Below are 57,671 nucleotides of genomic sequence, written 5' to 3' on the forward strand. Positions count from 1 at the left end.
ACAACATCTGTGTCTGCACAGGTAAGCTCCGTTGCATCAGCACTTACACTTACCACTGGTGCGGTTATGTCTTGCGTGATTACTACATCACTAGAGGTTACTGTACATCCATTGTCGCTATCGGTTACCACAACACTATATGTTCCTGGTGTAGTTACCGTGATGTTTTGGGTAGTCTCCCCAGTACTCCATAAGTAACTTGCTGTTCCTTGTACTGTTGGTGTTGAACTGATCACAACATCTGTGTCTGCACAGGTAAGCTCCGTTGCATCAGCACTTACACTTACCACTGGTGCGGTTATGTCTTGCGTGATTACTACATCACTAGAGGTTACTGTACATCCATTGTCGCTATCGGTTACCACAACACTATATGTTCCTGGTGTAGTTACCGTAATGTTTTGGGTAGTCTCCCCAGTACTCCATAAGTAACTTGCTGTTCCTTGTACTGTTGGTGTTGAACTGATTACAACATCTGTGTCTGCACAGGTAAGCTCCGTTGCATCAGCACTTACACTTACCACTGGTGCGGTTATGTCTTGCGTGATTACTACATCACTAGAGGTTACTGTACATCCATTGTCGCTATCGGTTACCACAACACTATATGTTCCTGGTGTAGTTACCGTAATGTTTTGGGTAGTCTCCCCAGTACTCCATAAGTAACTTGCTGTTCCTTGTACTGTTGGTGTTGAACTGATCACAACATCTGTGTCTGCACAGGTAAGCTCCGTTGCATCAGCACTTACACTTACCACTGGTGCGGTTATGTCTTGCGTGATTACTACATCACTAGAGGTTACTGTACATCCATTGTCGCTATCGGTTACCACAACACTATATGTTCCTGGTGTAGTTACCGTAATGTTTTGGGTAGTCTCCCCAGTACTCCATAAGTAACTTGCTGTTCCTTGTACTGTTGGTGTTGAACTGATCACAACATCTGTGTCTGCACAGGTAAGCTCCGTTGCATCAGCACTTACACTTACTTCTGGTGAATTAACCGTTAAAACAACACTATCTTCTTCAGGACAACTATTATTTACTGTTGTAACTTCTACTCTATATGTATTTCCATTTAAACCAGCTAGTCCATTGGTTATTGTTAAAGAGGCTGTATTTGTACCACTATAAGGAGCTACATCAGTTAAAGGAGTGGTACTCGCTCCAATATACCATTTGTATATATAATCTCCAGAAGGAATAGCTATTGTTGTATCATCTCCTGTTGCTCCAGTCGTTCCATAATCTGTAACCCTTAAGCCTGTTGGTGTAGCTGTTAATGTAATATTATCTCCCTCACATATTGAAGCTGGGTCTGGAGTTATAACAATACTTGAGACAACATCACTAATAATTTCGCTTCCATTAACTCCATCATATCCTCCTGTACCTCCAGTTACTTGGCCATTAGAATCAAAACCTGTACCATCTAAAATTCCGTCTTTATCGTCATCTGTACCTCCAGATTCAATTGAGTCTGGACATCCATCATTATCAGAATCTGTATCGAGACAATCAAGTATTCCATCAGCGTCTGTATCATTCGATGTTACTATATTAACATCTCTCCATGAAATTCCATCTTCCAATCCTTTTAAATTAACAAACTCAATTCTGGTTATATTTTCATAATATACATTAATCTCAAAAGGATTTCCACCTGAGTCACCGTTTGGCACAAATATATCTCGTATAGTACCTTGCAATACATTAGAAGAATCATAAAACCTAATCTCTTCTATAAAGCTTATTGCTTGTGGGTCTCCTAAATCAGCAGATCCATTGTTATAAATTCTAACCTTTTTTAAATCTGTTTCAGGAAAAACATAACTTACATCTGTATAGCCTCCAGAAGGAGCTCGATCTGCTATGAAAGTACTTAAGTTTCCATCAATAGTATTATTTAAAGATCCTGTTGGATCACTTCCGTTACTAGGTGCTGTAAAATCAGTATCTGTACTACTAACGGATATTGGGTTTACTATAATCTCTGCACTACATTCTACTGTGTCTAAAATTCCATCATTATCATCGTCTAAATCACAAAAATCTGGAACGCTATCACCATCAGTATCTGTAAAACCTGAAACTGTTATATCACAACATACTGTACTATCAGATGCATCTGTAACTGCAGCAGTAGTATTTTGGCCACTAGCCCCAACAATTGTTGGAACTCCATTAGCATCTACCCCTGTAAATGCACCGCTTGTTAATTGTGTATAATTAAAACTACCTGCTGCTTCTAAAGCATCAAAACATCCATCATTATCAGAATCTGTATCGAGACAATCAAGTATTCCATCAGCGTCTGTATCATTCGATGTTACTATATTAACATCTCTCCATGAAATTCCATTTGCCAAACCTGTTAAATTAACAAATTCAATTCTCGCTATATTCTCATAATATACATCAATTTCAAAAGGATTTCCACCTGAATCACCGTTTGGCACAAATATATCTCCTATAGTACCCTGTAGCACATTAGAAGAATCATAAAACCTAATCTCTTCTATAAAGCTTATTGCTTGTGCGTCACTTAGAATACCACCTCCGTTGTTATAAATTCTAATCCTTTTTAAAGTTGTTTGAGGAAAATAATAACTTACATCTGTGTAGCCTCCAGAAGGGTTATTATCTGCTATGAAGGTACTTAAGTTTCCATCAATAGTATTATTTAAAGATCCTGTTGCACTACCACCATTATAAGGTGCTGTAAAATCAGTATCTGTACTACTAACGGAAATTGGGCTTACTGTAATATCCGTATTACATTCTACTGTATCTAGAATTCCATCATTATCATCGTCTAAATCACAAAAATCTGGAACGTTATCACCATCAGTATCTTTAAAACCTGAAACTGCTATATCACAACATACTGTACTATTATTAGCATCTACTAATGCTGTAGTGCTTCCTTGTCCTAGATCTCCTCCTGAATCTGCTGCACCTCCTGAGTTTACTAAGTTTGGAACTCCAAAATTTGTCAATCCTCCTGTAGTTGCATAATCTATCCTATTCCTTCCATCTAATTGAGTACTTACAACATTTTCATCTGCTTCAAGTACATCTGGACAACCGTCATTATCTGAATCAGTATCTAATCTATCTACCAACCCATCAGAATCCGTATCTATATCGATACAATTTGTAGAAGAAGAAGCTTGGTATGAAAAAGAATCTACATCTATTCGTCTGGTTGAATTTGTTAGAAAGCCTGTTCCTTGCACTCTAATATATCTCGCATCACTACTAAGTGTATAGAATATATCTATATATGTATTATCAAATGTGTAAGTACCCGCTAATGAATTTTCAAAGGTAGAACCATCAATGGATTGATCTATCAATATACTTACATTAGCACTTGCATTTGTTCTTGTTCTAATAGTTACCGTAACACCTTGAGGAAGTACTTGACCCAAATCTACTACTAAAAACTCTCCTGGGTAATCCATATACGCATTAAGACCATCACTAGCCCCTAGTGCATTTGAAGGGTCGTGAAAGTTAGATGAGTAAACAGCAGATGCATTACCTGCTGGTATATTTGTAGTTGTACATGATTGTTCATCTACATCTAAAACACCATCATTATCGTCATCTAAATCATATACATCTGATACATTATCACCATCAGTATCTGTAGCGCAATCTGTTGATGCTGTACTCCCTCCATCTGACAAAGTAATCTCTGTTGCAGCTCCAGAGTAATTTGAAACTAACAAGGCGTAATATTTATCAGAGACAACAGGAATACTAAAACTAAAGGTTGGATTAGCAAGATAATCACAGGCTAAAGGCGCCACAAAAGAACCACATTGAGTGGTCATATCTGAAATAGAGTTAAAGGGTCCCCAAATTGCTCCATCAACATCAACTAAATTAGAATTTGTTTGATTGATAACTAAAGTTCCTCCAGTACTAACTTGAAAGAAAAACCATTTAGAATTTGGAGTTGCACCTAAACAGTCATAATTATTACCTGGGTTTATAGTTTGTGCTGACCCACCCGATGTTTCTGCTGGATATGTCTGAGTAGAACCTATACAAACAGGAGTATAATCATCAATAACACTACAGTCTTGCGCAAAAGTTTTAACTGAAAGCAAGAAGGTTAATACAAAAAAGAAAATCTTTTTTTGTTTACCAATTTTAGAAACGTAGTTTTCTCTCATACAAAAGACTTTTATTTTTACACACTAACAAACCTCCAAATAACATTCAGAGTTTTTAAATCAAAAAAATTAACGTAATTAAGCATAAAGTTCAAACATAAAACATCAATCTTATTGCTAACAATAACATTTCATGGGGGGCTTCATAAACTTTTCAGTGTGTGGTTTATAATATTAAAAATTCTGCAATATAAAAAATTACACAACTATATTTAACAATATATCAAATTTAATTTTAAAAAAAAACATTCTCTTGTAATTAATAATTAAATTGAAATGAAATCACCTCACGTATACATAAGTAAGAAACAATCAGAGGTAGCTAAGTCACACTATAATTAAAAAATATTAAACAAAATAAAACAATAGTTTTTGATTATTTAATTAGCTTGCGTAAATAAGATTTAAGAGATTTAAATTCAAAACCAATAGCAGACAGAAATTTTTGCTAAAAACCTTTTTAAAAAGCTTTAAAATTGCTTTTATGTGTTTAATATCTTTTTTAGGTGATTAAGCACATAATTAATTTCATCAATTGTATTTAGCTTACTAAAAGAAAAACGTATTGATGTTTTTTTCTCTTCTTCTTCATTTAAAAACGCGCGCAAAACATGTGACCCTTTACTACTTCCACTTTGACAAGCACTTCCTCCTGACACAGCTACCCCCGATAAATCTAAATTAAACAACAACATTTTGTCTTCTACAGGAAATCGTAAGTTAACTATTGTATAACTTGTTTTTTCTATTAAATCTCCATTAATTTTAACTTCTGGAATTAACTCTTTTACTGCTTCAACAAAGTATTTTTTTAATCCACTTATATATTTTGTATCATTTTTTAAATCTTGACAAGCAACTGCTAATGCTTTTTCCATACCAATTATCGAATGTACATTTTCTGTACTTGACCTCGCTCCTTTTTCTTGCCCTCCCCCATATAAAATTGGTTGAATACCAAATTCTTTTTTAAAATAAGCAAAGCCCACTCCTTTTGGTCCATGAAATTTATGTGCACTTGCTGCGATAAAATCTATCGGTGTTTTTTGTAAATCAATGGTAAAATGCCCTACGGCTTGAACTGTATCGGAATGAAAAAAAGCATTGTATTTTTTACATAACACCGCCACTTGGTCTACTGGTAATAAATTACCAATCTCATTATTTACATACATTAAACTCACCAAAGTTTTTTCCTCTGATTCATTTAAAAAGCTCTCCAAACTCTCCAATGAAACAGCTCCGCTTTGGTTTATCTTAACATAATCTACAGTTATTTTATATTTTTTTTGTAAGAACTGTATCGTATTTAAAACTGCATGATGTTCTATCTTAGAAGTAATAATTCTTTTAACTCCTAAATTTAACACAGCATTAAATAAAATCAAGTTATCTGCTTCGGTTCCTCCTGCTGTGAAAATAATTTCACTTGAAGATACATTAAAGTGTTTTGCTATATTTTTTCTAGCTGTTTCTACTGCAGCTTTAGCTTTTCTACCGTATTGATGTGTAGATGAGGGGTTACCAAAATTGCTTTGCATTGATTGTTGAACAAGCTCTATAACTTCAGGTAACATAGGTGTAGTTGCAGCATTGTCTAAATAAACAGAATTCATAATACAAAAGTAAGATTTTCTAGTTAATAATTAATTTCATTACATTTTCTATGAAGAGTTTATTGATTTTGAAAAACATATACTTCTGTAGCTCCTTGACCGTATTTTTTATAAGACGCATCGTAATATTTAACTGGATAGTTGTTTAATAAATACTCTAATTCAGTTTTTAAAACTCCATCTCCAACTCCGTGTATTAAAACTAGCTTAGATATTTTTTTTGATATACAATATTCTAATTTATGTTTTGCTTTATTAATTTGTAATGATAAAATATCAAAATTATCCATTCCTCGTGTAGATTTTACCAACTTTTTAGCATGTAAATCTACCTCCATAACTACTTCTTTTTTATCCTTTACAAAGGAGTTTTTTTTCTTTTTTTCTTTTGATTGAACTTTAGCTTTTAGCATTGGATTATTGATATCAAAATATTTACTTAACTCATTTTGATCTACTTCAACTTTCACCAATTCTTTCCTAAAAAAACGATACTCCATTCCGTCCGCATCTTTAACAAAAACCTCCTCTTTATTAATTTTTGTTACAAATCCTCTAATATCAGCATCAATTACTACTACTTTATTACCGATTTCTAAACACATCCTTAACCTTTATTTAATTAGCTAAAAGGGCATTAGCTTGTATTTTTGCAAATAATTTCACTCTGCAAAAGAACTGCAAATAAATGATAAACACTAAGAATATTAATACAAAAATTTTCTTTGAAGAAGCAAGAAAAGAATTAATTCTTACCGAGAATCGCAAAGATTTATTGCTCGAAATAGCTGATACTGTTTTTAAAGAATATGTTGATAGAGAAAAAATAAATTTAAATTTTATTTGTACTCATAACTCTCGTAGAAGTCAATTTGCACAGGTATGGAGTTTCTTTGCCATTGAGTATTTCAATTTAAGGAATATGTTTACCTATTCTGGTGGTACAGAAACTACTTCTTTTCATAGAAATACAGTTAAATGCTTACAAAAAACGGGGTTTATTTTTAGTGTTATTGATTTTTCTCACCAAAACCCTAGATATTTAATTTCTTTTAATGAAACTAAAAAATCTATTTTAGGTTTTTCTAAACTCTATGAGCACCCTCAAAACAGTTTCCCTTTTATTGCGATTACTACTTGTGATAGTGCTAATAAAAACTGTCCGTTTATTCCTGATGCTATTGAACGATTTCATTTACCTTATAGTGACCCTAAAGCATCAGACAATACAAACTATATTAAAGAAACATACCTCGAAACAAGCAAGCAAATCGCTGGTGAATTATTCTTTATTTTTGAGAATATTCAACAAAAATTATCTTAATTAAACCTCTATACTTTTATCGTAAGGTATTCTTTTTAAAATATAATTGATTACACTTATTCTTGCTATCGTTTTTCTATTAGCTCTAATAACTTTCCAAGGCGAGATCTCTGTATTCGTTTTAGAGAACATTGCTTTCTTATACTCTGTATAATTATCCCATAGTTCTTGTGCCTTCTCATCTACAGGAGTCATTTTCCATTGTTTTAAAGGGTCATTCTTAATATCGTTAAATCGTTTCGCTTGTTCTTTTTTGTTAATTGACATATAAATTTTTACTAAACGAATACCTGACTCTAAAATCATACGTTCAAAGTCATTAACTTGATTCATGAAAATTTCATATTCTTCTTTCGTACAAAACCCATTAACAGGTTCCACCACTGCACGATTATACCAACTTCTGTCAAAAAAAACAATTTCACCAGCTTTTGGAAACTTCTCTACATATCGTTGAAAATACCATTGTGTTTTTTGGTCTTCATTAGGTTTGGGTAACGCTACAATACGCATGTGACGAGGATTAATTCGCTCAGTTATTCTACGTATCGCCCCACCTTTCCCTGCAGCATCTCTTCCTTCAAAAATTACAATAATTCGTTCATTTTCTTTTATTCCCCAAGCTTGTAGGCGAATTAATTCTACTTGTAATTTTTTTAATTTTCTTTCATAATCAACATATCGAATTGCTTTTTCTAAATTAAAAGGTTTCGATAATAAAGCTTTTAAACCTCTTGTTGTGTTTAATTTATTTACATCTCTTTGAGTTAACTTTCTCATTTTAATCTAAATGTTTTACTGAGCGATAATAACGCATTACAATATTTGGGTCTGGTATTAAAACAGTTTGTGCCTCTTCTTTTCCTACATAATCAAACTGTGATAATACATAACGCATACACTCTACCCTTGCTTCCTTTTTATTATTTGTTTTTACTACTATCCATGGGCTGTAAGCTGTATGTGTTTTACTAAACATTTCATTTTTATAATGACTATACACATCCCATAGTTCTTGCCCTCTTTTATCAACTGGACTAAACTTCCAACGCTTTAATGGATTGTTATTTCGAGAATTAAAACGACGTAATTGTTCATCTTTTGAAATTGACAACCAAAATTTTATGACTACTACTCCATCTTCATATAACATATGTTCAAATTCAGGTACTTGAACTAAGAAATTTTTATACTGATCATCTGTACAAAACCCCATAACAGGTTCTACAACAGCTCTATTATACCAACTGCGATCAAAAAACACAATTTCTCCTGGGTTGGGTAATTCTTTAATGTATCGTTGAAAATACCATTGTCCTTTCTCTACTTCTGTTGGCTTATTCAAAGCTACCAAACGAGTGGAACGCGGGTTTAGATGTTCCATAAACCTTCTAATACTTCCTCCTTTTCCAGCAGCATCTCTACCTTCAAAGATTACAGCAACTCTTATTTTATTTTTTGCAACCCATTGCTGAAGCTTCACTAACTCAATTTGTAATTTTCTTAATTCCTCTTCATAATCTAACTTTACTTTAACCTTGGTTATAGAAATTTCTTTTTCTTTAATGACTGTCAACAATTCTTCATTAGTTGAAACACTCTCAAAATCTTTAATTGTCAACACAGGTTTTTCTTTCATACGAATATTCATTATTATTGTTAATAATCTAACCAAGGGTATGCTAAAATAATACGATATTTACATCTATGAAAAAAAACATACTACTTTTATTCAGCTTGTTTTCTTTACATTCATTTTCTCAACATAAATACAGTAAAGAATTTAGTTTCTTAAACGATAATGATTTATACATATCTACCCACCAAGACAGATATTATACTAATGGAGTTTTTTTAACTTATAGGTATCTAAGCACAAAACAACCTGAAAGAATGGCTAAAAAAAGTTATGAAATTTTTATAGGCCATCAAATGTACACTCCTTTTAAAGCTATTGTAGATGTTATGGAAGAGCACGATCGTCCTTTTGCTGGTTACCTCTTTGGAGGCTTTAGTATAAATCGTTTTTATAAAAATGAGTCTGTTTTTAAAACAACGATTCAAGTAGGTGCTATTGGCTCACCTTCTTTTGCTGAAGAACTACAAGATTTTATTCACAATTTATATGGTTTTAAAAAAGCTGTAGGTTGGAAATATCAAATTAAAAACGCTCTTGCTCTTAATTTAAAAGCGAAGTACATAAAAAAAATATTAAAAGACAATGTTTTTGACCTAAACTGGTCAAACTCTGTAAGGTTAGGTACAGTACACACCGATTTTTCAACAGGGCTGTACACCCGTATAGGTTTTAAACCATTAGAAAGTATTATAAATTCTATCGCTTTTCATGGAAATTTAAATAATCAAAGCACTAGCTTTGAAAATAAGGCAGAAGTTTTTTTGTTTTTTAATCCTATGTTACACTACATTGCTTATAATGCCACTATCGAAGGAAGTTTTTTAAATAGTGGAAGCCCAGTTACTTTTGATGTAGAGCCTTTTAAGTTTACTACAACATTTGGTATTCGCTTTACTAGTAACCGTTTTAATATTGGTTATATTGTAAATTATCATACAAAAAATTTAAAAAGTACTCGAGTTCCTAAAGGAAATTTCTATGGAACAATACAGATAAATTATCAATTTAATAAAGCTTAAAAAAATAATTTTTAAAATCATCAAATTAAGATATATTTGTAAGTCTAATAAATAGAAAAATTACTAAATGAAATTTATCGTATCTAGCTCACAGTTATTAAAACAGCTACAAGTTTTAGGAGGAGTTATAAATAGCAACAACACGTTACCAATTTTAGATAACTTTTTATTCGAACTATCTGAAAACAAATTAAAGATATCTGCTTCTGACCTTGAAACTACTATGTCATCAGTTATTGAAGTTGAAAGCACTGATACTGGAGCGATTGCTATAAATGCTCGTTTATTATTAGATACTTTAAAAACATTTCCTGAACAACCTCTTACTTTTAAAGCTGAAAGAGATAATGCTATCGAAATTATTTCCGAACAAGGAAAGTACGATATGGCATATTTTAGCGGTGAAGAATTTCCTAAAGCGGTAGAGCTCCCATCTCCAAGTAGTACGGAAATTCCTTCTGATATTTTAGCTACCGCTATTTCAAAAACTATTTTTGCTGCTGGTAACGACGATTTACGCCCAGTAATGAGTGGTGTGTTTTTTCAGTTCAACTCAAAAGAACTAACTTTTGTAGCCACTGATGCTCATAAATTAGTAAAGTATACCAGAACCGATATTACTGCTGATAAATCAGCTGAGTTTATTATGCCTAAGAAGCCTTTAAATTTATTAAAAGGTATTTTAGGAGGTTCGGAAAACAACGTTGTAATTGAGTATAACGATACCAATGCCAAATTTACTTTTGACAATGTGGTGTTAATTTGTCGATTAATTGACGGAAAATATCCAAATTACGAAGCTGTTATTCCAAAAGAAAATCCAAATAAGCTAACTGTAGACAGAGCTTCTTTCTTAAACTCTGTTCGTCGTGTATCTATCTTTTCTAGCAAGACAACACATCAAATTCGTTTAAAAATGGCAGGTACTGAGTTAAATGTTTCTGCAGAAGATTTAGACTACTCTAACAAGGCTGATGAACGATTAAACTGTGATTACCAAGGTGATGACATGCAAATTGGTTTTAACTCTCGTTTCTTAAGCGAAATGTTAAACAATTTAAGCTCTAATGATGTTTTAATTGAAATGAGTTTACCTAACAGAGCTGGAATTTTAACTCCAATTGATGGTACTGAAGAAGGTGAATTAATTACTATGCTAGTAATGCCAGTAATGTTAAACGGATAAAAAAAAGCAACATATAAAAAAGAAAAAACACAGCTAAAAAGCTGTGTTTTTTTTATTTGTAAAACTAAACTACATTAATAATTTAATGTAATTGAAACAGTGTTTGGGTTTGCACTATACCAATGTGCCCAATGTTTAGTTTGTCCTTCTAATGGCACGTAAATATTTGGCGCTGCAGGAAAACCAACAGACCAGTCATAAACTTTATTTGCTGAATTACAGTAGCAATATTTATGTCCTGAAGTATTGAGTGTTACAGAAGGAAACCCAAAGGTTGAATCTACCCTATAACTTAACTGGTACTCTAATCTATTATCTGTTTTCACAGTATTCCACCAAGACCACCATAAAAACCTTTTACGTTTTTCTACCTTTGTCTTAGCTCCTATTGAACTGTAAAACAACCAATACCCATTATATTGTCTTGCTTTCATTCTGTAATTACTATTAAAATACACATATGAAGTAGCGCCCTTTGCACTTGTCTTTTTCTCTTGTTTTTCTACCTTATTAGGATGCATATACACAGACAACTCATTGCTAAATTTATACGTTTCTCCTTTATTTATTTGAACTCCTCCATTATTATAAACAGATAAAAAATCATTTATTTGATCAGAGTTTCCTTGAGAGTAACTATAAACAAACTCACCATCTATTCTAAAAATTTTGTCTTCAATTCCTATTTCTCCTTTTTGATTTAAGAGTAACAATAGCATATCATCATCTGAACTAACCACAGGTACTTCTTCTTCATTTATACCCATACCTTTAGCTTCATCAGCTTCTAAATTATACACTAACAATAATGAATTGTATCTTCCTTCTTCTGACATTCTTTTAGCTTCATCTAAAAGGTCTGTTTCAGATTCGTTATACTCTGAAATAAACATTTTTAATTCATCAGTAGTTGCGAAATACAACATATTAGACTCGTTCTCTTTTGATAGTTTCACTTCATCTTTGGTTAGAGATTCTTTTTCCATCTCTTCTTCCTTACAAGATATAACCATGATACTTAACATGATTATTGTAATAATTTTTTTCATAAAATAAATAGTTTATTCAGTTTTCCCTACTCGTACGCTTTTCGGTTTCCGCGATAAGTTTTATACTCAATTAGTTTTAGTAATGAATTCGTATACTTAGTCATCTTACTAACTAACATCTTAAAAACTGAACCAAAACTACCAAACCAAGAAAACCTTAGAGTTAACAAAACACTAAAAAATCAACAAGAAAAAACCTACAAAAATTTAGGTTACATAAATTTTATTCTTTTCTTTTCTTTTTATAACAAGGCACTGAATTAAACTAATTGTCAACTCATTTATTATTATTAACGTGTTTCTCTTTTAAAAATGATAAATAATTGTAAATTTACCTCTTTCAAACTTTATAAATTATAATGGGTAGAATTATTGCAATTGCAAATCAAAAAGGTGGTGTGGGTAAAACAACTACATCTGTAAACTTAGCTGCGGCTTTAGGTGTTTTAGAAAAAAAAGTGTTATTAATTGATGCTGACCCCCAAGCAAATGCTACTTCTGGTTTAGGTTTAGATGTTGAAAGTATAGAAATTGGAACGTATCAAGTTTTAGAACATACTATTCCAGCAAAGAATACTATTTTAAAAACTGATTCTCCTAATGTTGATTTAATACCTGCTCATATAGATTTAGTTGCTATTGAGATTGAATTGGTAGATAAGAAACAGCGTGAATACATGCTTAAGAAAGCATTAAAAGATATTAAAAATGATTACGATTTTATTTTAATAGACTGTGCTCCTTCTTTAGGACTAATAACCTTAAACTCTTTAGTTGCTGCAGACTCAGTTGTTATTCCTATTCAATGTGAATATTTTGCTTTAGAAGGTTTAGGTAAATTATTAAATACAATTAAAAGTGTTCAAAAAATACATAATCCAGAATTAGAAATCGAGGGTCTATTGTTAACCATGTTTGATTCTCGTTTACGCTTATCTAATCAAGTAGTAGAAGAGGTACGTAAACACTTCAGTTCTATGGTTTTTGAAACAATAGTACATAGAAATATCCGTTTAAGTGAAGCGCCTAGTTACGGTGAAAGCATAATTTCATACGATGCAACGAGTAAAGGTGCCGTAAATTACTTAAATTTGGCGAACGAAATTTTAACTAAAAACGCATAATTACTGTAAATGGCAAAAGCAACAAAAAAACAAGCTTTAGGTAGAGGTTTATCAGCATTATTAAAAGAAACTGCAGAAGTAAATTCAGCAGAAGATAAAAATGCGGATAAGTTAGTAGGAAATATTATTGAACTTGATGTTACCTCGATAGAAGTAAACCCTTACCAGCCTAGAACTTATTTTGATGAAGAAGCGTTGCGAGAATTAGCTAGCTCTATTAAAGAGCTAGGAGTAATTCAGCCTATTACTGTTCGTAAATTATCAAGTGATAAATTTCAATTAGTTTCTGGTGAACGTCGTTTTAGAGCTTCTAAACTTATTGGCAACAAAACTGTTCCTGCCTATATTCGTTTAGCTAACGATCAGGAAATGTTAGAAATGGCGTTGGTTGAAAACATCCAACGTAAAAACTTAGATCCAATTGAAGTGGCTCTTTCTTATCAACGTTTAATTGATGAAATTCAACTTACACAAGAAGAATTAAGTACTCGAGTGGGTAAAAAACGTTCTACCGTTACCAACTACCTACGTTTATTGAAGTTAGATCCTATTATTCAAACAGGAATGCGAGATGGGTTTATCTCAATGGGGCATGGTCGTGCTTTGATTAATGTTGATAGTAATTCTGATCAATTAAATATTTATGAAAAAATTGTTCGCGATAAACTATCTGTACGTCAAACAGAAGAACTCGTAAAAAACTTAAAGGCTGGAGCCGTTGTTAAAACAGCAAAAAAGAAAGCTTTACCAAATTATATTTCTGAAAGTGTTAAGGTTATTAGCGATTATTTTGGTCATAAAATTGATGTTACTGTGAATAATCGTGGAAAAGGTAAAATTTCTATCCCTTTTCATTCAGAAGAAGATTTTAATCGTATTAAAAACTTATTAAAGTAATTGAACATACGTATAATCATATTTGTTTTTTTTAGTCTTTTTTTGTCTCAAAATATCTTTGCTCAAAAAGACTTTATTGCTGTTAAAGCGAAACAACTTCAATTAACTAGTGATAAATACAACCCTTTATCACCTTCAAAAGCATCTTTTTATTCAGCTATTTTCCCTGGAGGAGGTCAAATTTACAATGGAAAGTATTGGAAAGCCCCAATAGTATGGGCTGCAATGGGAGCGAGTGTTTATTTCTATATTGACAATAGTAATGAATACGATCGTTATAGAACTGCTTTTAAGCTTCGTAAACAAGGTTTACAAGATGAGTTTACCAAAGATGATGGAACTGTTCTTATTTCTGAAGCAGGTTTAGAAAGTGCTCAAAAAACCTTACGAAAAAATAGAGATTTATCGTTACTTACTGGCGTACTATTATATATTTTACAAATTGTTGAAGCTAGTGTTAATGCACATTTACTACAGTTTGATACAGATGATAGTTTATCTGTAAAACCAGTAATAACTGCCGACCCTTTATTTATTGATGCTCCAAAAGTTGGTTTAACACTAAAATATTCTTTTTAAAATGAAAATAGCCTTACTTGGTTATGGTAGAATGGGTAAAGAAATTGAGAGAATTGCTTTACAAAGAGGACATGAAATTGTTATAAAAGCTACAAAACAAGAAACATACGATATCAAAAAAGCTGATATCGCAATTGACTTTAGTGTCCCCTCTTCAGCTTATAACAATATTAGCAATTGTATTAACAATAATATCCCTGTTATTTCTGGGACCACAGGTTGGTTAGATAAATACAATGATATTGTTGATTTATGTAATGACAAAAAAGGCGCTTTTATTTATGCATCTAACTTTAGTTTAGGTGTTAATGTCTTTTTTGAACTAAACAAGCAACTAGCAAAAATGATGAGTACTTTAGAGCAATATAATGTTTCTATTGAAGAAATTCATCACACTAAAAAGTTAGATGCTCCGAGTGGCACTGCAATTACTTTGGCTGAAGGTGTTATTGAAAACACTAATAAAAAAGCTTGGGTATTAGATGAGAGAACATCAGAAGAAAACATTTCAATTACAGCTATTAGAACCCCAGATATTCCAGGTACTCATACTGTTACTTATAATTCTGAGGTAGACACTATCAACATTAAGCATACAGCTCACAATCGTCAAGGGTTTGCTATAGGTGCTGTTGTAGCTGCCGAGTGGTTAAAAGGTAAAACAGGTGTTTTTACAATGAGAGATGTGTTAAACTTAGGTTAATAGACGTAACAAAACACTTTAAAAAGACACCAATAATATTGAATTTTTCTCCTTCTTAGGAAATACAAAACATATACATTATGACTTTTACAGAATGGTTTTTATTCTTTTTATTAATACAAGTTGTTCATTTTTTAGGCACTTGGAAGTTATACACTAAAGCTGGTAAAAAAGCTTGGGAAGCAGCGATCCCTATATATAATGCTGTTGTATTAATGCAAATCATTAACCGCCCTAAATGGTGGGTAGTATTATTATTTATACCTATTGTAAACCTTTTAATGTTTCCAATTGTTTGGGTTGAAACCTGTAGAAGTTTTGGTTTTAATAAAAGACCAGATACCTTGTTAGCTATCATAACTTTAGGCCTATACATTTATTATATAAACTACTTTACTGATGCTAAACACATAAAAGACAGAAGTTTAAAACCTAGGTCTCCTTTAGGTGAATGGGTTAGTTCTATTTCTTTTGCTATCATTGCGGCTACTTTGGTACATACATATGTTATACAACCTTATACCATTCCTACTTCATCATTAGAAAAAACGTTATTGGTTGGTGATTATTTATTTGTTAGTAAATTTCATTATGGTGCACGCGTACCCATAACTACAGTTGCTGCACCCATGGCACATGATACAGTTCCTCTTTTAGGAACAAAATCATTCTTATCTGATGATAAAAACAAAGATGGTTTATTAAACAAGCTTTCATTACCCTATATGCGTGTTCCTGGTTTTCAAAAGATTAAGCGCAACGATATTGTTGTGTTTAGTTGGCCTTCAGACACCTTAGCTTTAATGTGGGGAGACAACTCAGGCAAACCAACCTACAAGCCTATTGATAAACGTACTAATTATGTAAAACGTTGTGTTGGTGTTCCTGGAGATAGTTTAGAAGTTCGTGACGGCTATGTATTTATAAACGGTAAAAGAACTGTGCTGCCAGATAGAGCAAAACCTCAATGGTACTTTATTATTGATACAAATGGTGAAAAATTTAGTCAAGGTGCTATCTCAAGATATAATATTAGAGAAGGACAAATGACTCAAGATGGAAAGTACGCTTTAAATTTAACTGATGAAGAGGCTGCTTTAATAGCTAAAAACCCTATTGTTAAAAGTATTGAAAAACATTTAACTCCAAAAGGAGCTTACGACAAATCTGTTTTTCCTCACGACCCAAGATATGCTTGGTCTAACGATAATTTTGGTCCTATATATATCCCTAAAAAAGGAGTTACTGTCGAATTAAATTCCAAAACAATTCCTTTTTACGAGCAAATTATTCGTAGATATGAAAATAATGACCTTACTATTTTTGGTGATGACATTTATATTAACGGTAAAAAGGCCAAAGAATACACTTTTAAGCAAGATTATTACTGGATGATGGGTGATAACCGTCAACGATCGTTAGATGCTAGGAGCTGGGGGTATGTACCTTTTAATCACGTAGTGGGTAAACCTGTAATGATTTGGTTAAGCTGGGATGCGAATGCACCAAACTTTATGGCCAAACTAAACTCTATACGCTGGGATAGAATGTTTACAACCGTGGGAGGAAGTGGAAAGCCTGTTTCTTACTTATGGCTGGTTTTGTTATTAATTGGAGGTTATACTATTTATAGTTTTAGAAAAAATAAAAAAACGTAATGTCACTTTTTATCCCAACATACTTTGCTCCTATTTCGCAGTATGCTGCAATTTATCAGTCTAACACTATTACTTTTGAGTTTGAAGATAATTATCAAAAACAAACCTATCGTAATCGCTGCTATATTTATGGAGCTAATGGTAAACTTGCTTTAAATATTCCTGTGAAACAAAAAACAAAAGAAGAAGGTAGAAAGAAAACAAAAGATACTTTAGTTGAAAATGATTTTCCTTGGCAACAACAACATTTTAAATCATTGCAATCAGCCTACCGCTCTTCTCCTTTTTTTGAATTTTTTGAAGAAGATTTACTTTGTATATTTAACAAAAGATATAAGTTTCTACAAGACCTTAATATTGATACTCATTTATTTGTAGCTGATGCTCTGCAGATTGAACAACAGTTTAACAAAACAACAAGCTACGAACTTATTTCTGAGAATAATGATTTTAGACCTTTAGCTATTGCTAAAAAGGGAGTTGACATTGAAATGGACACTTACATTCAGATGTTTGATGATAAATATGGTTTTATTCCTAACTTATCTATTTTAGATTTACTTTTCATGGAGGGCGCCAACACTATTAGTTTTTTAGAAAAAATTAATGTAAATTTGAGTTAACCTCAAATTTTTACATTTTTAGATGGATTTTTTCAGGAATTTTGCTCAAAACTTTCACCACTTATCAGAAGAGGCTTATGAAAGAATATTTGAAATTTTGAATATGAAAAAATTCCCTAAAAATCACGAATTAGTTTCTTTGGGTCAAAACCCTACAAATTTTTATATTTTAAAAACAGGTATTATAATATCTTACCATATAGATAGTAAGGGAAAAGAACATACTAAGACTATTTACACTCCTGTTATTACTTCTGGAAACTTGGGTGCTCTCATAAAAAAAGAACCTTCTAAATTAATTTATAAATGCTTAACTGATTGTGAAGTTTTAGAGTGTAACTATCATAAATTTTATGAACTTTCTTTAGAGTATCAAGAAATTTCTATTTTTCATTATAAAGTTTTACAAAACATATACATTAGAGAGGAGTCTAAAATATTAGACTTACAAATGTTAGATGCAACACAGAGGTATGAAAAATTACAAGAAAAATTACCTGGTATAGATAACTTAATAAACCAATACCATATTGCATCTTACTTAAATATTACTCCTGTTCAACTTAGTAGAATTAGAAAAAACCTTATTTATTAAGGTTTGTTAATACCTTTATTATAAATTCATTATACATTTGTGATGTACTTAATGAGTTACCGCCTCTAAAATTACAGACCTAATACTCTTAAATACTTGGTCTGTTGTGTTTGTTTATATGCTTTAACTTTTTTAGTAAATTAGCAGTTAACTGTTATCACCTCACAACTTATTATTTATGACTAATAATGATATCTACTACTTTCTCAAAAGACACATAGAGCCATCCGACGATATGGTTTCTAATTTTAAGAGCCTTCTTTCTTATACAGAACTTGATTCTAATCAGTATTTTACAAAAAATGGAGAACATCCTAAGTATTTTTTTATTGTAAAAACGGGTATTATGCGTTCATTTGTTCTAAATGAAAACGGAACCAAATCAACACGTGCTTTTTTTACTATTGGCGATGTAACTGGGGCAAACTCTGCTATGATGAGAAATGTTCCTTCTGAAGTTAACTATCAAGCTATAACTAAGGTCACTGGATATAAAGGTGATTTTCATAAACTAATAGATCTTACTTTGAAACACAAAGAATTTAGTTTATTCTATATTAAAATATTAGAAGATGCATATTTAAAAGCTGAAGAAATACTTTTAAATGTCTCTACCCTTACTTCTAAAGAAAGATATTTAGCTTTGCAAAAAAGAATTCCTAACATAGATAATTTAATCACACAACGAAATATAGCGTCTTACTTAAATATATCGCCAGTACAATTGAGTAGGATTAGAAAAAAAAATATTGGGTCTTGAATTTTCTTAACATATGTTAACAGTTGAATTGCAAACAATTTATACATTTGTAGTCGAGACAAATCCCTTATTATTGTTTCAATTTCCCTTAATTAAGACTTACCCCTTGTGTGTGAGTCTTTTTTATTTTATATATCTTCTCACTAAGTTGTTTATTTGCTCTGAAATAGAAAGTTTCACTACTACAAACATATAAACAACCACAATAATGACACTTTTTAAAGTAATATTTACTATTGGGTGAACTGGAAATTTTAAAAAATAAAATTCTGGAATGGCAAAATTCCAAAAATTAAACCCTAAAAACATTATTAATATGATTATAACCATTAAATATGTTTTCTTAGTGAAAGGAGTCATTTTGAATTTTTCTTTAACAAACCAAAGTTTAAAACTATTGAATATTAAAACTGTTATTAAGGTCGCCAAAGCCAAGCCTTCTGTTCCCATCTCCAAATCATTATAAAAACAAGTATTCAAAAAATAAACAGAAATTGCCATTCCTAAGTTTATGGGCAAAACAATACGATATAGCTTAGAATTGTTAATTATTGCTCCATTATTTCCTAATAACATTAAAAAAAGTTTAGCTGAAGAAATTAACAATACAACTAATATACCTCCTGCATAATTTTTATTAGGTAATAACCTAAACAACTCAGACACATTACAGTTTACCAGAACAAAAAACAACCCACCTATTAACAACAAGTTTATTGAACTCTTTTTATATAAGCTTTCGGTTTCCTTATCATTATCTTCATTAATTGATTTTGATGTTAAAGGTTGTAAAATTTGCCCCATTGCCCTGCTAGGTGCTTCAATAAATGAACCTATAAATACCGCTACTGCGTAATACGCTGCTGTTTCAAAGCCTTCTTTACCTGGAATCATTACTTTATCGATATCTAAAATAATAGCTCCTGCGCTCCCTGCTAATATGATGTAAAAGGTATATCTTAAAACTTCTTTAAAATTGTATGGTAATGAGAATGAGAATTTAGGCATATATAAGCGAAATGCATATATCATCATCATCAAAGTTCTTAAAATATAAGCTAGCGATAAATAAATAATAAATTCTTGTTTCGTTATAAACTGAAAGTAAACTGCGAATAATAAAATCATTACAGCTACTCTATTATATAGTTCTTTTAAAACATTACCAAAGACAGATTGCATCTGTACTTTTGCCCAAGAATAGAATACTTCATAATAAGCACAAGATATCGCAATTATATAAATATAAATCGTGTAACTTTCTATAATTAAATTTTCTTCTGAATCACTTTTAGATACAAAGTCTATAATCCAATTATGAAAATAGTTCCAAAAATAACCCATTGGAATGGCTATTAGTAATGGTAATAAAATAACTGAATTTAAAAACTTATCTTGTTCTTTTTTAGAAGTATACCCTGAAAAAAATTTAATAATTGTAAAATGCACACCGAAAGCTATCAAAGGCATTATTAAGTTTGATGCTGATAAAACATAGGTTACCAAACCATAATATTCATCTTTTAAGAAGCGTGTATATAATACTAGAGTATTTATACCTCCTATTAAAAATCCAAGATAAATAATAAGAGTATTTTTTACTGACTGTTTAAAAATAATTCCCAATATATTGTATTTTAACTAACGTTAAGAAACTCGCTTAATAAAATTTACCAAATTCTTAGTTAGGTTCTTTCTATGGTATTTTTCTATACCACCTGTTATGTTAGGTACACCCCCATCTTTATATTGACTATAAAGGTTTAAAATAAATTCTTTTAAATCTTTTTTGTTGTCATAACTAAAAACATTTCCTGAACCAACTTCCATAATAATTTCTGCTAAACTACCTTTTTCTGGGCCAATACCAATTACAGGTCTTTTAGCTTGTAAGTATTCAAAAGTCTTTCCTGGAATCATTTCTTTTGCACTTGGATAGTTATTAACTACTATTAACAATACTTGCGATTGCTGTTGATATTGTTTTGCCTTATGATGTGGTACATACCCCACTTCTTCAACATTCTTTATACAACTTGTTTTAATTCTTTTTGAAATAATATTATCTACTTTACCTACAAATCTCAACACAAAATCATTCGCAAACTCATCGTTCTCTTTAGCTATTTCTGATAATACTTCCCATAAGTTTTCTGGATTCCTTTCTGAACTCATCATTCCTATATAAGTAAGTGTGAATTTACTATCCAGTACTACTTCCTCTTTACCTTTCTCTCCATCATCATCAAAACCATTTGTTATTACTTCAATAATTTTAGCTTTTTTTTCATATTTCTTCTTTGCATGATTACTAACCATCAATACCCCATCTGCCTCTTTTACTACTTTTTCTTCTAAATCATAATGTTTTTGTAACGATTTTTTTGTGAGTGGTAATAAGTGGAAATAATCAACACTAGTCCATGGGTCTCTAAAATCAGCTATCCATTTAAGTTTTAATTGTTGTTTCAACTTCAAACCTATTAAATGAACACTATAAGGAGGGCCTGTGGTTATTACTACATCTACTTTGTTTTCAGAAAGGTATTTTTTCAATGCCTTTACGGATGGTCGAATCCAAAATTTACGTGCATCTGGTATAAAATAATTTGCTCTTATATACATCAAAGCCTTATCAACTAAAGTTGGATTAGGATTTAAAAAACCTAAGCTCTTCTGAGTATTTTCTTTTTTTATTTTAGATAAAATTCTATTAGGTTCTATTATTGGGCATTTTACAATTTCTATTCCTTCAGGCACCTCATTTTCAAGAGAAACATCTGTAATGGGGTAAGTTGGATTTTCTGCTGTAAAAACTATTGGTTCTACATTAAAGTCTCTTAAATACTTCACAAACTTTAACCAACGTTGTACACCAGGTCCACCAGCAGGTGGCCAATAATAAGTAACAATTAATACTTTCAAGTTAATTTGTTATATAATTCTTTTAAATCTTTTGAAGTTTTATCCCAAGTAAACTGCTCTTTTACAAACTCTTTCCCTTTTTGTCCCATTTTTTCTCTCATCTGTTTACTTTCATACAAAGTTATCATTTTTTGAGTAAAATCTTCTACATTTTCAGCTTCATGTACTAGTCCTGCTTGCACCTTTTCTACCATTTCCTGTTGCGCTTTTGCATCACTTACAAGTAAAGGCTTTCCTAAACTCATGTATTGAAAAATTTTATTTGCATAAGTAGTATCATGGTGAATATTTCTGTGTAATGGTGACAAACATACATCAGAGTTTTTAATCCAGCTTGGAAATGTCGTATCATTCTGCCAACCCATTAACTTTACCTGATTAGTTAAACCTAAGTTAACTACTATTTTTTCTAACTCTGGATTTGTTTTTCCTACAACGACAAAGGTTAACTTTTTAATGCTCTTTTTAAGTTCTACCATACTTTCAAGAACGGTTTTTAACCCTCTTCTAAATCCAGTATCTCCCAAATATAGCATTGTAAATTCTTCCTCTGTTTTCTCGTAAGATATTTTTGGTAAAGAATTATTTTCAAAAAAAGATTTTCTAACGGTGTTAGGTACTACAACTATTTTATTAGAAGGCACCCCTACTCTTTTTACTATTTCTTTTTTTGCTTCATTAGTAACAACAACTACATTTGTTGCTTTTCTTATAAACTCTTCTTCTTTTTGTATCCATTTTTTTATCGAAATAAGTAGCTTTCCTCTTAACTTCTGCATATGAGGATAAAAACGCATGATTTCTGGTCTATTCTCATGCAAATCTATGATTATTGGTAGTTTTTTTTTATTTGCACTAAACGCAGCCTCTCCTATCCTTATATCATGTACATGTAGACTTTCAATAGAATTAGAGGTAATAAAGTGTTTTATTTTTTTTCTCATTAAAAAAGTATACACTGGAATGGTGTATACCAATGCAGACATTTTATACTCAAAATTATTCGTTTTATACCTTCTAACGTTGATACCATTAATTAACTCTTCTTTTTTCTCTCCCCCATAGGTTAAACAAAATAAAAAGACTTTATGACCACTCTTAATCAACTCGATTGCTTCATTCTCTACCCTTGGATCTGGTGGAAAAACAGCATCTAAAACCATTCCTATTCTCATTTCTTGATCACTTTTTCAGCATATACAGCATAATACCTTGGTACATAATTTCTTAATATTGGTCTTATTCCTATTTTATTTACTGGGCTTGTCCATTTTTCGGTATCCTTTATATTCCAACCTGATTTTTCTAACAACCAATCATATTGCCAATCTTCAAACTCATGGTAATGCCTGTCCCACATATCTGTTTTACTTCTATAAGCGTCAGAAAACCACAACTTTAAAGGAACTGTAGTTATTATTTTAGAAGTTTCTATTTCTCTTAAAACATTAAAAGGTGCTAATAAGTGTTCAAAAATTTCAAAAGCAGTAACAGCATCTACTTTATAATCTTTTACTATTTGAGGTAACACATCTAAATCTTCTCCTTTTGTATTATAGACTGTATAACCATTTTCTTCCATTATTTCAGAAAAAGGGTTGCGAACACCTAAATCTAATATAACAGCAGGAGCTGGAAGGTGTTTTTGTAAAAACTCTAAAGTATACTTATATCTCTTTTTGGGTAATTTAGAATACATGAAATTTATTTTGAAACAAATGTATTACTATTTTTACCATTATAAACAATGGAAATAAGGCTTGTATTTACAAAACTTAATAAATATAAAAGCGAAGAGTAATTCTCTGCTTTTTACTTGTTAGTTTCTCATAACGATCTGTACCATTATGTACCGTTTGTCTTAACAAACTTATTATTCTTTTTAATAAAAAAAAGTAGTACGCACCTTATTTTATAAAAAGCATAATCAAAAACACTATATTTGATTTTCGCACTTTATAACGTCTAGAAAATGTAACACTTTTTATTTTACGCTAAAATGAACAGAGTCTTAATATTTTTATTTTTTTCTTTTTCTTTTTCAAAAAAAGTCATTTCTCAGACAAAACATTTAGATTCTATACACTTAAATAAAGTGTATTATTTTAAAGACTCAAATATAGATAGTCTATTTTATTATAGTGATAAATTAAAAGAATCTAATGACGTGTGTAAACAAATACAAGTTTACAATTGTAAAGCATATGGCTTTTATAAATTAAAAAACTATGCTGAAGCTGAAAAAATAACTCTAGAGTCAATAGAAAAAATTAACCTTTTATTAAAAAACAAGAAAGCAACATGTTATATCGATGGAAAAATGGCTGCTTTAAATAGGCTTTTTTGGATAAAAAAAAATCAAGAAGACTACAACGAAGCTTATGGGTATATACTACTCATGCAAGAGGTTAATAAGTTAAAGGATAAAAATTCTACCAAATATCTTAGAAATAAAATCATGATTAAGATAGCTAGAGCAACTGTAAAAAGAGCTTTAAAAATGGAATCTATAGCTAAAAATATTTTGCTCAGTGCCTATAACGATTTAAAACAAAACACTTTTCTAGAGTTAAAAAATGATGATGCCTTTTTAGAGATAAAAGCTAATCTTATTAATAGTTTAGGTGATTTATACATGGATTTAAGTGCCCGTGACAACAGTTCTATTTTTATTGATTCTGCCGCCTATTATTATGATAAAGCTTATAAAATAACCAAGCTTTTTAATCCTCTTCATAAAAGTTCTAAGATTATTTATAACTTTAGAAAAACCGAAGTTTTAATGGCTCGAAAAGAGTTTGCTAAAGCTATTAATTTAACTAATAACTATAAAAATATTCATAACGGTTACAATTACTCTCATAGAGAGCATTTTGAAAAAGCTATTTGTTTCTACAATTTAAAAAATACTGATTCTACTATTTACTATTCTAACAATTTTTTAAAAGATCCTTTGAAGTGTAAGCCAAGTAAATTAATTACTATTTATGATATTCTTTCAAATCAATACAACCAATTAAATCAGTTAGATAGTGCCTATAAATACTCCAAACTTACTATTCACCAGTTTAATTTAGCTAAAGCTAATAAAGAAAAAACATTCAATTTATTTTATAACAACAACTTTAATAAAGCACAAGAACTTTATAATTCGATCCAAGAAAAAGAAGAAAAAAAACGACAAAAACTTATTATTTCTTTCACAGTTTTACTCCTTGCCTTCATAATTCTTATTTCTTATCTTTTAATGAAAGAGAAAAAAAGGAAAAAGAAACTTATGTTAATAATGAACAATAACAAGCCTATAGAAGCAGAAAAAAAAGAGTATAATATTGATACAGTTTTAGAAAATAAAATCCTTGACGAATTTAAAATTACCCCACAAAATTTAGATTTTTTAAAATCTGATTTTTCAATAAACCATATTGCTGAAAAATTAAATACAAATACTACCTATGTTTCTTTTGTTTTTAACAAACATCACGATGAGTCTTTTAAACAGTACTGTACCAAGCTTAAAATTAATTATGTCGTAGAAAAGTTAAAAACTGATAAAAATTTTAAAAAATATTCTATACAAGCTATAGCTGAAGAAATAGGATACACCAATGCTTCTGCCCTTACAAGAGCATTTAAAAAACACATTGGTGTAACTCCTTCTACTTTTTTAAAAAACCTAGAGAGTTAATTTTTTCTTTTTTTTATCACCAACCAACCAATAGACACCAAGAAAAACAATCCGTAACTAAACAAAGCTAGCAAGCTTCCTGTTTTAATTATAGTTGGTTCATATTTAAAAGTAACTGTATGCTTTCCTTTAGGTATCTCTAACCCTCTTAATATATAATTTACTCTATAGTACGAAACACTTTTGCTATCAATATACGCATTCCAACCATCTTTATAGTAAACCTCAGAAAACACCGCAAACTGCTTAGTACTTGTGTTTGTTTCGTACACCAACTCTGTAAGATCATTTTTAACTAGATTGATTGTGGCTGTTGTATCTTTTTTGAATAATCCTGAATCCTTAAAATTAAATTCATTAGTATTAATAACCGCTTCTGATTTTGTTTTTAGGCTATCTAAAGCAAATATTTCTTCATTTGCAGAGTTTACTTTCTTTAAAGAATTTACAAACCATGCGCTTCCATTTGCTTCAGGGTTTTCTTGATACTGTTCATTACTAATAATAAAGTACTTTGTATTTAACATGTTTAGTACTTCCATATTATTTTTTGCTATTTGATAATCAAATAACTCTTGATAACGTTTCATTTTAGCCGCATGGTACCCTCCTATAGAATTATGGAAGTAAGAGGTTCTTCCATCTTGTAGTGGATTTACACTAAAATTAGCCACACGATAATACCCTTTATCTTTTAATATTTCAGTATCGGCCTTTGTGGCCGTAAATGGCTTTTGTACTTTTCTTGCCAATGTGAAGTCTTCTTTATTTACATAATTTACGTCTATAGAAACCAAATCAAAAATTATCAGCCCTCCTATAATAAATAGAACAGCAATTTGTTTTAATTTTCCTTTTATATAAAACCAAAGCACAGCTCCTGTAGCTAAAGCTAATAAAAGAGATCGTAAGCTATCGTTAAATAACATTGATTTCCTATCAGCTATTAAAGCATCTATCAATTCTGGTAATTGTTCGTATTGATTATCTCTTAATCCTTCAAAGGCAAACAAACTAGAGCCAAATAATACAAACAATAATGAAATACCTCCCACTATGTAAAAAGATTTTTTCACAGTTTCTTTTTTTTCTTCTGACGATACCTCGGATGAAAAAAACTCTTTCAAAGCTAGAACTCCTAGTAACGGAACACATAACTCTGCTATAACCTGAATAGAAGAAACTGCCCTAAATTTATTATATAGTGGAAAATAATCGATAAAAAAGTTTGTTATTATTGGAAAGTTCTTTCCCCAACTCAACACTATTGAAAAAATAGTAGCAGCTACCAACCAGTATTTCAATCGTCCTTTAACTAGAAAAACTCCTAAAAAGAATAGGAAAAAAACAATTGCTCCTATGTAAGCTGGTGCTTCAACAATAGGTTGCTTTCCCCAGTAAGTTAAAACCTGACTTGAATAGTCTTTTGCTACACTTCTACCAGCATTTTGCTCTAAAACTTGGTAAAAATTAGAGTCTTCTCCTAATTCTTCAACTGTACCTCCACCTGTAAAACGAGGAATTAACAAGTTAAATGTCTCAGCAATTCCATAACTATATTCAGTAATGTATGCTTTATCTAAACCTGAAGATTTCTCTTTACTACTTCCATCAGGGTTAATTGTCAATTCTGATTTTCCTCTCGTACTATAATCTGCATACTGTTTAGTGGCTAATAATCTAGTTGCATTAACACTAATACCTAAAAAACAAGCTGCTATTATAATCCCTACTTGTTTAAAGTACAGTGGTAAACCTTTACTCTTATAAGCAAAAATAAGCTCTACGGTTCCTAAAATAAGCAGACAGAAACCTAAATAATAAGTCATTTGTGGATGGTTGGAAAATATTTCTAACGCCATTGCTAAGGCAGTTAAAACAAATCCTAATAAATACCTTTTTCTAAATATATATATAACACCAGCTATTACTAGTGGCATATATCCAATAGCATGTGCTTTTGCATTATGCCCTGCTCCAAAAATAATAATCAAATAAGTAGAAAAACCAAAGGATAAGCTTCCCAATATCGCTAACTTCCAGTCTACTTTAAGTGCCATTAATAGTACAAAAAAGCCTAGAAAGTATAAAAATAAGTAATCGGCTGGTCTTGGCAAAAAACGAATAGCTTTATCTACATAACGAATAAAGTCATTCGGATAATATGCACCTACTTGGTATGTAGGCATACCTCCAAATGCATTTGCTAGCCAATACGATTCTTCTCCCTTTTCTACACGATAGTTAGAAGACTCTCTTGCCATTCCTATAAACTGTGTTATATCACTTTGTTTAATTTGTTTCCCGCTTAAAACTGGGTTAAAATACAACACCGATGCAATTGCAAAAACAATAATTGCAATTGCATATGGTAAAACTTTCTTTAAGTCCATAGTTAGTCGTCTATTTCTTCATAGTCAACGTACTCGCCAACCGAATTATTACTCTCTTTCGTGTTATTAGGCTTTTTATCAATAACCGTTTTTCCTACTTCAACATTTGATTCTTGTTGATTTCTATATTGTTGACCTGCTTTTTTTTGCACTTTATCTACTGCCTTTTTAATTAAGTATGGTCCCAAAAGTCTAACTAAAAACTTTACAGCATAGTAAATCAATAAAATAATTAATATGGTCTTTAAAAAATTCACAGGTCCAGCTTCATTTATATATGTCATCTTTTTCTTTAAAATAAAAAAATCAATCAAAAATAACAATTTGAAGTAAAAGGAAGCGTTAAGAGTTTACAAAACTTATATTATATAGGTAATTGTATTTTTACGTATGTTTGTACAACCTGAAATTTTTGGATTTAGTTTTATGCTTAAGAAACTTTTTATCTTCTTTGTTTTTTGCTCTTTTTTAACCGCTAATGCGCAATATACACCTGTTATAAATTCAAATAGACCAGGTTTTTCTGAGAGTCCTTATAGTGTAGGGTCTGGTGTTTATCAATTTGAAACAAGTGTTTTTTACAGAAAAATAAATGCTACGCCTACTTTTAGTAACCCTGAAGCTCTTGGTTTAAATTTATTTTTTAGAACTAGTTTTATTTCAGAAAAGTTAGAAATTAACTTAAATACTTCTTTACAGAAAGATAAAATTGCTTTTAAAAATATTTTTGAATCATCATACAATAAAACCGGACTAAGTCAATTTAGTTTAGGAGCTAAGTACTTGGTATATGCTCCCAAATATGACGATAAGAGTAAAGAAATAAGAAGCTGGAAAAAAAGACATTCTTTTGACTGGAAACGTTGGATACCACATGTAGGGGTTTCTGTGGGAGTAAATATTGAAAGTTTTTTAACAGATTACCACAAAAGAGGTAGTTTTAGCCCTAAAGTAGGTGTTTTACTACAAAATGAATTTTCTGACAAGCTAAATGTAGTCACTAACCTTCATTACGATTATATTGGTACAGATTTTCCTCAGTTTTCTTATATCATAACTGGGACTTATAACTTCAACGACTATTGGTCTGGTTTTGCAGAAATGCAAGGTATTTTTGAAGAATATGAAAAGAAAACTAATATAGGAGCTGGTGCTGCTTACCTTTTTAGTAAAAACTTACAATTTAATGCATCTTTAAGGGCTAATTTACAACAAGATGAAATTGGTTTTTATAGCTCAATAGGAGTATCTTATAGAATTAATAGGCATAAAGATGCTTTTATTGAAATAGACGAATTCGGTAATAAAATTGAGGAAGAGAAACCTGTTAAATATGATGAGGATAGAAATTTCTTTGGTCGTATGTTTAGTAAAGTGAAAAAACTATTTTCTAAAAAACGAGAACAAAAAGTTGACATTGACATTGCTCCTAGCAATAGTGATTTACTAAATGAAAAACCTAAAAGACAGCGTCAAGAGTCTTTGGTTGACATGATTATCAAGGAAGATAAAAAACAGAAGAAAAAAACAGCAAAAGAAAAAAAGAAAGGTGCTAAAAAAGCAAAAAAGAAAGCTGAAAAAGAGGCTAAAAAGAAAGAAAAAGAACGCTTGAAACTTGAGAAAGAAATAAAAAAAGAGGAAGAAAAAGAAGCTAAGCGAAAAGAAAAAGAGCGTTTAAAACTTGAAAAAGAAATAAAAAAACTAGAAGAGGATATTAAAAACGAAGAAGAGGAAGAAAAAGATGGTAATTAAAAATATTAAATTTGTGAAATGATTCAAATTAAAGAAATAACTACAAAAAAGGAAATGAAACAATTTGTTAAGTTTCCTTTTTCTCTTTATAAAAACAACAAATACTGGGTTCCTCCCATTATTAAAGACGAACTTGAATCTTTTGACAAAGATAAAAACCCAGTTTTTGAATATGCAAAAGCATATTTTTACATTGCTCTAAAAGAGAACAAAATTGTAGGTCGTGTCATAGCAATTATTAACACCTATGAAATAGAAAAGCAACATATTAAAAAAATGCGCTTTGGTTGGTTTGACACTATTGATGATATAGAAGTTTCTAAAGCCTTATTAGGTAAAGTTGCTGAAATAGGTCGTGAAAATAATTTAGAGTATTTAGAAGGCCCTATTGGTTTTAACAACCTAGATAAAACAGGTGTACTTATTAAAGGGTTTGACCATATTGGTACTATGATTACATGGTACAACCACCCCTATTATGCAGACCATTTAGAACAGTTAGGATTCAAAAAAGAGAAAGAGTATATAGAAAGTACATTCTCTTTTAGTAATGTTGACATTAAAAAGTATTCAAAAGCAAGTAGTATAATTCAAAAAAGATATAATTTAACCCCTTTAAATTTTACCTCTACAGATAAGATTATGCCTTATGTTGATGAAATGTTTGACTTGTTTAGTAAAGCTTATTCAAAACTATCAACTTATGTTCCTATTTCTAAAGAGCAAATAGCATATTTTAAAAAGAAATATATTAGTTTTATAAATCCAGAGTATATAAAGTTTGTGGTTGATCAAAACCATAAACTAGTAGCTTTCGCTATTGTAATGCCTTCATTTTCTAAAGCTCTACAAAAAGCAAAAGGTAAGCTCTTTCCTTTTGGAGTTTTTCACTTATTAAAAGCTAGAAAAAACTCTAAAGATGTTACTTTTTACTTGATTGGTGTTGCCCCAGAATATCAAAACAAAGGAGTAACTGCCATAATTTTTGAACAATTTCATTATACATTTTCTGCTAAAGGAATTCAAAACTGTATTAGAACACCAGAACTTGAGGATAATCAGGCTATTCATCAAATTTGGAAAGATTTTGACCCTATAATACATAAAAGAAGAAGAACCTACAAACTTGATTTATAATGCAACTTTTTTATAATTCAGATTTATCTGCTACTTCAAAAGAAATTACTTTCAATAAAGAAGAAAGTAGACATATAGTTAGAGTATTACGAAAAAAAGAAGGTGGTATTCTTCATATTACTAATGGAAAAGGAGCACTCTTTTTTGCTGAAATAATTATTGGTAACGATAAAAAATGTGTAGCTAAAATTATTAAAACTGAAGAAAAATCTCGTACAAGAGATTATTATCTCCATGTAGCAATTGCTCCTACAAAAAACAACGATCGTTTAGAATGGTTTTTAGAAAAAGCCACCGAAATAGGAGTTGATGAAATAACTCCTATTATTTGTAAAAACTCTGAAAGGAAAACCGTAAAAATTGAACGTTTAGAGAGAATTATACAATCTGCAATGAAACAATCATTACAGTTTACTCTACCAAAGCTAAATGAACCCATAAAGTTTACTGATTTTTTAAATAATGATTTTTCCGAAGAAATTTTCATTGCTCACTGTGAAGAAAACAATAAAAAAAAGTTTTTAAAAAACTGTGCTACTCCTAAATCTAAATACACAATCTTGATAGGACCAGAAGGAGATTTTTCAACTAACGAAATCCAGCTATCTTTAAAAAAGAATTTTATTCCTATTTCTCTAGGAGAAAATAGATTACGAACTGAAACAGCAGGCCTAAATGTAGTTCAAAGCATAGCTTATTTACATCAGTAATTCATTTTTTGTATATTTAGCTACTCTTAAAATTTTTATTTTGACTACAGCAGATTTTTTTAATCTCTTTTTGTTGGTTAGTGCCGTTCATGGTTTTGCTTTTAGCATTATTCTTTTCTGTTCTAAAAATGGAAGAGATAAAAGTATGATGTACCTCAATCTTTTAATTTTAGCCATATCATTAAATAATATTCAATCTTGGGTTCTTGAGCGAGAACTCTTTCAATTTAAATTTGCACTAACATACGTACAAATACCCTGGCATTTTTTAGCTATGCCTTTTTTATATATGTTTTTAATTCATTATTTAAACCTAACTAAGAAATCCTATAATGTTTTAAAAATAATTATACCTATATTTCTAATTTTAATTATTAGTCAAATTAGTTTTGTTCTATATTATAGTGATTCAGTATCTAGAGAGAATTTAAATTTCATTTATGAAAAATACACCTCAATTGAAGAAATTTTTAGTTTAACAATCTCATTAAGCATCTTCATTTATTCTTTTTATATTTTGTATAAGAAAGAAAAACTGTTTCCTAAAATTTTATCTTTTGACAATCTTCGATGGATTTATACTTTTTTTATACTTTCCTCAATTGGGTATACTCTATGGATTTTAGCTTTAATTATTAAAGTAAAAATGAATTTTACGGGTTTTTTATTTTCTTACTATCCTTTAAGAATTTACACAACTGTATTAATTTATTGGTTAGGGTATCAAGGGCTAAGGCAAGTTCGTTTATTAAATGAACGTAAAAAAATTAGAGAATCTCTTTTATTTGACTTAAAAGATGATTTTAGTATTGATCCTATTAACTTAAATACTGAGAGAGAATTCTCTGATAATCTTATTGAAAAACAAAAAGAGCAGTTTATAGAAATTGATAAGTTTATTAAATCTAAAAAGATGTACTTGTTAAGCAAGTATACGTTACAAAACCTAGCTCAAGATATTGAATTAAGTTCTAGTACACTTTCTTTAATTATCAATAATGTAGCTAAAAAATCTTTTACCGATTATTTAAATGAAATGAGGATTGATTTAGCAAAAAAACTATTACTAGACCCAGACTATACTAATTACACGATAACATCTTTAGGCTTAGAATCTGGCTTTAATTCTAAATCTACCTTCTACACAGTTTTTAAAAAGCATACTGGGCATACTCCTGTAGAGTTTAAGAACTTATCACTAGCATAGCATATTAATATATTAATAAAAAGATACTTCCATTTTATAAAAAGAAAGTTCGAAAACATCCAGTTTGGATGTTTCCGAACCTTTATTTATAGGTACTGTATTATATTTACCTTGTGAAATTTAAAAGATTAGTGGTTGAAAATAATTGAAGGGGTTTTCAATTTATAATTAAGATTTCTAAAAAATTATTGAGAGTTCTCTTATTCTCAGTACGAAAGAGGGAAAGCTATAAAGTTAAAACACCAATGTTATGTATTGGTGTTTTTTATTTAGCTCTCTATTAACTGTTTTTTTTTAATCTTTATTTAGTTTTCAATATCATGCTTTTTATAAAAAGTAGGTTTTAAAACACCTATCTGGACATAATCGAACCTTATATTAAAAAGGTTGTAATACATTTATCCTGTAAATTAACTTACTTTGAAAAACTAAGGGGTTTCAAGCCTAAAGCTTAATTTATTATTTAAGGGGAAAATAAACATCAACATATAAATTTGTTGGTGTTTTTTATTGTTGTTTTACTATATTGCTTTTAAATTCAATTTTAGTTCATGAAGAAACTCTCTTTATTCTTTTTCTTTCTATTACATATTAATGTCTTTTCTCAAGAAATAGCTGTTTTACAATACAAAGGTGGTGGAGATTGGTATGCAAACCCTACAGCACTCCCTAATCTTGTAAAATTCACGAACTCAAATACAAAAACAAAAATTCATGAAGAGATACAAACTGTTACTCTCAACGATGAAACTATTTTCAACTTTCCTATAGTATTCATTACCGGACACGGTAATATTTTTTTCACAAATGAAGAAACAAATATGCTTAGAGACTATTTAACCTCTGGAGGTTTTTTACATGTTTCAGATAATTATGGCTTAGACAAATATATACGAAGAGAATTAAAAAAAGTTTTTCCTGAACTAGAATTACAAAAAATACCAAATAACCATCCTATTTATCACCAAACTTTTTCTTTTCCTAAAGGGCTTCCTAAAATTCACGAGCATGACAAGAAACCACCACAAGGTTTTGGTTTATTTTACAAAGGAAGGTTAATAGCTTACTATGATTATGAAAGTGACTTAAGTGATGGTTGGGAAGATACTGTCGTACACAATAACCCTAAAAAAATTAGAGAAAAAGCATTACAAATGGGAGCTAATATAATAGAGTATGCTTTTAAACATTAATACTGTACAAATTGACGAGATCAAAATTAATTTTGATACAGAGGCTTTATGGATGTTAAATATAACTTTAGCCATAATAATGTTTGGTATTGCTTTAGATATTAAAATAAATGATTTTAAAAGGTTACTTAATAATCCTAAGATATTACTTGTAGGACTATTGTCTCAGTTTATTTTACTTCCTTTTTTAACCTTTATCCTCATTAACATTATTAACCCCTACCCTAGTTTTGCTTTAGGAATGATAATGATAGCTGCTTGTCCTGGAGGAAATGTTTCTAATTTTTTTAGTAAAATGGCCAAAGGTAATGCTGCACTATCTATAAGTTTAACAGCCTTTGCTACCTTAATTTGTTTAGTAATGACACCTTTAAACTTACAATTATGGGGTAGTTTATATGAGCCTACAAATCAAATTTTAAAAGATGTTTCTTTAAATCCATATGAGCTATTTAAACTGGTACTTCTCATTTTAGGTATTCCAATACTCTTAGGAATGTTTGTTAATCATTACCACCATGAGATGGCTAAAAAAATAAATAAGCTCTTACGTCCTTTTTCTATTTTCTTTTTCCTTTTGTTAATAATAATTGCTCTTTATAGTAATGCTGATATTTTTAAAAACCACATACATCTTGTATTATTTCTTGTTATATTTCATAATATTTATGCTTTTATTATAGGTTACGTAACAGCTAAATCATTTAAGTTAAACAAAAAAGATTGTAAAACTATTTCTATGGAAACAGGAATCCAAAATAGTGGTTTAGGACTACTTCTTATTTTTAGTTTTTTTGACGGATTAGGAGGCATGGCTCTTTTAGCTGCTTTTTGGGGAGTATGGGATGTTTTTTCAGGGATTATGCTAGCTACTTACTGGGGAAGAAACAAACAATAAATGAAAACACTTTTATACTACTTCTTTAAACTTTATGTTAAGGTTGGTTTATTTTTTTATAGTAAGAAAATAACTGTTATGGGAAGTGATAACATTCCTAAAAAGGGAGCTATAATTTTCACTGCAAATCACCCAAATGGTTTGATAGATCCTTTACTTATAGCAACACATATAAAAAGAAGAACAAACTTTTTAGTTCGTGCTGCTGTATTTAATAATCCTACTATTGCAAAGTTTTTAAATTTACTTGGTATGATGCCTATTTACCGTATTGGAGACGGAATTAAACAATTAGGTAAGAATGAAGAAATCTTTAACAAGTGCCAACTTATACTTAAAGAGAATAAAACTTTACTTATTTTTCCAGAGGGAAGTCATTCTAAAGAAAGAAGAGTAAGACCTTTAAGCAAGGGGTTTACTAGAATTATTTTTAGAACGTTAGATAGCTATCCTGATACTCAAATTCACATTATTCCTATAGGTATTACATATCAACAGGTATCAAATTACCCTTCAAAAACTGCTATACATTTTGGCGCTCCTATTTTAGCTAATGATTATTATGATGTACAAAACATTAACCAATCAGTAAAAGATATTAAAGAATTAGTTACTGGTCAATTGAAAAAACTAACCGTTCACATTGAACAGAACGACAATTATGAATCAATTTTAACCCAATTAAACAAAGCTCAAGTTGATTACACAAAAGTTAATAAAACAAACTCTATTATATATAGTAAAAAAACACTTGTACAAAAAAAGCGTAATGTTGACTACGCTCGTCCTTTGTTTTTTCTAATTATAATAAATAGTTTAATTCCTTATACACTATGGAGAAGTCTAAGTAAAAGAATTGATGAAATAGAATTTATTGATACTTTTAGGTTCTCTGTAAATGCAATTTTATTTCCCGTCTTTTACTGTATTCAAAGTTGGATTACAAGCATATTTTTTGGCTGGAAAGTAGCTTTTATATATTTTATTTTTTCTTTTATTCTTGTACTTCTTTACACAAAACTATCACCTACTCCGCCATCAAAATAGCATCTTGAATATCTTGCTGAATTTTAGTACGCATATTACTCTTAACTAAGCCATAGTTTTTCATTGTTGGGTATACTCTATTTGATAAAAATACATATAAAACTCCTGTTGCCGGATCTGCCCAAGTATAGGTTCCAGTAAAACCACTATGTCCAAAACTAACATCTGATACACAACCACAAGTTGCTTTAACATCAGGATTTAATTGAGGTTTATCAAAACCTAAACCTCTACGTACTTTTTTCTCTGCATAATAGCGTTTATTAAATTTATGTATCGTTTCTGGCTCAAGATACTTGTGCCCTCCATATGAACCATCTTGCAAAAACATTTGCATCATTTTTGCCACATCATTAGCATTTGCAAACAATCCTGCATGTCCACCTACACCACCTAGCATTGCAGCTCCCATATCATGTACATATCCATGAACTAACTGATTTCTATAATAAGTATCTTTTTCAGTAGGTACAATTTCATTTTTTTTAAATTTATTTAATGGTAAATAAGTCATTCTATTTGCTCCTAGTGATTGATAATATTGTTCTTCTACTAATTTATCTAATCGCTTTTTATATTTTCTCTCTAAAATTTCTTTAAAAATATAATATCCTAAATCACTATACTTATATCCTAATCTTGTTCGTTGTTCCGAATCAACTATATATTTGTAAATTGAATCTCTATATTCTTTAGCTAGGTATAAATTCTTAGCTACTTTAATTGCAAATCTATGGGTACGCTTTTTTCTATAAAATTTTGATGAATTTTGACCAGTATCCTCATCTTTTGTATTTAAATAAAAAGGAATCCAAGAACGTAAGCGCCCATAATGAGATAATACTTCTTTTAATAATAAAGTATCTTTATTTGATTTTCTATACCTAGGCAACACATCCCCCAAACTTGAAAACAAACTGATTTTTCTTTCCTCCTCAGCTTTCATTATCATAGGTAAAGAAGCTAGAATTTTTGTTAATGAAGCTAAATCATATACATCTGAATCTTTTACAGGGTACTTTTTCTCTAAGGTATGATAACCAAAGCTTTTATTATAAATTACTTTCCCATTTTTTGCTACTAATACTTGACCCCCAGGAGTCATTTTTTCTTTTAGAATAGTATCAATTCTTTTATCAATTATTGATAACTTTTCTGAAGATACTCCTGCTTCTTCAGGAATTGTATATTGTAACACATCTAACCCGTCTACAAAAAGCCCGCAACCTAATTTAAATTCATTTTTTATAGATACTGGTAGTTTTCCTTTTAATGCAAAAGCACCAAATAAAGCTTGAGCAGAAAGTTCTTGAGCTAACTTACTATTTTGATACGATATCAAAACTCCTTCTATGTTAGTAAAAGAAGGCACTTGAAGCAAACTATACGGACTAGTAAAAACATCTAAAATAACATTATTGTTTCTAGCTATTTCTTGTAACCATACCAAATTTTTATTAGAAAACTTATAACTTTTCCACGGATTTTTATTTGATTTATGAAAACCTATTACTACCAAATTATACTTTTTTAATTTTTGTAACAAAGTGCTTAAGTGTTTCTCAGAAACTTTATCTACTCTGGTATAATTTTCAAGCATCTTATAAAAACTTGATCCATTATCATCTCCTAAAGATACATATGCTATTTTTTTTTCTTTAAGATTTTGTATGGGTAAAATATCGTCTTTATTTTTTAATACTGTTATAGAGTTTTTAATTAGTTTACGATGAAGAACCTCATCATAAGGGCTATTTAAGTCTTTTGAAATGTTTTTGGTAACAATGGGCTTATACTTGTTTAAACCTACTAAATATTTTGCCTTTAGAATCTTTTTTACAGAGTGATTTAAACGTGCTTCTGACAATTCCCTTCCTTCTAAGGCTTTTTTTATCAACTTAATTGACCCAGGAACGTCTTGAGGGATTAATAACAAGTCATTTCCTGCTAAAATAGCTGCTACATCAATTTCTGCTGGAGTTGAATAATTAGCTGCTCCTTTCATATTCAGCCCATCAGTAATAATCAACCCTTTAAACCCTAATTTATGTTGCAATAAATTAGTTACTACATTTTTTGATAAAGATGAGGGTAATTTAGAGTTTCTCTCTAAAGCTGGAATACTGAGGTGTGCTGTCATTACACTCCCTACTCCTGCTTCAAACATTTTTTTGAACGGATATAACTCTATTGAATCTAAACGCTGCTCACTAAAGTTAATTGTTGGTAATGTATGATGTGAATCTGCTGAAGTATCTCCATGGCCAGGAAAGTGTTTGGCATTTGCTAAAACACCTTCTTCTTGCATTCCTCTTGTGAATGCAATTGCTTTTTCTGCTACATTTTCTTTACTCTCTCCAAAAGAACGATTACCTATAATAGGATTATTAGCATTCGTATTTACATCTACAACTGGGGCAAAATTTATATGAATCCCCACTCGTTTACAATGCTTCCCTATTCTATTTCCTACTTCTTTTAATAATTTTGTATCTTGAATAGCTCCTAGAGACATATTCCAAGGAAAGCGATAGGTGTTTTTCAAGCGCATATCCAACCCCCACTCCCCATCAAAACCAACCATTAACGGTATTTTTGCTAATTGTTGATACTTGTTGTTTAGTATCACTTGTTTGTCTGGGGTTCCTTGCATAAATATAATATTTCCAACGTGGTATTTTGTAACCATATTTGAAATAAACTCTTCATGCTTTTTATCTTTGTTTGAATAGGCTTGTATCATAAACAATTGTCCTATCTTTTCATCGACAGACATATTCTTAATGATACTATCTACCCAAACATTTTGTGCTATAGAATCTTTAGCCAACAAAGGATCTACTTTTTGAGCTTGAATTATTTGCACAAAAATTAGTATTAGAAATGTAAATACTTTTCTCTTCATATATCTTACTTCTTATAAGAACTTAACTAACTTTAAGGTCAAGATTCTCTCTTTTATAAAATCAATAGTTATACCAAAAATCGTGCGTGCCAACTCTGATTTGCTGGTACTTCCCATTTTGTTTCAAAATCTTCTTTAGTATTCACCATATTATTAAACACAACTGTTTCTGCTGTTATTTTTTGTTTCTTAGCAAAATGTTGAAAATCTGAAAGTTTAACGATGTTAATATTATTTCCATCTTTAAAAGAAATATTCATTTTATTCATTAAATCTAAATCCAATTCTTTTTCTAATTCTTGAACAAAACGAACAGAAGCATCAATTGAACAACCAGAAACATTATTAAAATTCTCATCTACTGCCAATACTAAAAACTGATTGTATTTTATGGTAAAAGATCCTTTTAAATCATCTCCATGACGCGTCCAATTATCAATAAAAAGTAGTGCTTTTGCACTGATGAACTCAAGATCTTCTTGGGTAAATTGTCTATCTGATTGATACACCCAAACTCTTGAATTTTGAGGTAATTTTTTATATGCTGTAAACATTTTTCTTGTGTTTGTTTTGGTAATATCTAAATTAAAGAACAACTGAGGTAATTACTAAAAATAAATGTTAAAGATTACCTTAAATTAAATTTCTGTTGTAAGGCTTGTAGCTTTTCTTCATCGGTCATTGTTTTTTTTGGTGCCGACATTCGCTCTTTTATCTCTCTTAATACTTTTTTTGTGTACAATGGAAAATCTGCATTTTGAATCCACGCATTATACCCAGGATTTTCTTTTAAAACTTCTTCAACAGTTCTTCCTTTATATTTTCCAAAAGAAAAAATTTCTTGATCTTTATCATTAAATAAGATAAATCCTGCAAAGTCTGCTCTTTTTCCATGAGTTGAAAATTCACTTAGCGCTTCTATAGAGTTTTCTAAATCTTCATACTTTTCAACTTGTGCTAATAAAATTTCATAAGTCGCATTTGTGTCTGCTTCAGCTCCATGTGCTCCTACTAACTCTTTTCCACAGTAAAATTGATATCCTGCTCCTAACGTTCGTTGTTCTTTTTTATGAAAAATAGTTTGTACATCTACCGCCTTACGGTTACTCATATCAAAATCAATTCCTACTCGTAATAATTCTTCTGCTAATAAAGGAATATCAAATCGATTTGAATTAAACCCTGCTAAATCGGCATCACCAATTAGTTCGTTTATTTGTGGAGCTAATTCTTTAAACGTTGGTTCTGCAACTACTTTTTCATTAGTAATTCCATGAATTTCTGAAGCTTCTTTTGGTATTTCTATTTCTGGATTTACCAACCATGTTTTACTTTCTTTATTACCGTTAGGAAACACTTTTAAAATAGATATTTCCACTACTCTATCTTTAGCTATGTTAATTCCTGTGGTTTCTAAATCAAAAAATACGATTGGCTTTGTTAAATTTAATTTCATGTATATTGTTTCAAATAGTTTGAAAGTTTAAAAAATTAATGTGTTTTTAATACTTTCTTATTCTTTATTCTTTATTTAGTTCTTTTTTAAATTCGTCTATTTGGTCTAACACTTTTTGTGGTAGTGTAGGCTCTTTAAAATTATATCTTTCTAACTCTTCTTCTAAGGTTTTTCCTACAATATATCGTGCTGTTGGTTTATCATCTGCAGGTATTACATACCAAGGTGCATAATCTGTTGATGTTCTTTGCAATATATCTTTATAACATGCTTGATATTTATCCCATAATTTTCGCTCTTCAAGATCTCCTGCAGAAAATTTCCAGTTTTTTTCTGGAATATTCAAACGGCGTAACAACCTGCTTTTTTGTTCTTCTTTAGATACGTTCAAGAAGAATTTTAAAATAATGGTTCCGTTTTCTGATATATGTTTTTCAAATTGATTGATACGTTCCATCCTACTATGATAAAAATCATTATTTAAATCATTAAGAGTATGTATTGTTGGAATATTTTCAGCAAATACATATTCTGGATGTACTCTTGTCACCAAGACATTTTCATAATGTGTACGGTTAAAAACACCTATTTTCCCTTTGGCTGGTAGTGCAATATAATGACGCCATAAAAAATCGTGTTTTAACTCTAAATCTGTAGGTACTTTAAAGCTATGTACCACTACACCCCGTGCATTTACATCTTTAAAAACTTCACGAATTAAACTGTCTTTACCTGCAGTGTCCATTCCTTGTAAACATAATAAAACACTATATTTCCCTTCTGCATACATTGTGTCTTGTAAATCGCTAATCCTTTTTCTTGTTTTTTTTAGTTTTTTCTTAGCATTATCGACAACTTCTTTAGTAGAAAAATCTTTTAACTCACTTTCTTTGGTAAACTTATAAGTATTTGTGTTCATTTGCTTTTATTATAGCATAAAAGTACAAAAATATAGACTTCTTCTATTGTTTTTTTCTTGGTTATTATCAATTAATACAATTAAGTCTAGAATATTATTTTATTTATTTTTTTGATTTTTACTTTCAAATAAACAACAAATGAATAAAACAATTATTATACAAGCTAGTTCTAAAAGTAAAGGAAATACAAACAAGGTTATTAATTACCTCAATAACAATAGTTCTTTTAATTTTGTTGACTTAAGAACAAAGAATATTGGTGTTTTTGAATATGATTTTAGTAACGCCGATGATGACTTTATTCCGCTAATGGAAGAAATTATTAACCAGTATGATACTATCGTATTTGCTACCCCTGTGTATTGGTATAGTATGAGTGCTACGCTAAAAACTTTTTTTGATCGTTTGTCAGATTTATTACACTACAAAAAAGATTTAGGAAGACAATTACGAGGTAAAAACATGGCTATGATTAGTAATTCTGATGCTAATGACCTTAGAGATGGTTTTGAAATGCCTTTTATTGAAAGCGCCAAATATTTGAGCATGAATTATCTGGGTAGTGTACATGCTTGGTTTAATAAAAATGGGGATGATTTACATTCTGAAGCAAAGCTAAAAATTGATGAATTCAGGCAATTACTTACTCTATAAAGTGTTTAAAATGTTTTACTCGCTCTCTGCTTACAATTATTTCTAAATTGTTAAAAGACTGTAATTTTAGTTGTAAGCGTGAGTTGGTATAAGATACTATATCTTTTATGGCATTTATATGCACAATAAATGTTCTGTTTACTCTAAAAAACTGTTCTGGATCTAACTCTTCTTGCCAATATTCTAAAGAGTTATCTATTAAATAATTTCTATTAGAAGATGTATGTATATATGTTGCTTTACTTTCTGAATAGAAACACTCAATATCTTCTATATTAATTATTTTTAAATGCTGTCCAACTTTTATAGTAAATCGTTTTTTATATTTTCTATCTACAGGGTTAATAAGTAGTTTACGAATATCATTAATATTTACTTGTATATTACTTTGTAAAGGCTGATGTTCTTTAAATTTATCTACTGCTATTTTTAATTCGTCTTCGTCAATTGGTTTTAAAAGGTAATCGATTGAGTTTAATTTGAATGCTTTTAAAGCATACTCATCATAAGCGGTTGTGAAAATAATAGCCGACTTTACAGTTACTTCTTCAAAAATCTCAAATGATAACCCATCAGAAAGTTGAATATCTAAAAAAAGTAAATCTGGATGTGTATTGTTTTGAAACCAGTTAATCGATTCTTCAACCGAGTGAAGCATCTTTTGAACTTCTATACCTAACTCAGCTAACATTCTACTTAATCTTCTTGCAGCCGGTTTTTCATCTTCAATAATTATAACATTCATTTTACTATGATCTTATTTTAGTCTTAAATTTTACTAATTACTCTTTACGTTATTTGTAAATTCTTTTATCTTATTTTCTTCCCAGTCTTTTCCAAACAACTTTCTAAAACCAAAAACTTTAAATGCATCTATAATTAAAATGATTCCCCAAATACCCCATAACGAATAATGTTCAAAGCCATTGTCTGTAACTTTATTACTTATTTTAATATCATCATAAATCCTTATCATTATATTAAAATAATTACTTAAAAGAGTAAAAAATAAATTTACTATAATGTAAGTAATTACATGCTTATAAAAATCTTTTATTTCTTGAACTCTTAATTCTGCTTTAAGTCTTTTATTATCTACGTTCATTTTTACTTATTTGTTCTTTCATATACTCGTTTATTTTACGTTCTTCCCAGTTTTCACCTAAAAATAGGTTAAACCCAAACATTTTAAACGTGTGAAACAGAATTCCAATCCCCCAAAAGAACCATAATGCATAGGTGCTAACATCAAAAAAAGCTTCTTCAAAAGTTTCTCCATTATTTATGTTTCTAATTATTTTTTTTACACTAATAAATATATTTACCAGTATATAGACTGTTAAATGTAAATAGTATTTTTTTAACTCTCCAACTCTTTTTTGTGCTCTTAAATACTTTTGTTCTTGATTGTAGTTATTTGTTTCCAATTTTATTTAAGTTTATTATTCTTCATATATTCTTTTACTTTACGTTGTTCCCAATCCTTGCTAAAAAACATGTTTGTTCCGAATACTCCTAGCCAATGAAAAAACATTCCAATCCCCCAAAAAAACCAAGTAGCGTATACACCAAAATTACTTATTGCCTTTGTAAAAGTTAATTTATCTTCGTTCATTAAACCTAGTACAATAACTGTTGAAATGAATATATTTACAATAATATACACTACTAAATGCCAGTAAAAACCTTTGATTTTTTCTACTCTTTTTTTGGCTAATAAATATTTGTGTTCTTCTATATAGTCTCTTTCCACAACTAATTCTTTTTGTTTAAGTATTCGTTTATTTTTTTCTCCTCCCAATCTTTTCCAAATCCTAATACATTAACTCCAAAGACTAGCATCCAATGAATAAAAGTAACTAGAACTATTCCTATCACTGGAAACCAAAACCAATGATAATAAGGTGAGAATTTTAAATTCACTAAAACAATAATAATTACTGAAATTATATTTACTAAAACATGAGCATAAAACCCTTTAACCTGTTTTACTTTCTTTTTTGCTTCTAAATACTTTTTCTCTTCTGTATAATTATTTTCCATTGTTATTATTTTCTAAAAATTCTTTAATTTTTCGTTCTTCCCAATCTTTTCCTAATCCTATTTTTTCTATTCCGAAAACTCCTAGCCAGTGAAAAAAAACACCGATTAACATTCCTATTATAGGATAATAAAACCAATGGTAACTAGGCACAAACTTTAAGTTTATAAAAATCAAAACGGGTATAATTAATACTGTTACTATAAGGTGAATATAAAAATCTTTAATTTTTTCTACTTTCTTTTTTGCTTTTGCGTATTTATACTCTATTGTATGGTCTTTTTTCATTTTACTTATAGTTTTTATCATCATCCATTAACTCCTTAATCTTCTTTTCTTCCCAATTTCTTCCTAAGAACAGGTTGTAGTTATTTACTTCAAAAAAATGAAATAACAATCCCATTCCCCATCCTATCATTGGAAACCAAAACCATTTGAATTGTGGTGAAAATTGGAAGTTTATATAAATTAAAAAAGGAATAACTATACAGTAAGACACTAAGTTTTGATAAAACTCTTTTAGTTTTTCTACTTTTTCTACCGCTTTTACGTAATTACTATTTTCTAAATTATTTGTATCCATTGTAATATTATTTATGTCTGTTAACAGTGGTAAACACACTGTAAATGTTTTATTATTATTAAGTATTTGAACATTTTTTGTGGTTATTAAGCCATAACGATCGGCGATATTTCTTAATCCAACTTTAGTACTTTTTCCTATAGCTTCTTTTGGGTTAACATTGTTTTGAATTTTTAAAAACCCATCTTCTTCAAAGATTCTTATTTCTAAAGGTTTCATTGATGAAACTACGTTATGCTTTACTGCATTCTCTAATAATAATTGAAGTGATAATGGAACTATTTTTAACTCAGGGTTATTAACTTCTTCAGGTATTGTAAATTGTACAGCTTCTTCAAAACGCATTTGTAATAGTTCCATATATATTTTGGCGAACTGTAATTCTTCTTGAATAGGTACTAACTCTTTATTTCGTTGTTCTAATACATATCTATACACCTTAGATAGTTTTGTTGTAAACCTTTCTGCTTGTCTTGGGTTTTCACTAATCAAAGAGGTTAGTACATTTAAACTATTGAACAAAAAGTGTGGATCTATCTGGCTTTTTAAAGTTTCAAACTTTGCTGTTTCAGTTTTAGCTACTATTTCATGTTGTGTAGTTTCTTGTTTTACTGACGCTTTCCAATTTATCATAAAATCTTTTGCGTGAAAAAAAACCGCAATAGCTAATGAAAGTAAAATTGCAAATAAATGCATCCATATAAACTTTCCTTTAAAAAAATCACCCACATTGTTATTAAAAATTACAAAATATTGCACATAATGAATTAATAATACAGCTACGATCGTATAGCTTATAGTTGCTATTATTCCTGCCCAAACTCTTTGGTTGGTTTCTAAAACCCAATCCCACTTTTCACTTAAATAATCATTAATTATCCCATTACCAAGTCCTAAAACAAAAGAATACATTGCTGAAAATAAAAACACCAACCCAGCTTCTTTTAAAGTAAATGCTTTATTTATTAGGGTAAAAGCTATTCCGAAAATAATCGTAAGTTTTGTACAAACCCAAATATCATTTTTTAAGCTTTTAAGTGTTTTTTTTAATGGCGTTTTCATGTATTTACTTTTATTTACTCTTGAGTATAAGCATATTTTATTATACTATTAAAATTTTATATCGAAAGATACATTTTTATCTTTAACTAAAAATTTAGCTGCTTCATATTGTGGAGGGCCAAAGCGCGATAGATTGTTTTTTGATGCTCCATAATCTTCTAAAGGCATTCCGTTAAGCTCAAAGTCCATCGTATTATTACTGTTAACATCATGAAAACAAATAATAGCGTACTCTCCGTTTGGTACTTTTTCAAAAACTACAGTGCTTTTTCCTTCTTTTATTACCGACTCTTTCGCTTGTAAAGGTTCTTTTCTGAAATTTTCTTTTGTATATAAAGCGAACCTCACTTTTCCTTTATCTGAAGTAGCATTTATAACTGTTGCTGTAATTGTTTTGTTTTGAGCTGAAACTGTTTTTACTGTAAATAAAACTGCTATAACAAAAATGTACATTAAGATTTTCATTGTGTTATTTTTTATGGTTAATTATGACACAAATATTCATTAGATGCTTTATTTCTAAAATAAAAACAAACTGAACTGTATAATTTTTAGGATGAGTTGTAACAATTTGTATTTTTGAGCTACTTATAACATATCAACTGTATCAAACTTAGTGGAAAAAGAACTAGAAAATAATTTTTTAACTGATTTCGAAGCCAATCAAAACATTGTACATAAGGTTTGTAGAATTTATACTACAAATCAAGATGCGCACAACGATTTGTTTCAAGAAATCACAATTCAATTATGGAAAAACTATAATAAGTTTAGAGGAGACGCAAAATTTAGTACGTGGATGTATAGAGTAGCGTTGAACACTGCTATTTCTTTATATAGAAAATCTACTAGAAGTATAAAAACACAAGACTTTACGGATTATTCTTTTAAAATTAAAGCAGAGGAATACGATGACACAGAAGAAATACAATTAAAAGCATTATATGATGCAATTCGTAAGTTAAATGACATTGACAAGGCTTTAATTTTTTTATACCTAGAAGACAAACCTTATAAAGAAATTTCTGAAACTTTAGGTATTAGTGAAGTAAATGCTCGTGTAAAAATGAACAGAGCAAAAGATAAATTAAAAAAAGTATTAAACCCATAATTATAAATGGATTTAGATTTAGATAAATATAAAAAAGCTTGGGGCAATCAACCAGAAGAAACCAACAGAGTTTCTAAGGTTGATATTTATAAAATGGCACACTCCAAGTCATCATCAATAGTAAAATGGATTTTTATTATTGGGCTTTTAGAGTTCGTTTTTTTGAATTCTTTTTATTTTATTTTTGATATGGAAGCCGCTTATCAAGAATACAAACAACTTGGACTATATAGTTTCATGATTTATTCACAGTTTGTTGTATACCCAATATTACTATACTTTTTGGTAAAATTCTACTTGAATTATAAAAGCATTACAGTCGTAGATTCAACTAAGACTTTGATGACTAAAATTATCAAAACAAGAAAAACTGTAAAACACTACGTTTTATTTAACTTGTTATATGTATTTATTTTTGGAATTATTGTTACCATTGCAGCTTTAAAAACTCATCCAGAATTTAATTCTCAGCAAGTTTTGATTTCAATAATTGTTACTGTAATAACATTAATAATTATGCTTATAATTATATGGTGCTTTTATCAACTTTTATATGGAATTTTACTTAGAAAGCTTAACAAAAACTACAAAGAGTTAGCTAAACTTGAAGAGCTAAACTAAAAACACTACCTTTTTTGTAAACTTCTCTTAACATTTTATGATGACTATTCATTATATTAGCTGAGTTAACTTTTTATTTATGAGAAGGTTATTATTCTTAAGCTTTTTTATTTGTTCTACCATAGCTTTCACCCAGGAGGATAATTTTTGGAATAATGTTCGCTTTGGAGGAGGAATTGGTTTTGGTTTTGGCTCTAACAACACAACTCTTTCCATATCCCCAGCTGCTGTATATGATTTTAATGATAGTTTCTCTCTAGGTATGGGTATAGGATACTCTTATAATAAAAACGATTCTTTCAAATCAAATATTATCAGTCCAAACATATTTATTTTATATAGACCCATTAGAGAAATAGAACTTTCTTCAGATCTACAACAAATGTATGTTCATAGAAAATCAGATTCATTCTCTGAGAAATATAATTATCCTGCGCTAAATTTAGGATTTTCATATAGAATGGATAGTGTATCTTTAGGAGTACAGTATGATGTTCTATACGATAAAAACAAGAGCATATATGCTTCGGCTTTTTCTCCTATAGTAAGAGTTTTCTTTTAAAAAAACTCTCTTAATTCTCGCAATAATTTTTCATGCATTTCATTAGTATAATCTAAATGTGTTACAATACGTATCTTTCCCTCTCCCATAGAAATCAACAAAACACCTTTGTCTGCCATTTTTTTCATAAAATCATTAGGATTTATTGAATCTTCCACATAAAAAATGACAATATTTGTTTCAATAGGTTCTACTTTAGCTACATACGAACATTTTTCTAAAACAGCGCCTATTTCTTTTGCTTTTTGATGATCCTCAACTAAACGTTCCACTTGATTGTCTAACGCATAAATTCCAGCAGCTGCTAAAAACCCAGCTTGTCGCATACCACCACCAAATAATTTACGTACCCGTAATGCCTTTTCAATATAATCTTTACTACCTACTAATACAGACCCTACTGGAGCTCCCAATCCTTTTGATAAACAAATAGAAATCGTATCAAATAATTCTCCATATTGCTTCGGAGTTTCATTTTTTGCTACTAGCGCATTAAATAAACGAGCCCCATCAAGATGGTATGCTAAATTATTTGCTTTGGCTATTTTTTGAATTCTCTTCAACTCTTCAAAATCCCAACAAGCTCCACCTCCCTTGTTCGTTGTGTTTTCAACACAAACTAATCTGTTGTATGGTGTATGAATATCATTTCTTCCTCCCACCAAGCTCTCTAGTTGTTCTGTAGTAAACATTCCTCTATCACCGTCAACTAAACAAGAGGTTACACCTGAATTAAAGGCAGCTCCACCTCCTTCATAATTATATACGTGTGCCCATTTATCACAAAACATTCTATCTCCTGGTTGTGTATGAATTTTTATCGCCGTTTGATTAGCCATGGTACCAGAAGGAAAAAACAACGCATCTTCCATACTAAACATATCTGCTACTTTTTCTTGGAGTAAATTTACCGTTGGATCTGCTTTAAAAACATCATCCCCTACCTTAGCACTCATCATCGCTTCCAACATTCCTTGTGTTGGTTTTGTTACAGTATCACTTATTAAGTTTATATCCATTTCTAACTACGCTTTTTAAAATGTATTTTTGCATCTATGATTACACACGAACAGCTTAAAAATATCGCTGAACGAATTGGCAAGTTAAAAGGATATTTAGAAATTGACAAGAAGTTAATTGAAATTTCAAATGAAGAGGAAAAAACTGCAAACCCTGACTTTTGGAACAATCCAAAAGAGGCTGAAGCAGTAATGAAATCTCTTCGATTTAAAAAGAAATGGGTTGAGGATTATAACGCTGTTCTTTCTATGAACGACGACTTAACCGTGCTTTATGATTTTTACAAAGAAGGTGATGTTGAGGATAGTGAAGTAGAAGAACAATTTGAAAAAACAGTTACTTTCTTAGAAGATATTGAATTTAAAAATATGCTTTCTGAAGAAGGTGATAGTTTAAGTGCTACGATACAAATTACAGCAGGTGCTGGAGGAACAGAAAGTTGTGATTGGGCAGAGATGCTTACTCGTATGTATACCATGTGGGCAGAAAAGCAAGGTTTTAAAATAAAAACACTAAATTATCAGGAAGGTGATGTTGCTGGTATAAAAACGGTTACTTTAGAATTTGATGGTGATTATGCCTTCGGATGGTTAAAAGGTGAAAATGGGGTACACCGTTTAGTGCGTATCTCTCCTTTTGATAGCAATGCAAAACGTCATACATCATTTGCTTCTGTTTACGTATACCCTGTTGCTGACGATTCTATCGAGATTGAAGTAAATCCAGCTGATATTGAAATTACTACAGCTCGTTCTAGTGGTGCTGGTGGACAAAATGTAAACAAAGTTGAAACTAAGGTTCAGCTCTTGCATAAACCGACAGGAATTCAAATTCAGTGTTCTAACTCACGTTCACAGCACGATAACAGGGCTACTGCAATGCAAATGTTGAAATCGCAATTGTACGAAATTGAATTACAAAAACGTTTAGCTGCTCGTGATGAAATTGAAGCTAACAAGATGAAAAATGAATGGGGAAGTCAGATTCGTAACTACGTAATGCACCCATATAAATTGGTAAAAGATGTAAGAACCACTCATGAAACAGGAAATGTAGATGCTGTAATGGACGGAAACATCAATCCGTTTTTAAAAGCCTATTTAATGATGATGGGGCAAAAAGAAGATTAATACTATAAAACTCTTAATAATGATAAAAATATATCACAATCCACGTTGTTCTAAATCAAGACAAGGTTTAGAGATTTTAGAAAACTCTGGAAAAGAATTTGAAATTGTAAAGTATTTAGAAACTATTCCTACTCAAGAAAAATTAAAAGAAATCATTAAGCTTTTAAATATTTCTCCTATTGATTTAGTTCGTAAAAATGAAAAAATTTGGAAAGAGAAATATAAAGGAAAAGAACTATCAGATACTGAAATCATTAAAGCAATGGTTGAAATTCCAAAGTTAATAGAAAGACCTATTGTTATTAATGGAAATAAAGCTGTAGTAGGTAGACCACCTGAAACGATAAAAGAAATTATTTAACTTTTTAAAAGCTCTCAAGAAATTGGGAGCTTTTTTTTAACAAAATTTAAATAACTAATTTTTTAGTTTATTAATAATTCAATGTAAATTGCCCATCAAATATAAAATTATATACTATGAAAAAAATGTTATTAGGACTATCCCTAGCCTTCTTTATATTTACGGGGCATAGTCAAGCTTTAAAAGAAACACAACAAAAGCTATCAAAAAAAGGAAAAGTAAATGCTATGAAAATCCCAACCGACCCTTCGGTTAGGATAGGAAAGCTATCTAATGGGATGACTTACTACATTAAACAGAACCCAAAACCAACTAACAAAGTAGAATTACGATTAGTTGTAAATGCAGGTTCTATTTTAGAAGATGATGATCAATTAGGATTAGCTCACTTCATGGAACACATGAACTTTAATGGTACCAAAAACTTTAAAAAGAACGAATTGGTAGATTACCTACAGTCAATTGGAGTAAAATTTGGTGCCCACCTAAATGCATATACAGGTTTTGATGAAACTGTATACATTTTACCTATTCCAAGTGATAATAAAGAAAAGCTTGAAAAAGGTTTTCAAATTCTTGAAGATTGGGCACACGGTGCTCTTTTAGAAGGAAAAGACATTGATGAAGAACGTGGTGTTGTTTTAGAAGAATACCGTTCTCGTAGAGGAGCTGATAGCCGCATGTTAGAAAAATACTTACCAAAAGTAATGCATGGTTCTAAATATGCTGAAAGGTTGCCTATTGGTACTAAAGAAAATTTAGAAAACTTTAAACATGAAAGTATTCGCCGTTTTCATAAAGATTGGTATCGTCCAGATTTAATGGCTGTAGTAGCTGTAGGTGATGTTAGTGTTGATGTGTTAGAAGAAAAAATCAAATCACACTTTAATAAAATACCTGCTGTTAAAAATCCTCGTAAAAGAGAAGTTTCTCCTTTAAAAAATCACAAGGAAACTTTCATCGCAATTGAAGCTGATAAGGAAGCCCCTTTTTCTAGTGTACAATTAATGTATAAGGATTATGGTGAAGCTACACCAGATGTTACCATTACTGATTACAGAAGTTCAATTGTAAAGTCTTTATTTGCTCAGATGATTAACAATCGTTTGAATGAGTTACGTAACAGCGAAAATCCTCCATTTGTATATGGGTTTAGCTACCATGGAGGAACTTGGGCTCGTGGTAAAGAAGCTTATCAATCAAGAGCTAGTGTAAGTGCTGATGGTCAGTTAAAAGGTTTACAAGCTTTATTAGATGAAAGTGAACGTGTTAAAAGATTTGGTTTTCAACAAGGTGAATTAGACCGAGCAAAAATGAATATATCTGCTCGTATGGAAAAGGCTTTTAAAGACAAAGATAAAAGAGAATCTAGAAGAATTATTGGTGAATATGTAAACAACTTCTTAGAACAAGAACCTATCCCAAGTATTGAATGGGAGTACAAAGCTCATCAAATGTTATTGCCTTCAGTAAAATTAGAAGAAGTAAATAAACTTATTCAAAGTTATTTACATGATGATAATCGCGTTGTTGTTATTACAGGACCTAAAAAAGTTGTTACCGAACAACAAGTTATTGATGCTTTAAATAACGTTAAAACAAAAGAGTTAAAGCCTTATGAAGATAAAGCAGTAGCTGCTTCATTAATAACTAAACAACCAACACCTGGATCTATAGTAAACGTTACTGAAAATAAAAATTTAGAAACAAAAACTATGACTTTAAGTAACGGTGCTAAAATTACCTATAAGAAAACAGACTTTAAAAATGATGAAGTGTTATTTGAAGCTTTTAGCTTCGGAGGAACTTCTTTATATTCTGATGAGGAATTAAGAGCCACTTCTTTTGCTAACAGAGGGCTTTCTGAAGCAGGAATTAATGGTTTTTCTAAAACAGATTTATCTAAAATGATGTCTGGTAAAATTGTTCGAGTTTCTCCTTATATTTCTGAATTAAGTGAAGGCTTTAGCGGTTCTGCTACTCCTAAAAATTTGGAAGAGTTATTTCAAATGGTACATTTATACTTTACTTCTTTAAACAAGGATGAAAAAGCTTTTAATTCGTATGTAAGCAAACAAAAAAGCTTCTTAGGAAACCTATTAGCTAGTCCAAATTTCTTCTTTCAAAAAGAAATGAGTGAGTTTGTTTATGGAAAAGACCCTCGTTATACAGGCTTCCCTTCACCAGAAAAATATGAAAAAGCTGATTACAACTTAGCATATAAAAAGTATCAAGAGCGTTTTGCTGATGCTGGTGATTTCAACTTCTACTTTGTTGGTAATGTTGATGAAAAGAAACTTGCTGAGTACGCTACAAAGTATATTGCAGGGTTACCTGGAAAAAACTCTAATGAAAAATATAAAGTATCTAACTTTAGACCCTTATCTGGTTCACACTCTAAAACAGTTACTAAGGGTAAAGACCCTAAAAGTAATGTTCGTATAACATATCAAGGAAAAGCGAAATACAACAAAGAAGATGACTTAGCTTTTAAAATCTTAGGTGAAGTTGTTGGAATTAAATTAACAGAAAAGTTACGTGAACAAGAAGGTGGTGTATATTCTTCAAGAACTCGTGGTAACATTTCTAAAATACCTTATGGATGGTATAACTTTACGATTTCATATCCTTGTGCACCAGAAAATGTTGAAAAATTAAAAAATATTTCTGTTGCTGAAGTTGCCTCGGTTGTTAAAAATGGACCTACCGAAGAAGATTTAATGAAAGCTCAAAAAGGAATGATTTCTGATTACAAAGAAGACCTTAAAAAGAATCGCTTTTGGTTAAACACAATTAAAAATATAGACTATCAAAATAATGATGTTTCTGATGTAACTTCTTTTGAGGATAGAATAAATTCTTTAACTAAAAAAGACATTCAAAAAGTAGCTAAGAAATATTTAACTAACGGATATATCTTAGGAGTTTTAAACCCTGAAAAATAATTCTTAGAAAATAAGTATTAAAATAAAAAAGCTCTCAAGTAATTTGAGAGCTTTTATTATTAATATTATTCAGCTAATACATTGTCAAAATATGTAATAACCTTTGTTAATCCTTCCTCTAAACCTACAACTGGTTCCCAATTATTTAAAACTTTTTTAGCTAAAGATATATCTGGTTTTCTTTTCATTGGATCATCTTCTGGTAAAGGCTTAAAAATAATTTTTGATGATGAGTTCGTTAATTTTATAACTTCTTCTGCCAACTGCAACATAGAATACTCTAAAGGGTTACCTATATTAACGGGGCCAGTAAATTTCTCGTCTGTATGCATCATTCTTATCATACCTTCAACAAGGTCATCTACGTATTGAAAACTTCTTGTTTGAGTTCCATCTCCATAAATCGTTATATCTTTTCCTTGTAAAGCTTGTACTATAAAATTTGATATTACTCTCCCATCATTAGTATTCATTCGCGTTCCGTAAGTATTAAAAATTCTTATTATTTTAATTCTTACATCATTTTGTTTGTGGTAGTTTATAAACAACGATTCTGCACAACGCTTTCCTTCATCATAACACGATCTCAATCCAATAGGGTTTACATTTCCCCAATAGGTTTCTGGCTGAGGATGTATTTTAGGGTCTCCATAAACTTCACTTGTCGAGGCTTGCAAGATTTTGGCATTTACTCTTTTAGCTAACCCTAACATATTTGTAGCTCCAACTACAGAAGTTTTTATAGTTTTTATTGGATCGTACTGATAATGTATAGGTGATGCTGGACAAGCTAAATTATAGATTTCATCAACTTCAGCATAATAAGGTTCTGTAATATCATGTCTTACTAACTCAAAAAAAGGATTTCCCAATAAATGGATAATATTTTTCTTACTTCCAGTAAAATAATTATCCAAACAAATAACTTCATTGCCTTCATTTAACAAACGTTCACATAAATGAGAACCAATAAAGCCTGCTCCTCCGGTTACTAAGATTTTCTTCATGAATTATGTTTTAGCATCAAAAATAAGAACTTAAATTGATTAATTTTTCTTAAAAAATAAATAAGGAAATTGTTTTTCTGGATCTCTCTTTAACACTCTTATGTAAAAAGTAGATTTTAAAAAGGCAATACCATAACCAAAAAACTGTATAAAGGTAGCATAAACAGAAAGTATGCCTACTTTAATACTCTTAGATGTTATAGTTGAATGTATCATTAAAACCCCTAAATATGATAACAAAGGTAGCAATACAATTATATTTGACTTTAGAATTGTTCCTAGTACAGAGGTTATAACAAAAAACACAAAAAAGGTAGGAAACCAAAATGTAATTTTTTTTGTTTTGGGATGCCAACTCGTTAATATTGGCCTAACCATTCCAAATTTTTTTACTTGTGTATGAAACTTTTCCCAAGAAATTCTTCTTTTATGGTACACATAAGCGTTAGGCAAGAAACTAGTTTTAAAACCTGCTTTTTCTATCCTTCTTGACAAATCTGGGTCTTCACCTGGATGAATCCTTGCAAATCCATTTGTTTTTTCAAAAGCTTCTTTAGAAATACCCATATTAAAACTTCTAGGTTCAAATTTTTGCACTTTAGTTTTTCCTCCTCTAATTCCTCCAGTCGTTAGAAAAGAGGTCATGGTATAATTAATTGCTTTTTGTATGACTGTAAAACTTTCATGAGCTGTATCTGCTCCACCAAAACAGTCTACATAGTTGTTTTTTAAAAAAGAATTTATAGTGCTTAAATAGTGTGTTGGAAGTATAACATCAGAATCTAATATTATAAAATAATTACCTGATGCTTTTCTCATTCCATAATTTCTTGAATCACCAGGTCCTGAATTTTCTTTGAATAAATATTTAATATTGAGTTTATCTATATATTTATCAATCACTTTCTCTGACGATTCAGTTGACCCATCTTCAACAATTACAACTTCATAAGGGTTTTTATAGTCTTGTCTTGTTAAACTCTCCAGTAACTCATCTATCTCATTAGGTCTGTTATAAACAGGGACTACTATTGATAATAATAAACTCATTCTATTTAATTTATGTACTATAATTAACTTAAAATAACCTTCTGATTTATTTGCTTTGCAATCCCATTCCAAAGTTGTATTCTTTTCTTCAAAGATTCTTTAGCATAGAACAACACATCATCCCATTTTTGTTGATTGTTACCACATAATTCTTCTATCATTTGCAACGATAATGGTCCATGTTCATCACCATCAAGTTCAATGTGTCTGTTTAAGTAATACGTAAGCTTACTATAAGAATTTCCTTCTTTTTTTTCAGTATTCTTAACAATTTCTAAAAACATTTCTGGTATGACATCTTCTCTACCGAAAGTAAAGCTAGATGCTATAATATGTGGCTCTCCAGTTTTAATAATTTCAAAAGAGAATTTCACGAAATCTTTTACTTCTTTAACAATTGAGCAATCTTGTATGGCTTCTTCAATTGGTTTGCCTTCAATAATCTCTAAAATGAAAGTTGAAATTTGAGTGACGTTTGCTCCAACTTGATACATCGCATCAATATACATTTCAAAGTGACTTTTAGGCTCTCCTAATTCATTTACATCGGTTTCTTCGCCTAACACTATTTCATTAATAAAACGAGCTATTTTAGTGTTTACAGCAGGTAACCAAGGTAAGGTTACACAAGTAAGCTCTCGTTGTAAAGCTTTTAACAACGACATAAAATCCCACACAGCAAATACATGTGATTCCATAAATAGTTTTACATCCTCAATATGCTTTAACGAATTATATAATTCGTGCTCTTTTAACTGTTGCCTTAATGGTGCTAACTCTTTTTCTATGTGTAAAATATTGCTCATTTTATAACTATCAATAAAAAATGCAAATCTAACGATTTGCATTTTATCTATATTCTATTTCACTAAAGATCTTACTCTTCAATAAACCTTTCCATTACTGCATCACTTACTCCCATGTTAGAGAAACCTCCATCGTGGAATAAGTTTTGTAAGGTTACTTTCTTTGTTAAATCAGAGAATAATGAAATTGTATAATCAGCACACTCTAATGCTGTTGCATTTCCTAATGGAGACATTTTTTCAGCATACGAAATAAATCCGTCAAAACCTTTAACCCCTTGACCAGCAGTAGTTGGAGTTGGTGATTGAGAAACGGTGTTTACACGTACTTTATGGTCTCTACCAAAGAAATACCCAAAACTACGTGCAATACTCTCTAAATACGCTTTATTATCTGCCATGTCGTTATAATCTGGGAATACACGTTGTGCTGCCATATAAGTTAATGCAACAATACTACCCCATTCGTTCATGGCTTGTTTGTTATATAAAACGTTCATTACTTTGTGAAAAGACACTGCAGAAACGTCCCATCCTTTCGTTGTGAAATCGTACTTAGAATCTGTATAATGACGTCCTTTACGTACATTAACTGACATACCAATAGAGTGTAAAACGAAATCGATTTTACCTCCTAAAATTTCCATAGACTTTTCAACTAAATTGTTTAAATCATCCATAGAAGTTGCGTCAGCTGGAATAATTTCTGATCCTGTTTTTGCTGCTAAATCTTTAATACCTCCCATACGCATTGCAATAGGTGCGTTGGTTAATACAAACTCTGCTCCCTCTTCATGGGCACGTTCCGCAACTTTCCATGCAATAGAATTTTCATCTAATGCGCCAAAAATAATTCCTTTTTTTCCTTTTAATAAATTATACATATTTAAAATATTTTAGTCTATCGTTGTTTGTTCTAAAAACAAATATACTCTTAATTTAATAATTCTTTTGCATGAGTTAAAGCACTTTCAGAAACATCTTTTCCACTTAACATTTCTGCTATTTCTCTAATTCGCTCATCGTCTGACAATAATTTTAAATTAGAAGTTGTTACTCCTTTCTCTTCTTCTTTAAACACTTTATAATGTTGCCTTCCTTTTGAAGCTATTTGAGGTAAATGCGTAATGGTTATTACCTGCATATGAGCACTCATGTCTTGCATTATTTTTGCGATTTTATTAGATACTTCTCCAGAAACTCCAGTATCAATTTCATCAAAAATAATAGTTGGTAATTGTATGTTTTCTGATAATATTTTTTTGATAGATAGCATGATTCGAGATAATTCTCCTCCTGAGGCTACTTTCTTTAATTCTCCAAAATTTCCTCCTTTATTTGCTGAAAATAAGAACTGTAAATTATCTTTTCCATTTGATAAGTACTCTTCTAAAGATAATAACTCTATAGCAAAACGAGCATTTGGCATTCCTAATTCTGATAAAAGGTATTCTAACTCTTTTTTTAATTTTGGAATCACTTTGTTTCTCGATGTAGCAATCATCTTTGCTACTTCATCTAGTTTTTG

Annotated in this window: 55 protein-coding genes and 1 pseudogene (1 of these 56 running past the window's edge); 26 read left to right on the forward strand and 30 right to left on the reverse strand. The window is 30.2% G+C overall.

From position 1 onward, the window contains the following. From ACKTSW_RS00005 to ACKTSW_RS00015, 3 genes and pseudogenes are all read right to left on the reverse strand, one after another. Positions 1 to 4,187 (reverse strand): annotated as a pseudogene (locus tag ACKTSW_RS00005) (hypothetical protein); the annotation flags it as partial. 482 nt (positions 4,188 to 4,669) lie between these two features. Next, positions 4,670 to 5,803 carry a cysteine desulfurase family protein gene (locus ACKTSW_RS00010; protein ID WP_408023218.1) on the reverse strand — a complete coding sequence of 378 codons (1,134 nt, stop codon included), beginning with the start codon at positions 5,801 to 5,803 and terminating at the stop codon, positions 4,670 to 4,672. A 59-nt stretch (positions 5,804 to 5,862) separates the two neighbouring features. Next, the gene (locus tag ACKTSW_RS00015) at positions 5,863 to 6,408 is read right to left on the reverse strand and encodes a Smr/MutS family protein (protein ID WP_408023219.1); all 546 of its coding nucleotides are present in this window, start codon (positions 6,406 to 6,408) and stop codon (positions 5,863 to 5,865) included. Positions 6,409 to 6,491: 83 nt separating this feature from the next. On the opposite strand from ACKTSW_RS00015, the gene ACKTSW_RS00020 reads away from it, so the two are divergent. Then, positions 6,492 to 7,127, forward strand: coding sequence for a low molecular weight phosphatase family protein (locus ACKTSW_RS00020; protein ID WP_408023220.1), 636 nt, complete (start codon positions 6,492 to 6,494; stop codon positions 7,125 to 7,127). Here ACKTSW_RS00020 and ppk2 (ACKTSW_RS00025) read toward each other — a convergent pair whose 3' ends face one another. Then, positions 7,128 to 7,907, reverse strand: a complete 780-nt coding sequence (gene ppk2, locus ACKTSW_RS00025; protein WP_408023221.1) for a polyphosphate kinase 2 — start codon at positions 7,905 to 7,907, stop codon at positions 7,128 to 7,130. 1 nt (position 7,908) lies between these two features. Next, positions 7,909 to 8,766 (reverse strand): polyphosphate kinase 2, encoded by an 858-nt coding sequence (ppk2, locus tag ACKTSW_RS00030; protein WP_408023222.1) that lies wholly within the window; start codon positions 8,764 to 8,766, stop codon positions 7,909 to 7,911. A 68-nt stretch (positions 8,767 to 8,834) separates the two neighbouring features. Here ppk2 (ACKTSW_RS00030) and ACKTSW_RS00035 point away from each other — a divergent pair, with 68 nt between their 5' ends. Together ACKTSW_RS00035 and dnaN are read left to right on the forward strand one after the other, a co-directional pair. Beyond that, complete coding sequence (locus ACKTSW_RS00035) at positions 8,835 to 9,785, forward strand: lipid A deacylase LpxR family protein (RefSeq protein ID WP_408023223.1); 951 nt, start codon at positions 8,835 to 8,837, stop codon at positions 9,783 to 9,785. Positions 9,786 to 9,852: 67 nt separating this feature from the next. After that, positions 9,853 to 10,971, forward strand: a complete 1,119-nt coding sequence (gene dnaN / locus ACKTSW_RS00040) for a DNA polymerase III subunit beta (RefSeq protein ID WP_408023224.1) — start codon at positions 9,853 to 9,855, stop codon at positions 10,969 to 10,971. Positions 10,972 to 11,045: 74 nt separating this feature from the next. On the opposite strand, the gene ACKTSW_RS00045 is transcribed toward dnaN, so the two are convergent. Next, on the reverse strand, positions 11,046 to 12,020 hold the full coding sequence (locus ACKTSW_RS00045) for a hypothetical protein (protein ID WP_408023225.1): 975 nt from the start codon (positions 12,018 to 12,020) through the stop codon (positions 11,046 to 11,048). 359 nt (positions 12,021 to 12,379) lie between these two features. Between ACKTSW_RS00045 and ACKTSW_RS00050 the strand changes: the two genes are divergently transcribed. From ACKTSW_RS00050 to ACKTSW_RS00085, 8 genes are all read left to right on the forward strand, one after another. Then, positions 12,380 to 13,144 (forward strand): ParA family protein, encoded by a 765-nt coding sequence (locus ACKTSW_RS00050; protein WP_408023226.1) that lies wholly within the window; start codon positions 12,380 to 12,382, stop codon positions 13,142 to 13,144. A gap of 9 nt (positions 13,145 to 13,153) precedes the next feature. Then, positions 13,154 to 14,041, forward strand: coding sequence for a ParB/RepB/Spo0J family partition protein (locus ACKTSW_RS00055; RefSeq protein ID WP_408023227.1), 888 nt, complete (start codon positions 13,154 to 13,156; stop codon positions 14,039 to 14,041). Between the two features lie 42 nt (positions 14,042 to 14,083). Continuing rightward, positions 14,084 to 14,620, forward strand: a complete 537-nt coding sequence (locus ACKTSW_RS00060; RefSeq protein WP_408023228.1) for a DUF5683 domain-containing protein — start codon at positions 14,084 to 14,086, stop codon at positions 14,618 to 14,620. A gap of 1 nt (position 14,621) precedes the next feature. Then, entirely contained in the window at positions 14,622 to 15,323 is a 702-nt protein-coding gene (dapB, locus tag ACKTSW_RS00065) for a 4-hydroxy-tetrahydrodipicolinate reductase (protein ID WP_408023229.1), read from the forward strand. An 80-nt stretch (positions 15,324 to 15,403) separates the two neighbouring features. Continuing rightward, positions 15,404 to 16,981 carry a signal peptidase I gene (lepB, locus tag ACKTSW_RS00070; RefSeq protein ID WP_408023230.1) on the forward strand — a complete coding sequence of 526 codons (1,578 nt, stop codon included), beginning with the start codon at positions 15,404 to 15,406 and terminating at the stop codon, positions 16,979 to 16,981. Next, positions 16,981 to 17,604 (forward strand): WbqC family protein, encoded by a 624-nt coding sequence (locus tag ACKTSW_RS00075; RefSeq protein ID WP_408023231.1) that lies wholly within the window; start codon positions 16,981 to 16,983, stop codon positions 17,602 to 17,604. The genes lepB and ACKTSW_RS00075 overlap by 1 nt, the downstream gene beginning before the upstream one ends. 22 nt (positions 17,605 to 17,626) lie before the next feature. After that, positions 17,627 to 18,199: a Crp/Fnr family transcriptional regulator gene (locus ACKTSW_RS00080; RefSeq protein WP_408023232.1), complete on the forward strand. Its 573-nt coding sequence runs from the start codon at positions 17,627 to 17,629 to the stop codon at positions 18,197 to 18,199. Between the two features lie 235 nt (positions 18,200 to 18,434). Further along, complete coding sequence (locus ACKTSW_RS00085) at positions 18,435 to 18,959, forward strand: Crp/Fnr family transcriptional regulator (protein WP_408023324.1); 525 nt, start codon at positions 18,435 to 18,437, stop codon at positions 18,957 to 18,959. Positions 18,960 to 19,082: 123 nt separating this feature from the next. Here the strand turns inward: ACKTSW_RS00085 and ACKTSW_RS00090 are convergent, their stop codons facing one another. Genes ACKTSW_RS00090 through ACKTSW_RS00105 form a run of 4 tightly spaced genes read right to left on the reverse strand, consistent with a single transcriptional unit; the run spans position 19,083 to position 23,583 of the window. Next, on the reverse strand, positions 19,083 to 20,585 hold the full coding sequence (locus ACKTSW_RS00090; protein WP_408023233.1) for a lipopolysaccharide biosynthesis protein: 1,503 nt from the start codon (positions 20,583 to 20,585) through the stop codon (positions 19,083 to 19,085). Between the two features lie 21 nt (positions 20,586 to 20,606). Then, complete coding sequence (locus ACKTSW_RS00095) at positions 20,607 to 21,884, reverse strand: glycosyltransferase (RefSeq protein ID WP_408023234.1); 1,278 nt, start codon at positions 21,882 to 21,884, stop codon at positions 20,607 to 20,609. Continuing rightward, complete coding sequence (locus ACKTSW_RS00100; protein WP_408023235.1) at positions 21,881 to 23,059, reverse strand: glycosyltransferase family 4 protein; 1,179 nt, start codon at positions 23,057 to 23,059, stop codon at positions 21,881 to 21,883. Before ACKTSW_RS00100 ends, ACKTSW_RS00095 begins: the two co-directional genes overlap by 4 nt. Then, on the reverse strand, positions 23,056 to 23,583 hold the full coding sequence (locus ACKTSW_RS00105) for a methyltransferase domain-containing protein (RefSeq protein WP_408023236.1): 528 nt from the start codon (positions 23,581 to 23,583) through the stop codon (positions 23,056 to 23,058). The genes ACKTSW_RS00100 and ACKTSW_RS00105 overlap by 4 nt, the downstream gene beginning before the upstream one ends. Positions 23,584 to 23,979: 396 nt before the next feature. On the opposite strand from ACKTSW_RS00105, the gene ACKTSW_RS00110 reads away from it, so the two are divergent. Next, positions 23,980 to 25,572 carry a helix-turn-helix domain-containing protein gene (locus ACKTSW_RS00110; RefSeq protein WP_408023237.1) on the forward strand — a complete coding sequence of 531 codons (1,593 nt, stop codon included), beginning with the start codon at positions 23,980 to 23,982 and terminating at the stop codon, positions 25,570 to 25,572. Here ACKTSW_RS00110 and ACKTSW_RS00115 read toward each other — a convergent pair. Together ACKTSW_RS00115 and ACKTSW_RS00120 are read right to left on the reverse strand one after the other, a co-directional pair. Next, entirely contained in the window at positions 25,569 to 27,965 is a 2,397-nt protein-coding gene (locus ACKTSW_RS00115) for a YfhO family protein (protein WP_408023238.1), read from the reverse strand. The genes ACKTSW_RS00110 and ACKTSW_RS00115 overlap by 4 nt on opposite strands. 2 nt (positions 27,966 to 27,967) lie before the next feature. Beyond that, positions 27,968 to 28,249: a DUF4834 domain-containing protein gene (locus tag ACKTSW_RS00120; protein ID WP_408023239.1), complete on the reverse strand. Its 282-nt coding sequence runs from the start codon at positions 28,247 to 28,249 to the stop codon at positions 27,968 to 27,970. 106 nt (positions 28,250 to 28,355) lie between these two features. Here ACKTSW_RS00120 and ACKTSW_RS00125 point away from each other — a divergent pair, with 106 nt between their 5' ends. From ACKTSW_RS00125 to ACKTSW_RS00155, 7 genes are all read left to right on the forward strand, one after another. Beyond that, entirely contained in the window at positions 28,356 to 29,717 is a 1,362-nt protein-coding gene (locus ACKTSW_RS00125) for a transporter (RefSeq protein ID WP_408023240.1), read from the forward strand. Between the two features lie 18 nt (positions 29,718 to 29,735). Next, positions 29,736 to 30,854 (forward strand): GTP cyclohydrolase, encoded by a 1,119-nt coding sequence (locus ACKTSW_RS00130; RefSeq protein WP_408023241.1) that lies wholly within the window; start codon positions 29,736 to 29,738, stop codon positions 30,852 to 30,854. Then, positions 30,854 to 31,564, forward strand: coding sequence for a 16S rRNA (uracil(1498)-N(3))-methyltransferase (locus ACKTSW_RS00135; protein WP_408023242.1), 711 nt, complete (start codon positions 30,854 to 30,856; stop codon positions 31,562 to 31,564). Before ACKTSW_RS00130 ends, ACKTSW_RS00135 begins: the two co-directional genes overlap by 1 nt. 40 nt (positions 31,565 to 31,604) lie before the next feature. Continuing rightward, positions 31,605 to 32,771 carry a helix-turn-helix domain-containing protein gene (locus tag ACKTSW_RS00140; RefSeq protein ID WP_408023243.1) on the forward strand — a complete coding sequence of 389 codons (1,167 nt, stop codon included), beginning with the start codon at positions 31,605 to 31,607 and terminating at the stop codon, positions 32,769 to 32,771. 551 nt (positions 32,772 to 33,322) lie between these two features. Next, positions 33,323 to 33,964, forward strand: a complete 642-nt coding sequence (locus ACKTSW_RS00145; RefSeq protein ID WP_408023244.1) for a DUF4159 domain-containing protein — start codon at positions 33,323 to 33,325, stop codon at positions 33,962 to 33,964. Beyond that, positions 33,948 to 34,862: a bile acid:sodium symporter family protein gene (locus ACKTSW_RS00150; RefSeq protein ID WP_408023245.1), complete on the forward strand. Its 915-nt coding sequence runs from the start codon at positions 33,948 to 33,950 to the stop codon at positions 34,860 to 34,862. Before ACKTSW_RS00145 ends, ACKTSW_RS00150 begins: the two co-directional genes overlap by 17 nt. After that, a complete protein-coding gene (locus ACKTSW_RS00155) occupies positions 34,863 to 35,909 on the forward strand; it encodes a lysophospholipid acyltransferase family protein (RefSeq protein WP_408023246.1) in 1,047 nt (348 codons plus the stop codon). It begins immediately after the preceding gene. Here ACKTSW_RS00155 and ACKTSW_RS00160 read toward each other — a convergent pair. The 4 genes from ACKTSW_RS00160 to ACKTSW_RS00175 form a co-directional block, all read right to left on the reverse strand. Continuing rightward, on the reverse strand, positions 35,890 to 38,814 hold the full coding sequence (locus ACKTSW_RS00160; protein WP_408023247.1) for a glycoside hydrolase family 3 N-terminal domain-containing protein: 2,925 nt from the start codon (positions 38,812 to 38,814) through the stop codon (positions 35,890 to 35,892). The genes ACKTSW_RS00155 and ACKTSW_RS00160 overlap by 20 nt on opposite strands. A gap of 68 nt (positions 38,815 to 38,882) precedes the next feature. Continuing rightward, positions 38,883 to 39,368, reverse strand: coding sequence for an ABC transporter ATPase (locus ACKTSW_RS00165; RefSeq protein ID WP_408023248.1), 486 nt, complete (start codon positions 39,366 to 39,368; stop codon positions 38,883 to 38,885). A 74-nt stretch (positions 39,369 to 39,442) separates the two neighbouring features. After that, complete coding sequence (locus tag ACKTSW_RS00170) at positions 39,443 to 40,270, reverse strand: exonuclease domain-containing protein (protein ID WP_408023249.1); 828 nt, start codon at positions 40,268 to 40,270, stop codon at positions 39,443 to 39,445. A gap of 64 nt (positions 40,271 to 40,334) precedes the next feature. Next, positions 40,335 to 41,189, reverse strand: a complete 855-nt coding sequence (locus ACKTSW_RS00175; RefSeq protein ID WP_408023250.1) for a PPK2 family polyphosphate kinase — start codon at positions 41,187 to 41,189, stop codon at positions 40,335 to 40,337. A gap of 139 nt (positions 41,190 to 41,328) precedes the next feature. On the opposite strand from ACKTSW_RS00175, the gene ACKTSW_RS00180 reads away from it, so the two are divergent. After that, positions 41,329 to 41,844 (forward strand): flavodoxin family protein, encoded by a 516-nt coding sequence (locus tag ACKTSW_RS00180; protein WP_408023251.1) that lies wholly within the window; start codon positions 41,329 to 41,331, stop codon positions 41,842 to 41,844. Here ACKTSW_RS00180 and ACKTSW_RS00185 read toward each other — a convergent pair. Genes ACKTSW_RS00185 through ACKTSW_RS00220 form a run of 8 tightly spaced genes read right to left on the reverse strand, consistent with a single transcriptional unit; the run spans position 41,834 to position 45,995 of the window. Next, the gene (locus ACKTSW_RS00185; RefSeq protein WP_408023252.1) at positions 41,834 to 42,589 is read right to left on the reverse strand and encodes a LytR/AlgR family response regulator transcription factor; all 756 of its coding nucleotides are present in this window, start codon (positions 42,587 to 42,589) and stop codon (positions 41,834 to 41,836) included. The genes ACKTSW_RS00180 and ACKTSW_RS00185 overlap by 11 nt on opposite strands. Positions 42,590 to 42,622: 33 nt before the next feature. Beyond that, positions 42,623 to 42,949, reverse strand: coding sequence for a 2TM domain-containing protein (locus ACKTSW_RS00190; protein ID WP_408023253.1), 327 nt, complete (start codon positions 42,947 to 42,949; stop codon positions 42,623 to 42,625). Beyond that, positions 42,936 to 43,271 carry a 2TM domain-containing protein gene (locus ACKTSW_RS00195; RefSeq protein ID WP_408023254.1) on the reverse strand — a complete coding sequence of 112 codons (336 nt, stop codon included), beginning with the start codon at positions 43,269 to 43,271 and terminating at the stop codon, positions 42,936 to 42,938. Before ACKTSW_RS00195 ends, ACKTSW_RS00190 begins: the two co-directional genes overlap by 14 nt. 2 nt (positions 43,272 to 43,273) lie before the next feature. Beyond that, positions 43,274 to 43,597, reverse strand: coding sequence for a 2TM domain-containing protein (locus tag ACKTSW_RS00200; RefSeq protein ID WP_408023255.1), 324 nt, complete (start codon positions 43,595 to 43,597; stop codon positions 43,274 to 43,276). A 2-nt stretch (positions 43,598 to 43,599) separates the two neighbouring features. Further along, positions 43,600 to 43,887, reverse strand: a complete 288-nt coding sequence (locus ACKTSW_RS00205; RefSeq protein ID WP_408023256.1) for a 2TM domain-containing protein — start codon at positions 43,885 to 43,887, stop codon at positions 43,600 to 43,602. Continuing rightward, positions 43,877 to 44,173: a 2TM domain-containing protein gene (locus tag ACKTSW_RS00210; protein WP_408023257.1), complete on the reverse strand. Its 297-nt coding sequence runs from the start codon at positions 44,171 to 44,173 to the stop codon at positions 43,877 to 43,879. The genes ACKTSW_RS00205 and ACKTSW_RS00210 overlap by 11 nt, the downstream gene beginning before the upstream one ends. A 1-nt stretch (position 44,174) precedes the next feature. Continuing rightward, positions 44,175 to 45,530 (reverse strand): 2TM domain-containing protein, encoded by a 1,356-nt coding sequence (locus ACKTSW_RS00215; RefSeq protein WP_408023258.1) that lies wholly within the window; start codon positions 45,528 to 45,530, stop codon positions 44,175 to 44,177. Positions 45,531 to 45,578: 48 nt separating this feature from the next. Continuing rightward, on the reverse strand, positions 45,579 to 45,995 hold the full coding sequence (locus tag ACKTSW_RS00220; protein ID WP_408023259.1) for a DUF2141 domain-containing protein: 417 nt from the start codon (positions 45,993 to 45,995) through the stop codon (positions 45,579 to 45,581). A 151-nt stretch (positions 45,996 to 46,146) separates the two neighbouring features. Between ACKTSW_RS00220 and ACKTSW_RS00225 the strand changes: the two genes are divergently transcribed. The 3 genes from ACKTSW_RS00225 (at position 46,147) to ACKTSW_RS00235 (ending at position 47,824) form a co-directional block, all read left to right on the forward strand. Next, on the forward strand, positions 46,147 to 46,641 hold the full coding sequence (locus tag ACKTSW_RS00225; protein ID WP_408023260.1) for an RNA polymerase sigma factor: 495 nt from the start codon (positions 46,147 to 46,149) through the stop codon (positions 46,639 to 46,641). 6 nt (positions 46,642 to 46,647) lie between these two features. Then, a complete protein-coding gene (locus ACKTSW_RS00230) occupies positions 46,648 to 47,262 on the forward strand; it encodes a hypothetical protein (protein WP_408023261.1) in 615 nt (204 codons plus the stop codon). 79 nt (positions 47,263 to 47,341) lie between these two features. Further along, positions 47,342 to 47,824, forward strand: coding sequence for a hypothetical protein (locus tag ACKTSW_RS00235; protein ID WP_408023262.1), 483 nt, complete (start codon positions 47,342 to 47,344; stop codon positions 47,822 to 47,824). Here the strand turns inward: ACKTSW_RS00235 and ACKTSW_RS00240 are convergent. Next, the gene (locus tag ACKTSW_RS00240; protein WP_408023263.1) at positions 47,821 to 48,843 is read right to left on the reverse strand and encodes a threonine aldolase family protein; all 1,023 of its coding nucleotides are present in this window, start codon (positions 48,841 to 48,843) and stop codon (positions 47,821 to 47,823) included. The two genes, ACKTSW_RS00235 and ACKTSW_RS00240, sit on opposite strands and share 4 nt — an antisense overlap. A gap of 36 nt (positions 48,844 to 48,879) precedes the next feature. Between ACKTSW_RS00240 and prfB the strand changes: the two genes are divergently transcribed. The 3 genes from prfB (at position 48,880) to ACKTSW_RS00255 (ending at position 53,280) form a co-directional block, all read left to right on the forward strand. Beyond that, positions 48,880 to 49,974, forward strand: a complete 1,095-nt coding sequence (gene prfB / locus ACKTSW_RS00245; protein ID WP_408023264.1) for a peptide chain release factor 2 — start codon at positions 48,880 to 48,882, stop codon at positions 49,972 to 49,974. Positions 49,975 to 49,993: 19 nt separating this feature from the next. Beyond that, positions 49,994 to 50,335, forward strand: coding sequence for an arsenate reductase (glutaredoxin) (gene arsC / locus ACKTSW_RS00250; RefSeq protein ID WP_408023265.1), 342 nt, complete (start codon positions 49,994 to 49,996; stop codon positions 50,333 to 50,335). Between the two features lie 116 nt (positions 50,336 to 50,451). Then, positions 50,452 to 53,280: a M16 family metallopeptidase gene (locus ACKTSW_RS00255; RefSeq protein ID WP_408023266.1), complete on the forward strand. Its 2,829-nt coding sequence runs from the start codon at positions 50,452 to 50,454 to the stop codon at positions 53,278 to 53,280. A 65-nt stretch (positions 53,281 to 53,345) separates the two neighbouring features. Here the strand turns inward: ACKTSW_RS00255 and ACKTSW_RS00260 are convergent, their stop codons facing one another. The 5 genes in view from ACKTSW_RS00260 to recN are tightly spaced (at most 50 nt apart) and all read right to left on the reverse strand, a layout consistent with a single transcriptional unit that may run on beyond the window. Then, positions 53,346 to 54,287 carry a UDP-glucuronic acid decarboxylase family protein gene (locus ACKTSW_RS00260; RefSeq protein ID WP_408023267.1) on the reverse strand — a complete coding sequence of 314 codons (942 nt, stop codon included), beginning with the start codon at positions 54,285 to 54,287 and terminating at the stop codon, positions 53,346 to 53,348. Between the two features lie 39 nt (positions 54,288 to 54,326). After that, positions 54,327 to 55,337 (reverse strand): glycosyltransferase, encoded by a 1,011-nt coding sequence (locus ACKTSW_RS00265; RefSeq protein WP_408023268.1) that lies wholly within the window; start codon positions 55,335 to 55,337, stop codon positions 54,327 to 54,329. Between the two features lie 23 nt (positions 55,338 to 55,360). After that, positions 55,361 to 56,185 carry a DUF3050 domain-containing protein gene (locus tag ACKTSW_RS00270; protein WP_408023269.1) on the reverse strand — a complete coding sequence of 275 codons (825 nt, stop codon included), beginning with the start codon at positions 56,183 to 56,185 and terminating at the stop codon, positions 55,361 to 55,363. Between the two features lie 29 nt (positions 56,186 to 56,214). Further along, positions 56,215 to 57,027 (reverse strand): enoyl-ACP reductase FabI, encoded by an 813-nt coding sequence (locus ACKTSW_RS00275; RefSeq protein ID WP_408023270.1) that lies wholly within the window; start codon positions 57,025 to 57,027, stop codon positions 56,215 to 56,217. 50 nt (positions 57,028 to 57,077) lie between these two features. Then, positions 57,078 to 57,671 carry the end of a DNA repair protein RecN gene (gene recN, locus ACKTSW_RS00280; RefSeq protein WP_408023271.1) on the reverse strand. Its footprint extends 1,059 nt past the window's final position, so the window shows 594 of its 1,653 coding nt (coding positions 1,060–1,653); its start codon lies off the right edge, out of view; its stop codon occupies positions 57,078 to 57,080.

This window comes from Tenacibaculum sediminilitoris (assembly GCF_964513795.1).
GTDB classification, from domain to species: Bacteria; Bacteroidota; Bacteroidia; order Flavobacteriales; family Flavobacteriaceae; genus Polaribacter; species Polaribacter sediminilitoris.

Excerpts from the sequence above, each read along its gene's own strand:
- ACKTSW_RS00235 (WP_408023262.1), top strand. The coding sequence starts at position 47,342 with ATGAGAAGGTTATTATTCTTAAGCTTTTTTATTTGTTCTACCATAGCT.
- ACKTSW_RS00080 (WP_408023232.1), top strand. The coding sequence starts at position 17,627 with ATGGATTTTTTCAGGAATTTTGCTCAAAACTTTCACCACTTATCAGAA.
- ACKTSW_RS00010 (WP_408023218.1), bottom strand. The coding sequence starts at position 5,803 with ATGAATTCTGTTTATTTAGACAATGCTGCAACTACACCTATGTTACCT.
- ACKTSW_RS00145 (WP_408023244.1), top strand. The coding sequence starts at position 33,323 with ATGAAGAAACTCTCTTTATTCTTTTTCTTTCTATTACATATTAATGTC.
- ACKTSW_RS00185 (WP_408023252.1), bottom strand. The coding sequence starts at position 42,589 with ATGAATGTTATAATTATTGAAGATGAAAAACCGGCTGCAAGAAGATTA.
- ACKTSW_RS00160 (WP_408023247.1), bottom strand. The coding sequence starts at position 38,814 with ATGAAGAGAAAAGTATTTACATTTCTAATACTAATTTTTGTGCAAATA.
- ACKTSW_RS00230 (WP_408023261.1), top strand. The coding sequence starts at position 46,648 with ATGGATTTAGATTTAGATAAATATAAAAAAGCTTGGGGCAATCAACCA.
- ppk2 (WP_408023222.1), bottom strand. The coding sequence starts at position 8,766 with ATGAAAGAAAAACCTGTGTTGACAATTAAAGATTTTGAGAGTGTTTCA.
- ACKTSW_RS00045 (WP_408023225.1), bottom strand. The coding sequence starts at position 12,020 with ATGAAAAAAATTATTACAATAATCATGTTAAGTATCATGGTTATATCT.
- ACKTSW_RS00265 (WP_408023268.1), bottom strand. The coding sequence starts at position 55,337 with ATGAGTTTATTATTATCAATAGTAGTCCCTGTTTATAACAGACCTAAT.
- ACKTSW_RS00135 (WP_408023242.1), top strand. The coding sequence starts at position 30,854 with ATGCAACTTTTTTATAATTCAGATTTATCTGCTACTTCAAAAGAAATT.
- lepB (WP_408023230.1), top strand. The coding sequence starts at position 15,404 with ATGACTTTTACAGAATGGTTTTTATTCTTTTTATTAATACAAGTTGTT.
- ACKTSW_RS00050 (WP_408023226.1), top strand. The coding sequence starts at position 12,380 with ATGGGTAGAATTATTGCAATTGCAAATCAAAAAGGTGGTGTGGGTAAA.
- ACKTSW_RS00190 (WP_408023253.1), bottom strand. The coding sequence starts at position 42,949 with ATGAACGTAGATAATAAAAGACTTAAAGCAGAATTAAGAGTTCAAGAA.
- ACKTSW_RS00275 (WP_408023270.1), bottom strand. The coding sequence starts at position 57,027 with ATGTATAATTTATTAAAAGGAAAAAAAGGAATTATTTTTGGCGCATTA.
- ACKTSW_RS00180 (WP_408023251.1), top strand. The coding sequence starts at position 41,329 with ATGAATAAAACAATTATTATACAAGCTAGTTCTAAAAGTAAAGGAAAT.
- ACKTSW_RS00105 (WP_408023236.1), bottom strand. The coding sequence starts at position 23,583 with ATGTATTCTAAATTACCCAAAAAGAGATATAAGTATACTTTAGAGTTT.
- ACKTSW_RS00210 (WP_408023257.1), bottom strand. The coding sequence starts at position 44,173 with ATGAAAAAAGACCATACAATAGAGTATAAATACGCAAAAGCAAAAAAG.
- ACKTSW_RS00240 (WP_408023263.1), bottom strand. The coding sequence starts at position 48,843 with ATGGATATAAACTTAATAAGTGATACTGTAACAAAACCAACACAAGGA.
- ACKTSW_RS00260 (WP_408023267.1), bottom strand. The coding sequence starts at position 54,287 with ATGAAGAAAATCTTAGTAACCGGAGGAGCAGGCTTTATTGGTTCTCAT.
- ACKTSW_RS00125 (WP_408023240.1), top strand. The coding sequence starts at position 28,356 with ATGTTTGTACAACCTGAAATTTTTGGATTTAGTTTTATGCTTAAGAAA.
- ACKTSW_RS00120 (WP_408023239.1), bottom strand. The coding sequence starts at position 28,249 with ATGACATATATAAATGAAGCTGGACCTGTGAATTTTTTAAAGACCATA.
- ACKTSW_RS00220 (WP_408023259.1), bottom strand. The coding sequence starts at position 45,995 with ATGAAAATCTTAATGTACATTTTTGTTATAGCAGTTTTATTTACAGTA.
- ACKTSW_RS00100 (WP_408023235.1), bottom strand. The coding sequence starts at position 23,059 with ATGAGAATAGGAATGGTTTTAGATGCTGTTTTTCCACCAGATCCAAGG.
- ACKTSW_RS00020 (WP_408023220.1), top strand. The coding sequence starts at position 6,492 with ATGATAAACACTAAGAATATTAATACAAAAATTTTCTTTGAAGAAGCA.
- ACKTSW_RS00035 (WP_408023223.1), top strand. The coding sequence starts at position 8,835 with ATGAAAAAAAACATACTACTTTTATTCAGCTTGTTTTCTTTACATTCA.
- prfB (WP_408023264.1), top strand. The coding sequence starts at position 48,880 with ATGATTACACACGAACAGCTTAAAAATATCGCTGAACGAATTGGCAAG.
- ACKTSW_RS00150 (WP_408023245.1), top strand. The coding sequence starts at position 33,948 with ATGCTTTTAAACATTAATACTGTACAAATTGACGAGATCAAAATTAAT.
- ACKTSW_RS00085 (WP_408023324.1), top strand. The coding sequence starts at position 18,435 with ATGGTTTCTAATTTTAAGAGCCTTCTTTCTTATACAGAACTTGATTCT.
- ACKTSW_RS00270 (WP_408023269.1), bottom strand. The coding sequence starts at position 56,185 with ATGCAAATCGTTAGATTTGCATTTTTTATTGATAGTTATAAAATGAGC.
- arsC (WP_408023265.1), top strand. The coding sequence starts at position 49,994 with ATGATAAAAATATATCACAATCCACGTTGTTCTAAATCAAGACAAGGT.
- ACKTSW_RS00215 (WP_408023258.1), bottom strand. The coding sequence starts at position 45,530 with ATGAAAACGCCATTAAAAAAAACACTTAAAAGCTTAAAAAATGATATT.
- dnaN (WP_408023224.1), top strand. The coding sequence starts at position 9,853 with ATGAAATTTATCGTATCTAGCTCACAGTTATTAAAACAGCTACAAGTT.
- ACKTSW_RS00205 (WP_408023256.1), bottom strand. The coding sequence starts at position 43,887 with ATGGAAAATAATTATACAGAAGAGAAAAAGTATTTAGAAGCAAAAAAG.
- ACKTSW_RS00130 (WP_408023241.1), top strand. The coding sequence starts at position 29,736 with ATGATTCAAATTAAAGAAATAACTACAAAAAAGGAAATGAAACAATTT.
- ACKTSW_RS00175 (WP_408023250.1), bottom strand. The coding sequence starts at position 41,189 with ATGAACACAAATACTTATAAGTTTACCAAAGAAAGTGAGTTAAAAGAT.
- ACKTSW_RS00115 (WP_408023238.1), bottom strand. The coding sequence starts at position 27,965 with ATGGACTTAAAGAAAGTTTTACCATATGCAATTGCAATTATTGTTTTT.
- ACKTSW_RS00165 (WP_408023248.1), bottom strand. The coding sequence starts at position 39,368 with ATGTTTACAGCATATAAAAAATTACCTCAAAATTCAAGAGTTTGGGTG.
- ACKTSW_RS00015 (WP_408023219.1), bottom strand. The coding sequence starts at position 6,408 with ATGTGTTTAGAAATCGGTAATAAAGTAGTAGTAATTGATGCTGATATT.
- ACKTSW_RS00255 (WP_408023266.1), top strand. The coding sequence starts at position 50,452 with ATGAAAAAAATGTTATTAGGACTATCCCTAGCCTTCTTTATATTTACG.
- ACKTSW_RS00155 (WP_408023246.1), top strand. The coding sequence starts at position 34,863 with ATGAAAACACTTTTATACTACTTCTTTAAACTTTATGTTAAGGTTGGT.
- ppk2 (WP_408023221.1), bottom strand. The coding sequence starts at position 7,907 with ATGAGAAAGTTAACTCAAAGAGATGTAAATAAATTAAACACAACAAGA.
- ACKTSW_RS00055 (WP_408023227.1), top strand. The coding sequence starts at position 13,154 with ATGGCAAAAGCAACAAAAAAACAAGCTTTAGGTAGAGGTTTATCAGCA.
- ACKTSW_RS00075 (WP_408023231.1), top strand. The coding sequence starts at position 16,981 with ATGTCACTTTTTATCCCAACATACTTTGCTCCTATTTCGCAGTATGCT.
- ACKTSW_RS00170 (WP_408023249.1), bottom strand. The coding sequence starts at position 40,270 with ATGAAATTAAATTTAACAAAGCCAATCGTATTTTTTGATTTAGAAACC.
- dapB (WP_408023229.1), top strand. The coding sequence starts at position 14,622 with ATGAAAATAGCCTTACTTGGTTATGGTAGAATGGGTAAAGAAATTGAG.